The following is a 56,078-nucleotide window of genomic DNA, read 5'->3' as shown; positions in this document are numbered from 1 at the left end:
GGAACCCGACGGGGGCTGGTCGGACATGAACCCTCCTCAGCGATGGCTGGAACGGCTCACGATCTTCCCTGGTGCGCGCCCGTGGCGCAGCCCCCGGGCCCGGGTGGTCCGGCTGCCGGGCGGCGGGTCAGATGACGCGGACCCGCTCGGCCTGCGGGCCCTTCTGGCCCTGGGCGATCTCGAACTCCACCCGCTGGCCGTCGTCCAGCGCCTTGTAGCCGTCCATCTCGATCGCGGAGAAGTGGACGAAGACGTCCTGGCCGCCGTCGACGGCGATGAAGCCGTAGCCCTTTTCGGAGTTGAACCACTTCACGGTGCCCTGTGCCACGGTGCACTTCCTCACTCTGCGCGGCGTTCCACAACCCCGGAAACCGGCGGACCGGCACCGGCGGAGCACCGGCTCAGCGATCGGCGACGACCACTGAATCCGGTGACCGAAATCGCACGCTACACGAGGCGTGACGGCGGCGCACGACCACAAATCGGGCATATTTCGGCCGACTCGCGGCCCGGGTGGACGCGGCCCGTGGGCGCTCCGGTATGCATTGCGTCATGACCAGCGCGCGCGTCCCGACCACCACCGTCCGCCGGGTCCGGCCGGCGGACGCCGCCCGGATGCGGGCGCTCCGGCTGGAGATGCTCGCCGACTCCCCGCTGGCCTTCCTGGAGACCGTGGCGGAGGCCGCCGCCCGCCCGCACGCCGAGGTCACGGCCCGGGTCGCCGCGGTCTCCCGGGGCAGCCAGACGGCGCAGTTCGTGGCGGACCCGGGCGGCCGGCTGGTCGGCCACGCCGGCGGCACGGTGCTGCCCGCCGAGCCGGGGCTCACCGTGGTCTACGCCGTCTACGTCACCCCGGCCCGGCGAGGCAGCGGCCTGCTCGGGGCCCTGGTCGACGAGGTGGCCGCCTGGTCCCGGGCCTGCGGGCGGCCCGAACTGCTGCTGGAGGTGGTGGTCGGCAACGACCGGGCCTACCGCGCCTACCAGAAGCTGGGCTTCGTGGACACCGGGGTCCGGGTCCCGCACCCCCGGATCCCCACCCTCACCGAACTCCAGATGCGCCGACCCGCCTGACCCACCGGAGCAGCCGACGCGACCAGGCCGACCGGGCCCCAACAGCAAGATCAGACGTGCCGACGCGACTGCACGATGCGGAACCGGTTCGCGACGTAGGCGCCGTCGGTGAGGGCGGAGTTCGCCGCGGCGTTCGCCCCCGAGCCGTGGAAGTCGGAGAACGCCGCCGACTGGTTGACGAACACCCCGCCGGTGAGGTTGCAGGACAGGTGCACCCCGGCGTCGATCGCCGCCGCCTCGGCGGCGTCGAGCACCGCCTCGTCGGTCGAGTAGACGGCCGCGGTGAGCGCGCCCTTCTCCCCCACCGTGGCGCGGAGGATCTCCAGGCTCTGCGCGGTGGAGTCGGTGGCGATGGCGAACGAGATCGGCCCGAACCACTCCCGCGAGTAGGTCGCGGTGTCCGCGGCGTCCAGCTTCACCACGGTCGGGGTACGCACCACGGCGTCCGGGTACGACGGGTGCTCGACGGTCCGCGACTCCAGCACCGGCTCGCCGACCTTGGTGACCTCCGCCAGCCGCTCCAGCACGCCGTCGTTGACGATCGCGCCGGTCAGCTCGACGCCCCGGGCCGGGTCGGCGGTGAGCTTGGCGACCGCCCCGGCGATGCCGGCGGCCACCTCGTCGAAGCTCTTGTGCCCCTGATCCGTGGCGATGCCGTCCCGGGGGATGAGCAGGTTCTGCGAGGTAGTGCACATCTGGCCGCTGTACAGGGTGAGCGTGAAGCCCAGGTTGCGGCAGAGCCCGGCGAAGTCGTCGGTGGAGTCGATCACCACCGTGTTCAGCCCGGCCTTCTCGGTGTAGACGGCCGCCTGCCGGGCGTTCTCCTCCAGCCAGTCGCCGTACTCGGTCGAGCCGGTGAAGTCGACGATCCGCACGGCCGGGTGCAGGGCCAGCGTCGAGGCGAGCCGCTCACCCGCCGCCTCCGGCGCGAGCTGCACCAGGTTCGGGTCGAAGCCCGCCTCGGCGAGGACCTGGCGGGCGTAGCGCACGGTGACGGCCAGCGGCAGCACCGCGCGGGGGTGCGGCTTGACGACCACCGGGTTGCCGGTGACCAGCGAGGCGAAGAGCCCCGGGTACGAGTTCCAGGTCGGGAAGGTGTTGCAGCCGATCACCAGGGCCACGCCGCGCGGCACCACGTGGAACGTCTTGGTCATCCGCAGCGGGTCGCCCTTGCCGGCGGCCTTCTCCCAGCCGGCGGTGCCCGGGTGGCGGGTCATCTCCGCGTACGCGTAGGCGATCGCCTCCAGTGCCCGGTCCAGTGCGTGCGCGCCGCCGGCCTGGAAGGCCATCACGAACGCCTGGCCGCTGGTGAACTGCACCGCGTTGGCCAGCTCGAAGATGTTCTTGTGCAGCCGGTCCAGGATCTCCAGGCAGACGCCCACCCGGGCCTGCGGGCCGGCGTCCCGCCAGGCCGGCAGCGCGGCGGTCGCGGCGGACACCAGCTGGTCGGCGCCGGCGTGCGGGTAGCGCACGTTCAGCGCGACGCCGAACGGGCTGATCTCGGTGGCGACGGTCTCCCCGTCCGCCGGCTGGTCGAGCGGGAAGTCAGCGTTCAGGTACGCCTCGAAGGCGGTCCTGCCGTCGGCGGCGGCGGTCTCGCCGTACACCCGGGGACTGGGCGACTCCGGGTAGGCGGACCAGTACCCCCGCTCCGTGATGGCGGTCAGCGCGCGGTTGAGGGTGTCGGCGTGCCTGGCGTACAGGGGGTGCGGGGTCTCCGTCATGCCCGCCATCATGCAACAGCAAGCCACCAGATCAGTAGGGGCGTGTCACAAGTTGGCACCGCCGCCCACCGCTCGGGCGGGGATTGACCGGACCATCCGCGGGTAACCGCGCGGCCGGCGAACGAGGGGCGGCCGCGGGTGGGAATCACCGAGATCCGGGTGCACGGCGTCGCCGACCGCGGGCCGGAGGCGATGCTGGACCGCCCGATCGTGCACCGGGTGGCCGGCGACCGGGACGCCGGTTTCTACCGGGTCAGGCCGGACTTCGGAAGCCCGTGCAACACGGCCGGCGGGACCCTGGAGGCGTACCGCTGGAGCGGCCTCACCGGGGGCACCGCCGCCCGCACGTTCTCCCTGGTCCTGCTCCTGCCCTTCATGCTCGCCAACATCGCCGTCTGGATGCTGCCGCCGGGCCGCCGCACGGGGTTGCTCGGCAAGGCCCTCTGCCGGCTGCTCGCCGCGACCCTCACCGCGATGTTCGTGCTGTCGATCGTGGGGGTGGCCCTGGACCTGATCGCGTGGCAGTGCGCGGAGTACCCGCGGTGCCTGGCGGGCCGCCGGGAGATCTCCTGGCTGGGTGACCTGCTGCCGGGGCAGCGCCTGGCCCTGCTCGCGCTGCTGCCGCTGCTCGCGGTCGCCCTGCTCTGGTGGCTCGGCGGGCGCACCTGGCAACTCCCCGAGGACACCCGCCCGGTGCCGGGGCCGGGGGCGGACCGGCTCGACGCCCCGACCTTCTGGGACAACCGAGCCCTGCTGCTGCGCCTGCGATCCCTGCACGTGACGATCTCCCTGACCTCCCTCGACCTGGCCCTGCTCCTGGCCCTGGCGCCACACGACCGCGGTCTCCCCGGCAACGCGCTGCTCGCCGCGGTGGTCGGCCTGCACGCCGCCGCGCTCGTGCTGCTCTGCCTCCCCCAGCTCGAACGGCCCGCCGCCGCCCGCTGGCCGCGACGGGCGGTCAGGCTCCTCCGCTGGGCCACCCTCGCGCTGACCGCGCTGGCCCTGGCGTACGCGGCGGCCCCCCGCGCGCCGTGGACCGCCCGGGGCGGCCTGCCCGGGTACGACGTGCTGGTCGCGCTCCTGTTCGCCGCCCAGATGGTGCTGCTCCTGGCGCTGGCCGTCCTGGTGCTGGCCCGGCGACCGACCCCGGGCCGGTCGAACCTGCTGGTGACCGCCGCGCCGCTGGTGGTCTCGATCGCGATCGGTCTGGCCGTGTCGTACGACGCCGGGCTGACCTATGGCGTCGCCGAATACCTGGACCGCGGCTCCAGCCCCACGCCGGCCCGCCCGCTGCCGGCCGACGCCCCGCCGCTCTCCCCGCCGGTCGCCTTCCGCTGGGCGGCCATGGGCGTCTCGGCCGCGCTGCTGCTCGCCGCCGGCACCGCCACGCTGGCCGGCCGCTACCGGCGGGCCAGCCGGCGCCGGGCGGCCGAGGAACTGGTCCGGAGCGAGTTCCCGGAGGCGGAGCGGGCCGCGCCGGAGCGGGTGCGTGCGGTCCGGGACCGGATCGTCCGGGCGCGGCTGGCGGACCGGCTCGCCCCGCTGCTCCTGACGGCGTACGCGCTGCTGGCCGCGCTGAGTCTGGGCGCCGCCGGGCTGTCGCTGCTGCATCACGGGCCGGAGGACGTGGCGCACTGGCTGGGCGGGATGCCGCTGGCCCGTCCGGTGATCTTCGCGACCGACCTGGGGAGCCTGTTGATCGGGCTGTTCGCGGTGGTGCTGTTCGGCACCGGGCTGTTCGCGTACCGGTCGCGCGCGATGCGGGTCGTCGGCGTGCTCTGGGAGCTGGCCACCTTCTGGCCGCGCGCCGGGCACCCGCTGGCCGCCCCGTGCTACGCCGAGCGCGCGGTGCCGGACCTCACCCGGCGGATCGCGCACCTCACCGCCGGCGGGAACGCGGTCGTGCTCTCCGGGCAGAGCCACGGCAGCGTGCTGGCCGCGGCGGCGGTCCTCCAGTTGCCGGCGGCCTGCCGGGCCCGGGTGGCGCTGTTGACCTACGGCACCCCGCTCGGCCGGCTCTACAGCCGGGTCTTTCCGGCGTACCTCGGGCCCGCGGTGCTCCGTGAGCTCGGTGACCGGGTGGACTGGCGGTGGATCAACCTGTGGCGGCGTACCGATCCGGTCGGCGGCCCGGTCTTCCCGCCGGAGCTGCCCCGCGACGATCCGGCCGCCGGGGTGGACCGCCGGGTCCGCGACCCGAAGGCGCTGGTCATCCCGGCGGGCGACACGGTGCCGCCGGCGATCGGCCGGCACCGCTTCCAGCCGGACGAGGACCTGCACCGCGCGGTGTGCGACCTGGCCGGCCGGCTGCCGCCACCTGGGGCCGGGCCGACCGGCTGAGGGCCACGGACAGCGACAGGGCCGGCGGAGTTCCGCCGGCCCTGTCGCGAGGTTGGTCGGGAGGGACGTCCGCACAACGCCTCTGGCGTTGGGTCGCAAGAACTTGAAAAGTCTCCGGCGGATGCCCTCCCGCACCGAGCATCTTGCGCCGTCCGGTTCCTGCCGTCAAGTCCTTGAGGGTGGTTTTCTGGCACTCACCGGATACCGCCGGTTACCCACCGCTCTCTCCCGATCCTCCGCTCGGGCCGGTTGCCCTCGGCCGGACAGCCGAGCGAACGGTGCGGAGCCCGGCCCACAACAGGACGGCACCGCCGCCGATCAGCACCGGTTCGAGCGCGAAGCCGGTGGCCAGCCCGCGCCGGTCCGCCAGGGCGCCGAGCAGGCCGAGGGTGAGCGCGAGCGAGAGCGGGTAGAGGTTCGCGATGCCCAACCCGGCCAGGAACAGCGCCCCGACGGCGAGAGCCGCCGCGCCCGCCGGGCTGACCACCCTGGCGCAGTCGCTACGGGACCAGGGCGCCCGTTGCGCCCGGTGGCCCTCGGCCTGACCAGCCCGGCTCCGGATCACCGCTGGCACGTCGTGGTGCGCGACACCACCCGAACCACCGGTTGAGCGACCCCTAGGCGAGCAGGCCGGCGTCGCGGGCGGCCCGCAGCGAGGGCTTGATGCGGTGGGTGGGGCCGACCTGCGGGGCGACCGCGTCGATGGTCTTCAGACCCTCGCCGGTGTTGAAGACCACCGTCTCGGCGGCCGGGTCGAGCCGACCGGACTCCACCAGCTTGCGCAGCACCGCGACGGTGACCCCGCCGGCGGTCTCGGCGAACACCCCGGTGGTGCGGGCCAGCAGCCGGATGCCGGCGCGGATCTCGTCGTCGTCGGCGTACTCCATCCAGCCGCCGCTGCGACGGACCGCCTCCAGCGCGTAGAGGCCCGCCGCCGGGTCGCCGATGTTCAGCGACTTGGCGATGCCGGTGGGCTTGACCGGGGTGATCGTGTCGGTGCCGGCGTGCAGCGCGGTGGCGATCGGGTTGCAGCCGGCCGACTGCGCGCCGAACACCTTCCAGCCGCCGGCCGGCGCCTCGACCAGGCCGATCTCGACCAGCTCGGCGAACGCCTTGTCGATCTTCGTGAGCAGCTCGCCGCTGGCCATCGGGATGACCACCTGGGCCGGGATCCGCCAACCGAGCTGCTCGGCCACCTCGTAGCCGAGGGTCTTGGAGCCCTCGGCGTAGAACGGCCGGACGTTGACGTTGACGAACGCGGTGTCCTCGAACTCGTCGGTCTCCACCAGCTCGCCGCAGAGCCGGTTCACGTCGTCGTACGAGCCGTCGATGGCGACCAGGTCGCCGCCGTAGACGGCGGTGGTGACCACCTTGCCCGACTCCAGGTCGCTGGGGATGAAGACCACCGACGGCGCGCCGGCCCGGGCCGCGTGGGCGGCCACCGAGTTGGCCAGGTTGCCGGTCGAGGCGCAGGCGTACCGGGTGAAGCCGAGCGCCCGGGCGGCGGTCAGCGCCACCGAGACGACCCGGTCCTTGAACGAGTGGGTGGGGTTGGCGCTGTCGTCCTTGACCCAGAGCGGGGCGGTGATGCCCAGCTCGGCGGCGAGGTTCGGGGCGGACACCAGCGGGGTCAGTCCCGGGTCCAGGGTCACCCGGGTGGCCGGGTCCTGGCCGGCCGGGAGCAGGGCGGCGTACCGCCAGAGGTTCTTCGGGCCGGCCTCGATCTGCTCGCGGGTGACGGCGGCCAGCGCGGCGGCGTCGTAGTCGACCTCCAGCGGGCCGAAACACTCGTAGCAGGCGTGCTGCGCGGCCAGCGGGTAGCGCGCGGAACAGGCGCGACAGACCAGGGCGCGGGCCGGGCTGAGGGTGGTGTCGATGCCGGAGACGGCGGGAAGCGTCGACGTCATGTCGAGAAGGTCCTCTCATCTTTCCCCGCATCGCCGGATGCGGCGGGGACGGAATTGGCACCTGCCCGCGGTCGCTCGTCGTCGAGCGCGCGGGTGGTTGCCGGGGCGTCATCGGGCCGTATCCCTCAGCCCCTCTGGATGAGGTATGCAGTTGTGCCGTCGAGTCTATGCGCCGCCGGAGGCCGCGCCACCTGGGGATCCCACGGTGTGGGCCGGCTCAGCGCCCGAACACCGCGACCGGCTCCACCACGGCCGGCCGGTCGACCACGGCGTCCGGCGCCGGGGTCGCCGCGGCGCGGGTACGGGTGGCGAGGTTCGCGGCCACCAGGGCGGCGATGGTCAGCCCGGCGCCGACCAGCTCCACCGGGACCGGCCGGTAGCCACGCAGGATCTGCACCGCGAACGTGGCCACCGGCACCAGGTTCATGAAGAGCGCGGCGTTGGCCGGGCCGAGCCGTCGTACGCCGGTGTTCCAGGCCAGCACCGCGAGGACGGCGCCGACGAGCACCGCGTACCCGAGCTGGGGAGCGACCGCGACGAGGTCGGCGGCGGCCGGCGCGTGCTGGAGCCCGGCGAGGTCGGCGACGGTGCTGGCGGCGAGCATGGCGAGCATGCCGGCGACGGCGGTGAGCGTGGTGTACCGCAGCGCGGACCACTCGGGGAACCGGCTCGCGCCGTGGGTGTAGAACGCCCAGCCGAGCACCGCGCCGATCATGAGCAGCCCGCCCAGGCCGAACTGTCCCAGCCCGTCCAGCCGACCCCGGGTGATCACCAGGCCGACGCCGACCAGGGCGACCAGCGAGAGGCCGAGCAGCGCCGGCCGGGGCCGTACGCCGTCGCGCGCCCAGCGGACCAGCTGGGTGACCAGCGGCACGGTGGCCGCGAAGAGCGCGATCTGCTGCGGGGTGGCGTGGCCGAGGGCGAGGTTCATCAGCGTGTTGAAGCCGGCGAAGCCGAGCGCGCCGAGCAGCGCCACCTCGACTCCGCGTCGCTGGGTGGCCAGGGCGGCGACCCCCTCGCGCGCCAGCAGCAGGGCGAGCAGCACGGCGGTGGCCAGCACGTACCGGGCGGTGGTCAGGTTGAGCGCGTCCACCCGGGTGAGCGCGCTGGCCAGCACGGGGAACATGACTCCCCAGCTGATTACGGCGAAGATCGGCAGGGTGGCGTGACGGGAACGCATCGCAGCTCCTATGTTCGAGTACCGTCGAACCAACGGCCCGACTCTAGGAGCTTGTTTGACGATTGTCGAACATAGGTTACCCTGGTCACATGGAGCTGCACGAACCCGAGCTGCGGGACGTACCGGTGACCGCCGTGCTGGCGGCGCTGGCCGACGACGTCCGGCTGCAGATCGTCCGGGCCCTCGCCGAGGGCGGGGAACACGCCTGCGGCACCTTCGAGTTCGGCGTCTCCAAGGCGACCCGCAGCCATCACCTCAAGGTGCTGCGCGAGGCCGGCCTGACCCGGACCCGGCTCGCCGGCACCAGCCGGTTCGTGCGCCTGCGCCGCGAGGAACTGGACCGCCACTACCCGGGCCTGCTCGACGCGGTCCTCGCCGGGCCCGGCCGGGCGGCCTGATCACCCGATGCGGAGCACGGCGCGCCTGATCGGCGCCCTCACCGGCGTGACGCTGCTGGCCGCCTGCGCCCCGACGCAGGGGCCGGCCGGGAGGCCGCCCGACCGGCTGCCCACGGCGCCGGCGGGTGTCGACCCGCTGGCCACCACACCGCCGCGGCCGGGCGCCCCCACGGCCGACCCGACGCCCGCCGCCGCCTGCTCGCCGGAGGGCATCCTGATCACCGAACTCGGGGTGAGCGCCGCGATGGGGCTCCGGGCGATGGGCCTGGAGCTGGTCAACTGCGGCGACCGGCCGTACGAGCTGAGCGGCTATCCGGCGGTCCGGCTCCGGGATGCCGACGGCGATCCGATCACGGTGCGGATCATCCCGGGCGCGGCCCCGATCACCGCCGGCTTCGACCACCCGCCCACCCGGATCGTGCTGGCCCCCGGCGAGCGGGCCGGCGCCGCGCTGATCTGGCGCAACCTGGTCACCGACCCGACGGTGGTGGCGGCCAACGGCACCGCGCTCGACGTCGCCCCGGTGGCCGGGCGGCCCGCGTACCCGGTTGCCCTGGACGGACCGATCGACCTGGGCAACACCGGCCGGCTGGGGGTCAGCGCGTGGGAGCGCAGGAAGCCGGGCCCGGCCACCGACGCGCCCACGCCGCCCGCCCCGGCGTCGCCCACGACCCCGCCGGTCAACCCGCTGGCGCACCAGAGCCCGGTACGGGAGCGCCCGTACCGGACTCTGGTGCGCTAGCTAGTGGGCGTTCAGACCGGGACCGAGGCCGGCGGGGCCGTGGCGGGCTCGGCCGGGGTGGCCCGGCGGCGGGCCAGCGCCGCGTCCAGCGCCCAGCTTCCCGGGCCGAGCACCGCGACCAGCAGGAACGACCAGCAGAAGAGCGCGGCCAGCTCGCCGCCGTTCTGGATCGGCAGCAACTCGTGCGGCTGGTGCACCGTGAAGTACGCGTACGCCATCGACCCGGAGGCGAGCAGCGCGGCGGGCCGGGTGAACAGGCCGACCAGCACCAGCGCGCCGCAGACGAGCTGGATCAGCGCTGCCCACCAGCCGGGCCAGGTGGCGAACGGGATAGCCGCACCGGAGCCCCGGTTGCCACCGAGGACGCCGAAGATCGACGCGGCGCCGTGACACAGGAAGAGCGCGCCCACCACCACGCGGTACAGGGACAGGACGGGGCCGCTCAGCTGGGCCGGAATCATGTGGAACCTCCTGGGCCGGATATCGGACGGATCCAGGATGGCGATCACACATATCGATGTTAACCGATTTCTTTGCAGGCGGGACAATCTCGTGGGAACGCTCCCATGATATGGGCGAGCAGGCTCCCGCGGGTACCCCGCCGGTCAGCTCAGCTCGTGACGTCCTTGCGGGTGAAGCGCCAGAAGGCCAGGCTCCAGAACAGCGTCGCGTAGACGATCGCCGAGAACACGCCCTTGACCACGTCGTCGGTCTGCATCGGCGTGGACAGCAATCCCAGCCAGGCGCTGCTGTAGTGGGTGGGCAGCAGGTTCCGCAGCCCGCCCAGCGCGGTGATCTGGTCCAGGATGCTGGACAGGATCCAGAGCAGCACCGCGCCACCGACCGCGCCGAGCGCCGCATCGGTGGTCACCGACAGCAGGAATGCCAGCCCGGCCACCACCAGCAGGGCGACCGCGAGATAGCCGAGCACCCCGAGCAGCCGCAGCAACCCGTCGCCCGGGGCCAGCTCGGCCGAGACCTGGCTGCCCAGCGGCTGCCAGCCGTACCGGAGCGTGCCGGCCAGCAGCGCGGTGCCGGCCAGCAACAGCAGGGCCAGCCCGGAGTACGCGAGCGCCACCACCAGCTTCACCGCGAGCAGCCGGGCCCGGGGCACCGGCACGGCCAGCAGGTAGCGCAGGCTGCCCCAGCTCGCCTCACTCGCCACCGTGTCGCCGCAGAACAGCGCCACCACCACGACCAGCAGGAACGACGCGGACACCAGGATCGAGAACAGGGTGAAGTTGAGCCCGCCCGAGGTGGCCAGGTCGGCCAGGCTGGCGAACTCGCCCCGCCCGCCGCCGTCGTCGTCCCCGGCGTCGAACTGGAACGCCACCAGGATGATCAACGGCAGCAGCACCATGAACCCCAGCGCGAGCTGGGTACGCCGGCGCGACGCCTGCCGCCGGAACTCCGCCCCGAACGGCAGCGTGGCCGAGGGCCGGTAGCCGGCCGCCGCACCGCCCACGCCCGGCGCCGCCGTACCGGACGTGCCGCCCGACGACGATGCCACCGACGAACCCGCCATCACCGGTCCCCGCTTCCCCGAGAGTTCTCGCCCACCAGGGCGAGGAACGCGTCCTCCAGGCGGCGCCGGGGCACCACCCGGTCCACCCCGATACCGGCCCGGACCAGTTCGGCCACCACCTCGCTGCGGGCCGTGCCGTTGGTGTCGACCACCAGCCCGCCGTCGCCGTCGGGCAGCACCCGTACGCCGGCCAGCCGGTCGAGCACGCCCCGCGCCGCCTCCGGGTCGCTCACCTCGAACAGCACGCTCGGCGACTCGCCGACGATCTCCTCCACCGGGCCGGCGGCCACGATCCGCCCCTTGTTCACCACCACCGCGTGCGTGCAGGTCTGCTCCACCTCGGCCAGCAGGTGGCTGGAGACCAGCACCGCCCGGCCGTCGGTGGCGTAGCGCTGGAGCACCCGGCGCATCTCGGCGATCTGCGGCGGGTCCAGCCCGTCCGTCGGCTCGTCCAGCACCAGCAGCTCAGGCAGGCCGAGCATGGCCTGGGCGATGGCCAGCCGTTGCCGCATGCCGTGGCTGTACTTCTTCGTCCGCCGGTGCACCGAGTCGCCCAGGCCGGCGATCTCCAGCGCCTCGTCGAAGTGCGCGTCCGCCCACGGCCGCCCGGTCGCCCGCCAGTACGCCTTCAGGTTGTCCAGACCGGACAGGTGCGGCAGGAAGCCCGGCCCCTCGACGAGCGCGCCGATCCGGGACAGCACCGGCGAACCGGGCACCAACCGGTGCCCGAACACGTAGATCTCCCCGGCGGTGGGCTGGGTCAGCCCCATCAGCACCCGCAGCGTGGTGGTCTTGCCCGCGCCGTTCGGCCCGAGCAGGCCGACCACCTGCCCGGGGTGCACCTCGAAGTCCACCTCGGACACCGCGACGAAGCCGTCCGCGTACTCCTTGCGCAGGTTGCGCACGGCGAGCGGGACGCCCGCGTACTCCGGATGGATCGAGGTGTCCTGGCGGCGGTGCCGGCGGCGGGTGAGCAGCACGACCACGACGAGCCCGACCACGATCGCGGCGAGCAGGCCGGCCAGCGCCCAGCGCCAGATCGTGGCGGTGGTGGGGATCGGCGCGGCGTCGACGGTGGGCAGCGTCAGCGGCCCGTCCGCGAGCGCCACGGTGTGCACCGCCGGCTCGGCCGGCGAGGCGTACGCCTGGTCCGACGTCGCCACCACGAGCCGCAGCCGATGCCCGGCCTCGACCCGGCGGACGATCCCCGGCAGGGTGACGGTGACCGGCGTGGCCGCGTCGACGGTGCGCGGCAGGCCGGTCAGGCGCACCGGCGCGACCAGGCCGGACGGCAGCGTGGCCGCGCCCTGCGGGTCGACGTCGTAGAGCTTCACGAACAGCACCGCCTCGCCGGTCGGGGAGGCCGCCTTGATCCGCACGGTGGGCGCACCCACCACGTCGACCGGCTCGTCCAGCGGCGCCGACTCGAAGCGGGCGTGCTGGCCGGGGATGTCACCGGCCACGCCGTCCAGCAGCGAGCCGAGCGCGCCCGCGAACGGCACCGAGGAGATCGCCGCCGGGTTGCCGTTGGGCGGCACGGCGACCGGCTGCGGCGGGCCGGCGAGCGTCACCTCGCGGCGGCCCTGCCCGGTCAGCCCCGGATAGTCGGCGGTACGGAAGCCGGTGGCCACCAGGCCCCGGTCGAGCGCGTCGAACCCGGCGATCCGGGAGAACGTGAACGTGTCGCCGGGCGCCGGCCCGTCCCCCTTCACGTAGTGGTCGAGCCACTGCGCGGTCAGGAACTTCACCCGGTCGGAGTCCGAGGTGGGGCCGGCGCCGCCGTCGTGACCGCCGGTGAACCAGGCGACCCGCACCGGCGTGCCGGCGGCCGCGATGCCCCGGGCGTTGGCGTCCGCCTCGGCCAGCGGGAAGAGGGTGTCCGCCTCGCCCTGCACCAGCAGCGTCGGGGACGTGATCCGGTCGAGCACGCCGGACGGCGACGACCGGCGCAGCAGCTCGACCGCCGCCGCGTCGGCCCGGCCGGTGGTGGCGATGCGCAGGTACGCGGCGCAGACGTCGGCCGCGAAGCGACCGCAGGACGGGTCGGCGGGGCCGCCCGGGGCGCGGCCGGACCCGGTGCCCGGCCCGCCACCTGGTTGCGGGCTCGGCGGACCGGCGGACTCGGGGGCGCCCTCCGGCGCGGCGGCGGTGGTGCCGGAGAGCCCGGCCGGGCCGGAGCCGGCGTTCCCACCGCCGCCGAAGAAGATGCCGGCCCAGCCCTTCTTGAACACGCCGTCGGTGGGCTGCCGGCCGGTGCTCTCCGGCAGGAAGGCCCGGGACAGGTCGTTCCAGGTGATCATCGGGACGATGGCGTCGACCCGCTGGTCCTGCGCTGCCAGCAGCAGGGCCAGGCCGCCGCCGTACGAGCCGCCGACCACACCCACCCGGGGATCGCCGGGCGCGTCCAAGCGGACGTCCGGGCGGGCCGCGAGGCGGTCGAGCAGCCGCTGGACGTCGCGTACCTCGTAGTCGGGACTGTCCAGGTGGATCTCGCCGCCGCTGCGGCCGAACCCGCGGGCGGTCCAGGTGAGCACCGCGTACCCCCGGGCGGCCAGGTCCTCGGCGTCCGAGCGGACCGATTCCTTGGTGCCACCGAAGCCGTGCGCCAGCAGGACGGCCGGGACCCGGTGCCGGGCCGAGGCGTCCCGGGGCAGGTAGAGCGTGGTGTCCAGGTCGACGGGCTGGGTGCCGTCCGGTCCGGAGAGGACCGTCACGAGGGCCGGCTCGGTCCGGAAGTCGGGCCGCCGCGGCCAGACCGCCCAGCCCACCAGGGCGGCCAGCAGGACCACCGCCACCAGCGCGGCGACGGCCCGGCGGGGGCGAGCGGCCAGGGCACGCCGCGCGGCGGCGAGCGGTGATCTCATGCGGCAACGGTACGGGCCGGAACCTGAGCGTCGCCTGAGATCCGCCGTACGTCCGTCCGGTTGCGCCGATCGTCGCGTGGGGTCCGTCATCCGCCAAAGGTCCAGAGCGTCCCAGCGGGACGAATTCGGATCATGTGAATTCACATCTACGGGCGCAAATCATCGTCGATGTCACTTCTCGGCGTCGCGATCGCACGCTACGTACCATTCGCCATGACGCAGGGTCACGCAAAATGCACTGACGTGAAGCTGACTCATCAGCCGAGGTCGCACCCGCGTCCGGTTCGGCTACTTTTCCGGTCCGGTGCACGGGACTGCGTACGGCGACCTCCCGGGGCACCGACCGTCCCGCCGTCGCCGGAGGAGACACACCATGACAGTCCCCGCGTCGCGGGTCCGTCGGCGGCCCGCCGTACCGGGCCGCACGCTCGCCCTGGTACTGGTGCTGGTGCTGCTGGCCCCGCTCGGGTTCCTCTTCGTCCAAGCCGAGCGCGACTCCGCCGACGACCACGACCTGGCGAGCCGGGAACGGCTCGGCGTCCGCTACCTGCGCGCCCTCGGGCCGGTCACCGACGCGCTGGTGGAGGCCCAGGCGATCGCCGTCGCCGAAGGTACCGTCTCCCGGGCCTCGCTCGCCGCCACCATCGAGGGCGTCGCGGCGGTCGACAACGCCGTCGGCGACCAGTTGCGCACCCACGAACGCTGGGCCGGGCTGCGGGCCAAGCTGGAGTCGCTGCCGGACCGCGGGATCGGTGACCCCGAGGCCACGTACCGGGCCTACGGCGAGGCGTCCGACCTGCTGCTGGCCCTCTACCACAAGGTGCGGGAGAGCTCCGGCCTGATCCGCGACCCGCGCGCCGACTCGTTCTTCCTCCAGGACGGCATCGGCGGGGACCTGCCCACCGCGACGGTGCTGGCCGGGCGGCTCGTCGACCTGGCCCGGCTGGCCGCCAAGCGCCCCGCCGCCGACCGCGCCCGAGCGGGCGCGGAGCTGGTCGAGCTGCGCGTCTCCGCGCTCGGTCCCGCCACCGACCTGGTCGCGGACCTGCGCTCGGCGGTCGACAGCTCGGAGAGCACCGACCTGGGCGCCAACGTGCTCACGCCGCTGGACACCTACCAGCGTTCACTGGAGACGTTCGCGGTCTACTCCGCACCCGGCGCCGGCCGGGCCGCGCCGAGCCCCGACCAGCTCACCCGCGCCGGGATCAGCGCGCAGAACGCCGCCAAGCAGCTCCGTACGGTCATCCTCGACCAGCTCGACGCGCTGCTGCGGGACCGGCTCGACGCCCTGGAGCGGGACCGGTTGCTCGGCCGGATCGCCGCCGGGGCGGCGCTGGCGCTGATCGCCGGGATCGTCGCGCTGCACGTCGCCGCGCTGCGCCGGGACCGTTCCCGGGCCACCCCGGCACGCCGCGAACCGGCCGAGGCCGCGCCGACGGTCCACCCGGACCCACCGGTGGCCGCGCCCGGGGCCGACCGCCAGCCGGTCGCGGTGGGGCACGGTGGCGACGCCGACCGGTGGAGGCCGTTCGATGCTGCTCGGTAGGTTACGCATCCGGGGCAAGCTCGCCCTGCTGGTGATCATTCCGCTGCTCGGCGTGGTCGGACTGGCCGTACCGGTCGTCATCGACCGGGTGACCGCCGCCCAGCGGGCCGCCGACACCGCCGAGACCGTCCGCGTCGCCAGCCGGGTCGGCAGCCTGGTCCAGGACCTCCAGCAGGAACGCCTGCTCTCGGTCGGGCTGCTGCTCGGCCGGGTGAACCGCACCGAGCTGATCCAGAAGTCGGCCGCCGTCGACGACCGGGTCGCCGACCTGCGCGCCGAGCCGCTGCCGGCGGCCGTCCGCGACAGCCTCGGCGGGGTACGCCGGCTGGCGGACGTCCGGACCGCCACGCTCGCCGGTCGGTCCACGCCGCAGCAGATCCTGACCGTGTTCGGCCAGGTCGACACCGCCCTGATCGACGCGCTGCGGCTGCCCTTCCAGGTGGACACCGACACCGCGGCTGGACGCCAGGTGCTCGCCCTGGACTCGCTGCTGCGCGTCGACGAGGCACTGAGCTCGTGCACCACCCTGATCGTGCTGGTCAAGGCGACCGGCGATCCGCAGGTGGCCCGGTCGTTCGTGGCCTGCATGGCGGGTCTCAACGTCGACAACCGGCGGTTCCGCCAGCTGATCACGCCCGAGCAGCTGAAGGTGGCCGAGCTGGACGACGCGGCGGTGGCCGCCCGGACCAGCCCGACGTTCCTGGTGGACAGCCTCCGGGACCCGGACGAGGCGATCGCGCCGGTGCCGCTGGACGTGCTGTTCCCCTCGGCCCGGTCGATGATCACGCTGGGCCAGTTCGTGGAGAAGAAGGTCGTCGCGGACGTCATCGCGGAGACCCGCGCCCGGGAGCGGGCGGCGCTGACCGCCGCCTGGCTGGTCAGCCTCGCGGCGGCGGCGATCCTGCTGGTCGTGGTGCTGCTGAGCATGACCGTGGCGCGTACGGTGGCCCGGCCGCTGAGCCGGCTCACCCGCTCCGCCGAGCGGGTCGCCCGGGTCACCGAGGCCGAACTGACCCGGGTCGCCGACGACGAGTCCGAGACCGTCCCGCCGGTACGCCTCGACCCGGTGGAGGTGAGCGCCCGGGACGAGATCGGCGACCTGGCCCGCGCGTTCGACCGGGTGCAGCACACCGCAGCCCGGCTGGTCGAGCGGCAGGTCGCCGGGCGGCGCAACGTGGCCCAGATGTTCGGGCACGTCGGCCGACGTACGCAGAACCTGGTCGGCCGCCAGATCGCGCTCATCGACCGGCTGGAACGGCAGGAGACCGACCCGGGCCGCCTGGAGCACCTCTACCGGCTGGACCACATCTCCAGCCGGTTGCGCCGCAACGCGGGCAGCCTGGTGGTGCTCTCCGGTGCCACCGGCTCGGACGGCCACGTGGCGCCGGTCCCGCTGGCCGACGCGGTCCGGCTCGCGCTCGGCGAGATCGAGGACTACACCCGCGTCGACGTGAAGGTCCCGCCCGGCGTGGCGGCGGCCCCCGCCATCGTCGGCGACCTGGTGCTGACGCTCGCCGAGCTGATGGAGAACGCCACCGTGTTCTCGCCGCCGCACACCCGGGTAGTGGTGACCGGTGAGCTGACCGACGGTGGGGCGCGGCTGGTCGTGGTCGACCACGGCATCGGCCTGACCGGGGACCGGATGGCCGAGGAGAACACCCGGTTCACCCGGCGGGAACGCCTCGACCTTGCCCCGACCGAGGTGCTCGGCCTGTTCGTGGTCGGCCGGCTGGCCCGCCGGCACGGCTGGAGCGCCCGGCTGAGCCCCACCCCCGGTGGCGGCGTCACCGCAGCCCTGGAGATCCCGCGCGCCTCGCTCGTGATCCGCCGCCCCGAGCCGGTCGGCGTCAGCGCCGGCCGGGCTGCCGTGCCCGGCGCCCGCGAGTCGGACCCGCCGGCCGTGGAGGCGTCGGGCGGCTTCGACGCCGAGCTGCTGAGCCGGGCCACCCGCAGCATGTCCAGCGGCCACCCGTGGAACGCCTTCGGCCACCAGGCCGACACCGCGGAGCCGGCCGAGGACCCGGGTCCGGCCGCCAGCGGCCCGCCTTCGGCCTGGGCGGCCCCGGCCACCCGGCCGGCCGGACCGGCGGCGCGACCCGGTCCCGTCTCCCCGCCGACACCGGTCGTCGGCCCGGCCCCGGCCGCTCCCCCGGCCGCCGGGCTGGCGACCGGCCCGACCCTGACGCCACCGGCCACCCGCCCGACCCTGGCGCCGCCCACCCGGCCGGCACCCGCGCCGGCGATCGTGCCGCCGCCCGGGCCGGCACTCACGCCGCCGCCCGGTGGCGCCCACCCGCCGGCTCCCGCCGGGCCACCCTCGGCCATGCCCGCGCCGACCGGAGCGAACCCGGTCGGCCCGCCCGCCGGCCGGCCGGGTACCCGGGCGCCGATCCGGCAGCGGATACCGGGCGCGAACCTGCCGGCCGCCCCGCCGGCCGCTCCGGCCGGACCGCTGATCGGCGACCCGGCGGACCCGTCAAGCGCCCGGGCCCTGGTCGAGGCGTTCCAGGACGGGGTACGGCGGGCCGAGAGCGACGTCGACCAGGCGCCCCCGGGTACGGAACCGCCCCAGCTCAGCCGCCGGGTGCCCGGCGCGAACCTGTCCGTCTCCCCCGCGCAGTCCATGTCCCCCACCAGTGCCGACCTCGGCGACCCCGGCGAGGTCCGCGACCTCATCACCGAGTTCGAGGCGGGCGTCGCCCGGGCTCTGCGCGAAGTCAGTCCCGCCCGCCGTCACGAAGAGGATCCGACACGGTGACCAGCCCATTCCTGCACGAAAACGTCGACCAGAACGCCACCGGGGAACTCAGCCCGGAGGCCCGCACGTTCAACTGGCTGCTCGACTCGTTCACCTCCAGCACCGCCGGGGTCGTGGAGGCGATCGCCGTCTCCGCCGACGGGCTGCTGATGGCCATGTCGGCGATCAAGGACCGGTCCAACGCAGAACGGCTCGCCGCCGTGGTCTCCGGCATGACCAGCCTCGCCGGTGGCGCCGCGAGCTGGTACGCGTTGGGTGGCCTCAACCGGGTGATCGTGGACATGACCGAGGGCTACCTGCTGATCAGCGCGATCAGCAGCGGCTCGGTGCTCGGGGTGGTCGCCGACCGCTCGGCGAACCTGGGCACCGTGGCGTACGAGATGACGCTCTTCGCGGGGCGGGCCGGCGGCGCGCTGACCCCGCGCCTGATCGCCGAGCTGAAGAACGCCGTGCAGCAGTGAACCCGGAGCTGGCCGGCGCGGATCCGGACCCGGAACCCGGGGTCCGGATCCGACCGTACCTGCGGTCGCCCGCCCCCGGTGCGGAGGCGGACCAGGCCGGCGGGGAACCGCCCGGCCTGCGGCCCTTCGTGCTGACCGCCGGCCGGGTTGACGGTGACCCGGCGATCGGCCTGGAGACCCAGGTGACCGCCCGGCCGGGCAGCGCCTCCTGGGCGGTCATCGGCCGGCTGGCCCCCGAACTGGCCACGATCGTCGTGCTCAGCGCCGACCCGATCTCGGTCGCCGAGATCTCCGCCCGGACCCGGATGCACTTCGGCGTGACCCGGGTACTCGTCGGTGACCTGCACGACGCCGGCCACCTCGACGTGCACGTCGGCGACCACGACGACGCCCACGACCCCGACATCATCCTGCGAGTGATTGATGGACTTCGTGCGATCTCCTGACTGGCCGGCGGCCGCCCTGGGCGGGTCGGTCGCCAACAGCGCCACCGCCCGCTACGGCGGTCCGGCCGCCCCTGGTTCCGTCCCCGGCCACGCGGCCGCGCCACCCGCGCCGCCGCCCGTGCCGCCTCCGCCGCCGTACCGGCCGACGACGCCGGACAGCGCCGGGCCGGGCCGCTCGGCGACCAGCCGGGCGCCGATCCCCGTGAAGATCCTGATCGCCGGTGGCTTCGCCGTCGGCAAGACCACCACGGTGGCCGCCATCTCCGAGATCGCCCCGCTGACCACCGAGGCGCAGATGACCACCGCCGGCATCGGCGTGGACGACCCGGGCCTGGACTCCGAGAAGACCACCACCACGGTGGCGATGGACTTCGGCTGCGTGACCATCGATCGCAGCCTCAAGCTCTACCTCTTCGGCACCCCCGGGCAGTCCCGCTTCGGGTTCATGTGGGACGACCTGGCCCGCGGCGCGCTCGGCGCGCTCGTGGTGGTGGACAGCGCCCGGCTGGACCACTGCTACCCGGCGATCGACTACTTCGAGCGGGCCGGCCTGCCCTTCGCGGTCGGCGTGAACGCCTTCGACGGCCGGTTGGCGCTCGACCTGCCCTCGATCCGCTGGGCGCTGGCGATCGGCGACCACGTGCCGCTGGTGCAGTTCGACGCCCGGGACCGGCTCTCCGTACGGGACGCCCTGCTGGTCGTCCTCGACCGGGCACTGGACCGGGCCACCCGGGATCAGGGTGCCTGATCCGGTCCTTCAACCCGTTTCACGCGGAAGGGGTGACGTGATGAGAGGTGAACTGGACGAGACCCTGGCTCGACTGGCGCGCCGCGAAGAGCTGCGCCGCCGGACGCCGGGCCCCGGGGAGGACGGCGAGGAGGCCACCGCCGGCGGGGCGGCCCCGGTCACCCGGGACGGGCACGGCGCGTACCGGCTGCGGGGGGCGCCCGGGCCGGAGCAGCAGGACCCGGTCGAGGAGATCGCCGAGGCGGTCCGCCGGGTGGTGGCCGGGCATCCCGGCGTGGCCGTCACCCTCCGGGTGGAGCAGGACGGACGGGCGTACCCGCTGCGGATCTCCTGGTCCGGACCGGAGGTCACGGTCGAGCCGGCCGCCGCGCCGGCCCCGCCGCCGACCTGGCCGATGTCGGTGAAGACGGTGCCCGCCCCCGGCCAGGACGGGGTGGCCACCGACCCGGCGGCCCGGCTCGCCGAGATGATCCGGCGCGACCCGTCGTTGCTGGAGGACATCGGCCCGCGGTGAACCGCCCGCGCCGCACGGCGGGACGCCGGCGGCTACTGTCGGGCGGGTGGCGGAACCGGACCTGACCCTGACCGCGAGCCTGCGGCCGGCGGCGCTCGACGCCCGGCGCGGCGTCGTCCGCCTGCACCCCGAGGTGCTCACCGCGCTGGCGCTGCGCCCCGGCGACCCGGTGCGGCTGGCCGGGCGGCGGGTCACCGCCGGCATCGTGGCGCCGGCCGAGCCGACCGCGAGCAGCGTCCTGCTCTACGCCGACGACCTGCTGCTGGGCAACCTCGGGCTCCGGGACGGCGGACAGGTGACGGTGAGCCCGCTGCCGGTCACCCCGGCCCGGCGGGTCACCCTGACCGGACCGGTCGGGGTCGTCGCCGCGGTCTCCCCCGAGATGCTCCGGCTCGCCCTGCTCGGCAAGGTGGTCACCGCCGGCGACGACGTCTCGCTGCTGCCCCAGGACGTGCTGCCCGACGCCGCCGTCCGCGGCCTGGTCGAGGCCGCCCGGCGCAGCCTCGCCAACACCGTCGGGTACGCCTGGACCAGCACCCTGCTCACCGTGGTCGCCGCCGAGCCGGCGGCCGGTGCGCTGGTCACCATGGACACCGTGGTCGGTTGGGAGCACGGCCCGGCCACCCGGGGATCCGGCCCGGGTGGGCCGGACGCGACCGGGCCGCGCGCGGGCGACCGGCCGACCGGTGCGGGGCCGGGGTCCGGTCCGGGCCTCACCCGCCCGGCCGAGCCCGCCGCAGCCGGCGGCCGGACCGGGGCGGACGCCGATGCCGGCCGGGCCGGGCCGGCGCCAGGCACCGTCGGGTTGGTGGGGCCGGCGGACGCGCCCGACGTCGACGAGCTGCCCGGCCTGCGCCCGCAGGCCGAGGAGCTGACCGAACTGCTCGACCTGGGCTTCCACCACCGGGAGGTGCTGGACCGGCTCGGCACCACGGTTTCACTGGGTGTGCTGCTCAGCGGCCCGGCCGGCTCGGGCAAGTCGGCGCTGGTCCGGGCGGTCGCCGCCCGGGTCGGCGCCCGGGTCTGCCCGCTCTGGGCGCCGGAGCTGGCCGCGCTGAGCAACGACGCGGCGGCCCGCCGGCTGCGCGAGGCCGCCGCGGCGGTACGCGCCGGGGCGCCCGCCATCCTGCTGGTCACCGACGTGGAGGCGCTGGCCCCCGCCGCCGAGCCGGGCCCGGTGGCCACCGTGTTCCGGCAGGTCGTCGCCGAGACCGTCCGGGCCGGGGTGGCCGTGGTCGGCACCACCGGCCGGCCCGAGGCGGTGGATCCCGCGCTGCGCGGCCCGGACCTGCTCGCGCTGCGGATCACCGTCCCGCTGCCGGACGCGGCGCTGCGCCGGGAGCAGCTCACCGTGCTCACCCGCCAGGTCCCGCTCGACCCGGACGTGCGGTTGGACGAGGTGGCCGGGCGTACCCCCGGGTTCGTGGCCGCCGACCTGGCCGCGCTGGTCCGGGAGGCCGGGGTGCGCGCGGCGCTGCGGCAGAAGGCGGCCGAGACGCCCACGGTGGCGATGGCCGACTTCACCGCGGCGCTGGAGGTGGTCCGGCCCACCACGATGGCGGCCTCCACCCTGGAGTTGGCCTCGGTGACCCTGGACGACGTCGGCGGGCTGCACGAGGTCAAGGAGACGTTGACCGAGTCGGTGCTCTGGCCGCTGACCTATCCGGACACCTTCGCCCGGCTCGGCGTGACGCCGCCGCGCGGGGTGCTGCTCTACGGTCCGCCCGGCTGCGGCAAGACCTACCTGGTCACCGCGCTGGCCGGCTCGGGGCGGGCGAACGTGCTGTCGGTGAAGGGCGCCGAGCTGCTGTCCAAGTGGGTGGGCGAGAGCGAGCGGGCGGTCCGTGAGCTGTTCCGCCGGGCCCGCGAGGCCGCCCCCACGCTGGTCTTCCTGGACGAGGTGGACGCGCTCGCCCCGGTGCGCGGCCAGTCCAGCGACGGGGGCACCACCGACCGGGTGGTCGCCGCCCTGCTCACCGAGCTGGACGGGGTGGAGGCGCTGCGCAACGTGGTGGTGGTCGGCGCGACGAACCGGCCGGACCTGGTGGACCCGGCACTGCTCCGCCCGGGCCGGCTGGAACGCCTGGTGTACGTGCCGCCGCCGGACGGCCCGGCCCGCGCGGAGATCCTCCGGTCCGCCGCCCGGAACGTCCCGCTCGCCCCCGACGTGGACCTGGCCGCCCTCGGCGCCGAGTTGGACGGCTTCTCCGCCGCCGACTGCGCCGCGCTGATCCGGGAGGCGGCCCTCGCCGCGATGCGCGAGTCGTTGGCCGCCGCCACGGTCACCGCCGCGCACGTGCAGAGCGCCCGGACCCGGGTCCGCCCCTCCCTCGATCCCGACCAGCTCGCCCACCTGGCCGCGTACGCGCAGCAGCGGGCGGCCCGCTGAGCGGCCGGCACCGCACGCGGTCGCCCGGTTCAGTCGGTCGGCAGCAGCGGACCCAGCGGGCCGAGGTCCAGGTTGAGGTCCTCGGGGGCGAGACCGAAGTACTCCCGGAGCTGGGTCATCTGCTCCTCCAGCGCCATCAGCGTGGCCCCGATCCGCTCGACCTGCTCCTCGGTAAGGTCGCCGAGGTCGACCCGGCGCAGCGCCTGCCGTTCCATCAGCTGCCGCAGCAGCTCCACCACGGTGAGCACCAGGCTGGCCAAGCCGCGCTCGACGGAGTCCCGGTCGACCGCGAGCCGGCGCTCCAGCGGCCGTACCCGGGGGGCCTGCCACCGCGGCTCGCCCAGCGCGGCGGCCAGCTCGGCCGCCTCGTCCCGGCCGGTCACGGCTGAACCGCCAGCGGCGGTGGCGCCAGCGCGCCGACCGACGCGACCAGCGCGCGCAACGAGATCCGGACCAGGTCGACGTCGGCGATGGCCAAGGTGATGTCCCCGGTGATCACGACGCCGGTGGCGAGCACCCGGTCGAGCAGGTCGACCAGGGCCACCGGCCGGTAGGCCAGCGGGTCGTCGGCGCTGCTCGGCGCCAGTGAGGTCACGCCCATGCCGGCTCCGCCTCCGGTTCCGCCACGAAGGAGTACGGCGGCCACGGGCCGGTCGGCTCCAGCCGCAGCTCCGGGTGCCGCCCGGTCAGCTCCCGGACCAGCACGGCGAAGCCGTCCAGCCGGTCCCGGTCGACCAGGTACGCGCCGTTGAGCACCATGGCGGTCGGCGCGCCGGACAGCCGCCGGTCCTGCGGGGCGTGCCGGCGGGCGGCGGCCGCGTACCCGGCGAGGGCGGCGTGCACGGCGGCGGCCGCGTCGGCGGCGAGCCGCTGCCCCTCCTCCCGGGCGGTGAGCTGGGCCTTGCGCCGCCGCAGGTACGCCGCCCCGGACCCGCCCCCGCCGACCCGTTCCTCAGCGCGGGGCGTCGCGCCGGGCACCAGGTACCCCTTGACGCCCCACTCCTCGCGGCCGGTGAGCCGGGCCAGTGTGCCGGCCAGTTCGTCCCGCCGTTCCCGCAGCACCCGGGTCACCCGGTCGTCGTCGCGGTGCACGGTGGCGAGCCGGGCCGGCACCACCGTGCCGGACCGGGCCAGCGCGTCCACCACCGCGTGGTGTGCCCGGGCGGCCCGCTCCAGCCAGCCCAGGTCCTCCAGGTTGCGGCGCAGCGCCTCCTCGCCGTACTCGGCCAGCGGCGCGTCGCTGACCACGGCCACCAGGCCGGCGGCGGGCACCGCCCGGGCCGGCGTGCCGGCGATGCCGGTGAGGCCGGCCAGCGTGGCGGGGACGACCTCGGCGGTCACCCCGTGCAGCCAGACGCCGTTGCCGGTCGGGGCCGGCTCAGCCGTCGTGCTCATCCCACTCCTCCCTCGCGGCGCGGGCGGCGACCCGGGGCCGCCGGGACGCCTCGACCTCCTCCGGATCGCGCGGCCCGGGCTCGACCGGTGGGCGGGCCCGGGAGCTGAGCCACGGGTCGTGCTCCCACCAGTCGATGCCGATCTGCCGCGCGGTGTCCACGGAGGCGATGACCAGGCGCAGCTTCAGCGTCAGCAGCTCGATGTCGAGCAGGCTGACCCGGATGTCGCCGGCGATGACGATGCCCCGGTCGAGCACCCGTTCGAGGATGTCGCCCAGGTTCGCCGGCTCGTGCCCGGCCGGCAGCACCTGGCCGGAGTTCTGCACCACCGGAGGCGTCGGACCCAGCGTCATCTCAGTCCTCCTTGCCCCGCTGGTAGCGGCGGGTCCGCCGGTAACCGAGCAGGCTGCCGGTCATGTCCAGCTCCACCTCGTAGCGGCCGAGCAGGTCGGTCGACGAGGGGATCCGGTGGTGCTCGACCACGTCCACCCCGATCCGCCAGCCGTCGTCGGTGGGTTGGATCGAGGTGACCCCGAGCGGGTCCCTGCCGGTCAGTTCGACGATCTGGCGCAGCCCTTCCCGGGCCGCGTCGGCGGCGCTGACCGCCTCCTCGTCGCCCTCGTCGAGATACCGCTCCTCGGTCCGGCCGCCCCGGTCGCGCCCCCGCTCGCGGTCGCCGTCGCCCCGGATCCGTGCCGTCATGGTCCTCCCCCTCGTCCGCGACGCGCCCCGCCGTCCCGGCCGCCGGTCCCCCGCCGGGCGGGCGCCGGCCGGCGGGGGCCGGCAGCCCGCCGGGGCGGGGCGCCGCCGCCTCCGGCGGCCGGCCTGGTCAGGCGGTCCAGCACCTGCTGCTGCCGCCGGTCCCGTTCCTCGGGCGGGAGCTCGCCGGCGGCCGCCGCCCGATCCAGCTCCTCCAGCTCACGCCGGACGTTGACCGGGCTGTGCTGCTGCGACTCCGCCTCCCGGGCGATCACCTTGACCACGGCGGTCAGTCCGCGCACCGGGGCGTACGGCAGGGTCAGCAGCGCCCAGAGGAGGTCCACGGCTCACTCCGCCAGTTGGTGCGCGCTGACGAAGTCGTACGGGGCGAGCGGGCCGATCAGCCGCATCCGGATCAGGTCCCGCCGCTGCTCGGCGAAGTCCTCGACGGCCCGGACGAACTCGTCCTCGTCCTCCTCGGCCACCAGGAAGGCGACCCGTACCGCGTCCAGCTCGTGGCTGGGCGGCAGGGGTGCCTCGGCCACCGCCGCCCGGCCCACCGCGTCGGCCAGGTCGCGGTTCTCCGCCTCCCGGCGCAGCTCCACCGCCTGGCTGATCATCTCGCCGAGCCGGATGCGCTGCTCCCGGCTCTCCGCCTCCGGCCGGCCGCGCACCTCGTCGGCGAGGGCGGCGGCCGAGGCGTTCTCCGCCAGGAAGCCGCCGATGAACTCCTGCTCGTCGAAACGCCCGTGCACGGTGTACTGGAGCCGGTCGGCGAACTCGTCGAGGGCGGCGGCGAACCGGTCGTGGTGCGCGGCGAGCAGGTCCTCGACCGCGTCCTCGCCGGTCACCACCGTGCCGAACCGGACGGGTAGCACCGGCGCGACCGCCGCCGTCCCGTCCAGCAACCGCTCGTACGCGGTCAGGTCGGCCGGCCGGCCGAGCGGCTCCTCCAGCCCGACCGCGCTGGCCAGCGCGGCCAGCTCGCCGTGCCGGATCGCGATCACCTCGCCGGGCGGGGAGCCGACCCCTTCGGCGTCGGGGGTCGGCTCCACGTCGGACGGCACGATGCCGTAGATGAACAGGCCGTTCCGCGGCGCCATCTCAGCGCTCCCCGTCCCGCCGCCGGCGCGGCCGTTGCCGGTCCCGCTCGGCGCCGCGGTCGCGGATCGAGTCGGCCACCGCGCCGCTGATCTCCTGGGCCGCCTTGCCCAGCCCGGAGATCGCCTGGCCCTTGCCGACCGCGGCGGCCGTGTCGCCGACCAGGTCCGGCAGTCCCTTCTGGTCCTTCGGCGTGATGCTCAGCCGGTCGACGGTCTCGGCGAACCGCAGGTACGTCTCGAGGCTGGCGACCGCGATCCGGGCGTCGATCTCCAGGAGCTGGATGCCGACCACGCCCACCGACACCTGCGCGTCGATCACCACGCCCTTGTCCAGCACGGTCTCCACGACGTCGGCGAGGGCGCCCTCGCCACCGCCGCCGGTGCGTTCCAGCGCGCTGCCGGGCTGGCCCGTCGTCGTGGCCGCGGTCATTCCTCACCCTCCTCTCGCCGGCGGCGGACCACCGGCCGTCGCGGGGGTTCCGCGGTACGCCGCACCGGGCGCGGGCGCTCCTCGCGGGGTTCGCGCGGTTCGCGGGGCTCCCGGGCCGCGCGCTGCGGGCGGCGGGGCCGCTCGGGCTGCCGGCGGGGCGGCGGCTCCTCCTCCTCGGGCTGCTCGGCGTACTCGTCGTCGTCGAAGTCGTCGCCCTCGTCGTACGCCTCGTACTCCTCGTCCTGCGGGGGGCGGCGGCGCTGCGGCGGGCGCCGGCGGCCGCGCTCGGCGGGCCGGCGCTCCTCGGCCGGCTCCTCCTCCGGCTCCTCCTCGAACTCTTCCGGCTCTTCCTCGGGTCGGCGGCCCCGGGCGGGCCGTTCGCGCGCCGCCCGCTCCTCGCGCAGCGCGGTCTCGTGGTCCTTGACCACCTGGGAGTCCTCGATCTCGCCGCGCCAGCCCTCGACGGAGTCCGGGTCGAGCACGGTCTGGGTCATCACGTGCCGGACGAAGTGCTTCAACTCCAGCCGCACCCGGCGGCCCTGGGCCCGCCACAGGTTGCCGGTGTGCTCGAACAGGCCCTGCGGGTGGTACTCGAGCACCACCAGGATCTTGGTGAGGTCCGGGCCGACCTCGTGGAAGCTGACGGTGCCGTCCACCGAGCCCTTCTCGCCCTTGGACCGCCAGTGGATCAGCCGGTCCGGGATCTGCCGGACGATGGTCGACTCCCAGCTCCGGTGCGACCAGAAGACCTGCGCCTTCCAGGTCATCTTCTCGTCGGAGTCGCAGTCGGCCTGCTCCACCTTCTTCATGAAGCTGGGGAAGTCGCCGAAGGTCGTCCACTGGTTGTAGGCGACCCGTACCGGCACGCCGACCTCGATCGTCTCGACGATGTTGGTGACCTTGAGCTTCTTGCCGCCACCGCCCTTGCCACGCCCGCCGCCACCGCCGAACGCCGCCATCACCTTCTCCTTACCGCCGGCCACGCCGGCATGGAACATGGCCTTCATCGGGGAGTGGCCCTCGGCGAGCTTCTGTGCGCCGGTGGCGGCGGCGACCAGACCGGGTCCGCCACCCTGCTTCGCGTAGTCACTGAGCCGGCCGGTGGCGCCGGTGACCCGTTCGGTCACCACCTGCACCGCCCGCTCACCGATCGCGGCGGCGAGGTTGCGCAGCTCGCCACCGAGCTGGTCGCGGGCCCTTCCGGCGAGGTTGTCGGTGGCCATGGTCACCGCCCCCGCTGACCGCGGCGGGCGACCGGAGCCTCGCCCCGGCCGCCATCGCCCCGGCCGCCGTCGTCGCGGGCCGCGGGCTGGTCGTCGAGGTCCGGCTCCTCGTCCGGGGCCGACCGCTCGTCGGACGCCGGTTGCGTGCCGGTGCCGCCGGACGACCGGCGGCGCAGCGCGTCGGCGCCGTCCCGCAGCTTCCCGCTCAGCACGTCGATGCCGTTGCCGGCGGCGGCGCTCGCGGCGGCCCGGCCGGCGGTGGCGAGCGGTACGCCCAGCTTGCTCAGGTTTCCCAGTTGCGGGTTCGCCCCGACCAGGTCGGTGGCGACCTTCTTCAGCCCGCCCGGCTGCTGGCTGGCCCGTCCGGCCGCCACCGCGGCGGCCAGGGTCAGCGCCGTACGCATCTTCTTGCGGCGGCCCAGGAGGTAGCCGAAGCCCACCGCCAGCGCTACCCGTGCTCCGCTCTTCATTCAGCACTCCTTCGCTCCCCGGCGGAAGCGGACACCACTCGTGGTGCAGACCCGGGAAAACAGCTACCGGGGATCAGCGGAAATGGGTCTGCGACCGGCGTCCCCGTATCAGCGGACCCGGCGGGCAGTACCCGGGCTGGGCAGCACAAAACATTTCTTTGCGCCGGCCCCGGCGGGGTTTGCGGCGCTATTCGGAAGGCATGCCGAGCGGGGCACAAAGCACCACAAACCGGCCAGACACGTCGCCCCGAGCAGGGACGGTAGATAATTGCCCGAAGACAATCAGTCGGCTTCAGTGGGCCGGAAGCGTCGAATCCAGACACATTTGCGCGTGCAGCTTGCCGTCCTTTTCACGCAATTCCGCGCCGCATTTTTTCAGCACCGAAATGGCCCCGGTGTTGTCCGGCGTCGTCTCCGCCACGACGGTGTGCATTCCGGCCGCCGCCGCCACGTGCAGCAGCTCGCGCAGGGCGGCCGCGCCGAGGCCCTGACCCCGCGCCGAGCGCCCCAGCCACATGCCCGTCTCCACCGTGCCCGGCTCGTCCCGGCGGGTCATCCGCACCATGCCGACCACCTCGCCGCCGGCGACGATGGCGTACATCTGGGTGCGGGTGGGGCCGCCGAGGCCGCCGAAGCTGGCCCGGTGGAACTCGCGGAACGCGTCACGACGGGCCAACGACCACCCGGCCGGCGCCTGCACGGGGGGCATGACGTCCTCGGGGTCGGCCTCAGCAGCCGCTACGGAGAGCAACGGCTCCAGGTTCCGCTCGTCCACCGGCTCCAGCCGTACCGCACCCGTCACGAGCCGCAGTCTGCCGGTCGAACCGGCTCCAGTCCACCGCTTTGGGCGGGGACTGCCGGTCCGGCCGAGGGTGCCGTCCGGTCGTACCCCCGGGGTGTTCCGCCTCACGCTGCGTTGTCAGCCGACCGGTCGTACTTGCGTGAGGGTGCTCACGGAAATTCGCAGAGGACCACCGAGGCGTCGTCGGTCCGCTTGTGCCGGCGCAGCCGATCGGCGTGGTCCCGTTCGGCGGCCCGGACCCGGGCGATCAGCCCTTCCGGCCCCTCCCCGGCGGTCACCTCCAGCAGCCCCGCCCAGTCGAAGAGGCCGAACTGCTCGACCGCGCAGGACGCGCCGTCGCTGAGCAGCGCGGCCCGCCGCAGCGCGCCGGCCCCGCGCAGCGGCAGCGTCCCGGTCACCGCGTGGTACGCCGCGTCCGGGTCGCTGGCGGCGGCCCAGTAGCCGTGGGTCCGGTTCATCCGGGACCGCTGCCCGGTCACCGCCCGGCGGAACCGGGTCATCGGGTCGACGTCGTCGGGCAGCGCGTCGGCCGCGCGACGCAGCTCCGCCACGGCGGCGTCCAGCCGGTCGTCGGAGACCACGCTGACCTGGTCGCCGGTGTCCAGCACCAGCGGGCTGTCGCAGAGCACCAGGTAGTCGACCTGGTCACCGCCCTCCCGCAGCAGGCAGACCGTGGAGGACGGGGTGCCCGGATGGTCGAGGTCGCACGCGTCGCCGTGGTCCGCGCGGACCGCCAGGATCGCCGCCGCCAGGCTGCTCATCAGGGTCGCCGCCGGCCGGGCCGCGACGGCCAGGCCGATCCGGGCGGCCAGGTGCCGGACGTACCAGGACGGACCGTGCACGCAGCCGGTCTCGAAGCCCTCCGGCACGGTGGCGCCGTCGAGGACCCCGACCAGCGGCCCGAAGCGGAAGACCAGGTCCTCGTTCTCCAGCCGCCCGGGCGCCGGGTCGGACGCGGAACGCACCCGCATCATCGGCGCTGTCCCGACCGGCCGCGCCGGCACACTCCCGGTCGGGTACCGGCGATCTGGTGCCCCCATCGGTCTGCTCCCTCCGTCGCCGCCCGCCGCCTACCCGGCCCGGCGGGGCCCATGCCGCAGCGCACTCGCGCAGTGGATCCTTCCGGTGCCGGGACCGGGGCGGTCAGCGGCGCCGGCTGCGGGCCCGGGACGAGCGCAGCCGGCGCAGCCGGCCGATCAGCACCGGCTCGGCGGCCAGCGCGGCCGGGTGGTCGAGCAGCCCGTTGAGCAGCTGGTAGTACCGGGTCGCGGAGAGCCCGAAGGTGTCCCGGATCGCCTGTTCCTTGGCGCCGGCGTGCTTCCACCACTGCTGCTCGAAGGCGAGGATCCGCCGTTCCCGCTCGGTCAGTTCACCCGCGGCGGCCGGGGCCGCGTCGCGGTCCGGGCGACCGGCCTCCACCGAACCGACGGGTGCGGCGGCGGCCGGGTCGGTGGTCGCGGCGTCCGGGGCGGCCGCAGGGGCCGGTGCGGCATCCGCCTCGGCGTCGGGGGTGGCCTCGACGGCGGGTGCGGAGCGGGGTGGCGGAACCGTGGCGCCGGCGTCCCGGCGGGTGACGGCGGCGGAGCCGGACGGCTCGGGCCGGTCGGTGGCGGCCGGGGAGGCGTCGGCGGGCATGGCGCTCCTCGGAGGGTCGGCGACCGGCGCGGCGGCGACCGGCCGGGGGGATCCCAGCCTAACCAGGGTCCCCACCGGCCGCATCGGACGCGCGGTCCGCGCCGCCGACGGCGGCGCGGACCAGGGCGTCCCGGATCAGGTGATGTCCCGCCGGCGCATCGCCCAGAACGCGGCGACCAGCACGACCGCGGTCCCGAGGCCGAACACCAGGGCGGAGTCCTGCCAGGTGACCAGCAGCTCGCCCGGCTGGCACTCGCCCTTGGCGAACTGGCAGGCGTCGTAGTCGAAGAGCTTCACCTGTTTCATGAACCAGGACTGGGCGTACGTGGACAGCACGTACCGGTCGCCGAACGGCACCCCCAGCACGCCCATCGCGATGCGGATGCCGACCTCGCTGATCGCGAAGACGGCCACCGCGGCGCCCAAGGCCATCGCGGTGTGCCGACCCAGCGAGGCGAGCGCGAACGCCACCGCGGCGAACGCCAGGACGAGCCCGACCGCGCGCACGCCGTCCAGCCCGAACGACCGCCAGACGCCCGGAGTCATCTTCGCGGTGGTGCCGGAGACGGTGCCGATCAGCCAGAACGCCGCCGTCCAGAGCGCGCCGAGCAGCACGGTCACCCCGAGCACGGTGGTCAGCACGGCGGCCAGCTTGGTGCCCAGCACGGCGAGCCGTTTCGGACGCCAGAGCAGCAGGTTCATCATGCCGCCGGTGCTCCACTCGGCCCCCACGAAGGAGGCCCCGACGATGAACGCGAAGAGCGCCATCGCCCCGGCGAAGACGGCGATGAAGGTGGAGAACTCGGCCCGGAAGTCGAACTGGTACGGCAGGTTCCACTTCGGGTCGAACATCTCCGGCTGCGGCTGGAAGTCCCGGGCACAGTTCGGCCCGAAGCGGTCCTCGGTCTCCTCGCCGCGGGCCTGCGCGGCGTCGCAGTCGGCGACGGCCCGCTGCCAGGACTCCAGGGCCCGGTGGTACTGGGCGTCGGCCTCGACCTGGGCCGCCGCCACCACCTCGGGCGAGAGCTTGTGGCTGGAGAAGCTGAACGCGGTGGCCACCCCGGCCAGGCCGAGCACCAGCAGGACCAGCAGCAGCCGGGTGAGCCGGCGCTTGGCCAGCCGGCGCAACTCGGTGACGAACAGGCTCATGCGCCCCAACCTCCCGCGGTGCTGCCGGCGCCCGGCTCACCGACCCTCATGGACTGGTCGACCTGCCGGTGCTGGCCGGGGACCGGCGCGGTGGCGGTCAGCTCCAGGAAGACGCTCTCCAGATCGACCGCGACCGGGGCCAGCTCGCTGACGTACAGGCCCCGCTCGGCGAGCAGTCGGGTGACCGTGGCCGGCTTGTCGACGCCGGCCAGCATCAGGTGGTCCGGTTCGGTGGCGGTGACCCGCACCCCGGCCCCGGTCAGCGCGTCGGCGGCCTGCGGCAGGTCGGTGACCGCCTCCAGCCGGACCCGGACCGCGCCCTGCGAGTGGGCGGCGAGCACCTCGTCGACCGGCCCGTAGGCGACCCGCCGGCCCAGCGAGATGATGGTGACCGAGTCGCAGATGAGCTGGATCTCGCCGAGGATGTGGCTGGAGAGCACCACGGTCATCCCGCCGGCCGCCAGGTCGCGCATCAGCGTACGCATCTCCCGGATGCCACCCGGGTCGAGGCCGTTGGCCGGCTCGTCCAGGATCAGCAGCTTCGGGTTCTTCAGCAGCGCGGAGGCGACCGCCAGGCGCTGCTTCATGCCGAGCGAGTAGGTCTTCACCCGCTCGCCGGCCCGCTCGCGGAGCCCGACCAGTTCCAGCACCTCGTCGACCCGCTGCCGGGGCAGCTCGCCGGCGGAGGCGAGCAGGGCCAGCGTGTCCCGGGCGGAGAAGTGCGGGAAGAACTGCGGGCTCTCCACGATGGCGCCGATCTGGCCGGCGACCGCGGGCAGCGAGTGCGGCAGCTCGTGGCCCAGGATCGCCATCCGGCCACCGTTCGGCCGGATCAGGCCGAGCAGCGTCCGCAGCGTCGTGGTCTTGCCCGAGCCGTTCGGTCCGAGGAACCCGTGCACCTGGCCGGCCTCGACCCGCATGTCGAAGCCGTCGAGCGCGTGACGGGTCCCGCGTCTGCGGCTCCGGTACGTCTTACGGAGACCCTCGATCTCCAGGACAGCCGTCAAGCTGACCTCCCCCGATATGTAGGCGACAGCGGACACCATACGCGGTATGCAGCCGCTGACAATACCTGGCATGCATCGGGGCTTTCCCTGATTCGCCGCGGACGCGCCGCGGGTCGCCGCTCAGGCGCAGATCACGTGCACGCCGGCGTCCCGGAACGCCTGCACCACCACCGGGGACGCGCCCGAGTCGGTCACCAGCGTCTCGACCCGGTCCACCGGGCAGATCCGGGCGAACGCGTGACCGCCCAGCTTGGACGAGTCGGCGATGACCACCACCCGCTTCGCCCGCGCCACCATGAGGCTGTTCATCGCCGCCTCGCCCTCGTGATGGGCGGCGGCGCCGAGCTGCGGGTCGATCGCGTCCACGCCGAGCAGGGCGACGTCCAGGGTCACCTCGCGCAGCAGCGCCCCGCCGAGCGGGCCGACCAGCTCGAACGACTTGGGCCGCACCACGCCGCCGGCCACCACCACCTTCATCCGCGAGCGGACCAGCAGCTCGTTGGCGATGTTCAGCGCGTTGGTGACCACGGTGAGCTGGGCGCCCTCGGCGCTGGTGTTGAGGTCCGGCCGGACGGCCAGGGCCCGCGCCACCTCCGTGCTCGTGGTGCCGCCGTTGAGGCCGACCACGGTGCCCGGGGAGACCAGCGCGGCGGCGGCCGCCCCGATCCGCTGCTTCTCCGCCGAGTGCTTCGCGGTCTTGTAGCGCAGCGGCAGGTCGTACGAGACGCCGTTGGCCACCGCGCCGCCCCGGGTGCGTGTGATCATCTGCTGCTGCGCGAGCTGGTCGAAGTCACGCCGGATGGTCGCCTGGGAGACGTCCAGGCGCGCGGCCGCCTCTTCGACGCTGACCCGGCCACTGTCGGTCAGCATCTCGAGCAGCGCGTTCCATCGGGCGTACCGGTCCACCGCGGGGGCCTCCACTGACTCTGCACGAACGGTGATTGATTGCGTGCACAGTAGTGCGCGAAACTACCAGGGCGCAAAACCCTGACCTGCGCGATCTGGGAGCCGGTTGCCAGGGCCACCCCGCTTCGCGCAGAATGGCGCGCGAAAGGCGGCCGTATCGCGCCGTATTGCGCAAGGTCTCCCCTGGTCGAGGAGTTGTCATGGCGTACGTGCACGCGGAGATCGCGAGCCAGCCCGACTGCTGGCGGGAGGCGGCCCGGCTCGCCCCGACCGTCGCCGACCGGCTGCCCCGGCCCGGCGAGCGGGTCGCCGTCGTCGGGTGCGGCACGTCGTGGTTCATGGCGATGGCGTACGCCGGGCTGCGCGAGGCGGCCGGGCAGGGCGAGACCGACGCCTTCCAGGCCAGCGAGTACCCCACCGGCCGCCGCTACGACCGGCTCATCGCGATCACCCGCTCCGGCACCACCACCGAAGTGCTGGACCTGCTCGGCGCGCTGCGCGGCCGGGTGCCCACCACGGTCCTGGTCGGCGACGCCGGCTCCCCCGCGGTCGAGCTGGCCGACGCTGCGGTGACCATGCCCTTCGCCGACGAGCGGTCGGTCGTGCAGACCCGCTTCGCCACCACCGCGCTCGCGCTGCTCCGCGCCCACCTCGGCGAGGACCTGGGCCGGCTGGCCGCCGACGCCGAGGTCGCCGTCCGGGCCCCGCTGCCGGTCGACCCGGCCACCGTCGAGCAGGTCACCTTCCTCGGCCGCGGCTGGACCGTCGGGCTGGCCCAGGAGGCCGCGCTGAAGTGCCGGGAGGCGGCCACCTTCTGGGCCGAGGCGTACCCGGCCATGGACTACCGGCACGGCCCGATCTCGGTGGCCGCGCCCAACCGGCTGGTGTGGGCGTTCGGCGGGATCCCCGACGGCCTGCCCGAGGACGTGGCCGCCACCGGCGCCACCTTCGTGGACAGCCGCACCCACGGCTGCCACACGGTGCTGACCAGCTGGGCGGCCGGGCGTACGCCGGTCGACCCGATGGCCGACCTGATCCTCGCCCAGCGGTTCGCCGTCGCGCTGGCCACCAGCCGCGGCCTCGACCCGGACGCGCCCCGGCACCTGACCCGCTCCGTGGTGCTCGCGTGAGCGCGAGGAGTGAGCCGGGGTTGCGAGCCCCGCAGTCGCGAACACAGGAAGCACGGTGAGCTCAGGCGGCGAGGTCGTCGTCGCACTGGACGTGGGCGGCACCGGGATGAAGTGCGCCCTGGTCCGCCCCGACGGCGCGACGGTGCACACCGAGCGGCACGCCACCGGGGCGGGCCGCGGCCCGGCGGCCGTGGTCGACACCGTCCTCGACGTGGCCGAGGGACTGGCCGGCAAGGCGCGCGCCGACGGGCTGACGCCGGTCGCCTGCGGGATCGCCGTACCCGGAGTGGTCGACGAGGCGCGCGGGGTGGCGGTCTGGTCGGCGAACGTCGGCTTCCGGGACGTACCCCTGCGGGAGCTGGCCCGGACGCGGCTCGGCCTGCCCACGGCGCTCGGTCACGACGTGCGGGTGGGCGGCCTCGCCGAGGCCCGGCTCGGCGCCGGGCGGGACGCCGACCACGTGCTCTTCGTGGCGATCGGCACGGGCATCGCGGCCGCCCACGTGGTCGACGGGTCGGCCGCCACCGGCGCGCACGGCGCGGCCGGGGAGATCGGCCACATCCTGGTCCGCCCCGACGGCCCGCGCTGCGGCTGCGGGCGCCCCGGCTGCCTGGAGGCGCTCGCGTCGGCCGCCGCGATCGGCCGCCGGTACGCGGAGCTGGCCGGGACCCCGGCCACCGCGGCCGACGTGGCCGGCCGGGCCGCGGCGGGCGAGGCGCTGGCCGGCCGCATCTGGCGGGACGCGATCGAGGCGCTCGCCGACGGGCTCGCCACCGGGCAGGCGCTCTTCGACGTGCAGACCGTGGTGCTCGGCGGCGGGCTCGCCCAGGCCGGCGACCGGCTGCTCGACCCGCTCCGGGTGGCGCTGCGCCAACGACTGACCTTCCACCGGGAGCCGCGACTGGTCGCGGCGGCCCTCGGCGACGAGGCCGGCTGCCTCGGCGCCGCCCTACTCGCCCTGGACACCCTGGAGAAGGAGAGCCGATGACCCTGCGCGTGACCGGCAAGGTGGTGACCCCGTCCGGCGTGATCCGGCAGGGCTGCGTGGAGGTCGTCGGCGACCGGATCCGGGCCGTCGCGGAGTACCCGTCGGTGCGCGACGGGCACTGGATCCTGCCGGGCTTCGTGGACATGCACACCCACGGCGGCGGCGGGCACACCTTCACCACCGGAGACGCCGACTCGGCCCGGGCGGCGGCGGCCTTCCACCTGCGCCACGGCACCACCACGCTGCTGGCCAGCCTGGTCAGCTCGCCGTTCGCGCTGATGCGGGACGCCACCGTGGCGTTCCGGCCGCTGGTCGAGGCCGGGGTGCTGGCCGGCGTCCACTTCGAGGGCCCGTACCTGTCGGCGGACCGCTGCGGCGCGCAGAACCCGGAGTTCCTCCGCGACCCGTCCGGCGACGAACTGGCCGAGCTGATCGAGCTGGGCGGCGGGACGGTCCGGATGGTCACCCTGGCCCCGGAGCGGGACGGCGCGCTGGAGGCGATCAAGCTGCTCGTCGCGCGGGGCGTGGTCGCGGCGGTCGGGCACACCGACGCCACCTGGGAGCAGACCCGGGCCGCGGTGGCCGCCGGGGCGAGCGTGGGCACCCACCTGTTCAACGGGATGCGCCCGGTGCACCACCGCGAGCCGGGGCCGGTTGTCGCCCTGCTCGACGCCCCCAACGTGGTCTGCGAGCTGGTCGCCGACGGGGTGCACCTGCACGACGGGATGCTCGGCTTCGCCAGTTCGGTGGCCAGCCCGGAGCGCGCCGCCCTGATCACCGACGCGATGGCCGCCGCCGGCATGCCCGACGGCGAGTACGAGCTGGGCGGCCAGGCCGTCACGGTGGCCGACAGGGTGGCCCGGCTCGGCCGGGACGGCGCGATCGCCGGCAGCACGCTGACCATGGACGCCGCGCTGCGGCACGCCGTCGCCGCCGGCATCGCGCTGCCCGACGCCGCCCGGATGGTCGCCACCACCCCGGCCCGCGCGATCGGCCTGGGCGACCGGCTCGGGGCACTCCAGACCGGCCTACGGGCCGACCTCGTGGTGCTCGACGACGACCTCAACGTGGTCCGGGTGATGCGCGGGGGCAACTGGGTGGAGTGAGCTGCGGGCTGCGGGCTGCGGGCTGCGGGCTGCGGGCTGCGGGCTGCGGGCTGCGGGCTGCGGGCTGCGGGCTGCGGGCTGCGGGCTGCGGGCTGCGGGCAGTCATACCTCCTGGCCCCCTGTCGAGCTGACATCAGAAACGACTCAGGACGGGGTCGAGCCTGCGCCGGCCGGTCCGTTTTCCGCTGCTTCGACCCCGCTTGAAGCATCGCCGTGAGTCGTTCGTGATGTCAGCTCGAAAGGCAGCCAGCGACCATGCGGCCTTCCGTCGTCCGACGGCGCAAGCGCCGACACCAACGGTTCATCGACCGACGGCTCGCCAACACCGGCGGCTCGCCGACGCCAACGGTTCGCCGACGCCAACGGTTCGCCGACGCCGACGGTCGCTGACGCCGCAGGTCCGGGGCGCGGCGGGCGGCAGACCGGGAGATCCGTCGGCGGAAAGGCCGGTGCGGCGGCGGGTCAGCCGGCGGTGGGCACCTCGACGCCGAGGACGGCCTGCTCGTCGGGGCGGTGCACCAGCACGTCCGACAGGTACGAGTGCACCGCGTGGCGCATGCCGACGTCCCGGCCGGCCCGCTCGGAGAGCAGCCACTTGTGCTCGATGATCTGGGCGAACAACTCCTGCGGCTCCAGCTTGCGCCGCAGGTGCTCCGGCACCGCCCGGACCACCGGCTCGAACACCTCGGTCAGCCAGCGGTGCGCGGCCTGCTGCTCGTCGATCAGGTCGCTCTCCACCCGGTACGCGTCCAGGTCGTTGAGGAGCTTGCGGGCCTGGTTCTCCTCGGCGTCCAGGCCGGTGAGGCGGAGCAGCCGGCGGGTGTGGTAGCCGGCGTCGACCACCTTGGGCCGGACCAGGTACCGGCCGTTGTCGGCCGTCGACATGGCCACCTCGGCGACGTCGAAGCCCAGCTCGTTGAGGCGGCGGATCCGGCCCTCGATGTCGTGCCGGGCCGCCCGCTCGACCTGCTGCTCGTAGGTGATCTCGTGCCAGAGCCGCTCGTACCGCTGCACGACCTCCTCGCAGACCACCTCCGGGTCGATCGACTCGTGCAGCAGCCCGGCGGCCTGCAGGTCCAACGCCTCACCGAAGATGTTGACCCGGGCGATCTCCAGGTCCTCGCCGCGCTGGCCGTTGGAGAGCGCGTGGTGCAACGCCCCGGTCTCCGCGTCCACCAGGTAGGCGGCGAAGGCGCCCGCGTCGCGCCGGAACAGGGTGTTCGACAGCGAGCAGTCGCCCCAGAAGAACCCGGTCAGGTGCATCCGCACCAGCAGCACGGCGAGCGCGTCGAGCAGCCGGTTCATGGTCTCCGGCCGCAGCGTCCGGGAGAAGAGCGCCCGGTACGGCAGCGAGAACTGCAGGTGCCGGGTGATCAGCACCGGGTCCAGCGGCTCGCCGTCGTCGGTCTGCCGGTCGGCCACGATCGCCACCGCCTCGACGGACGGGAAGTCGATCCGCTCCAGCGCCCGGAGCAGGTCGTACTCCCGCTCGGCGACCCGCTCGCCGGTCTCCTTGACCGCGTACACGTAGTCGCCGAGGCGGACGAAACGCACGATGTGCCGCGAGATTCCCTGCGGCAACGCGACCAGATGCTGGGCAGGCCACTCCTCCAGCGGGGTCGACCAGGGAAGGTCGAGCAGCGCCGGGTCGACGAGGGCCGAGGTGATCCGCACGCCGACAAGTTTGACCGCTGACCCCGCCGCAGCGCCTCCCTTCGTGGGGCGGCACACAGCCGCCGCCGCCCGCGCCGGTCCGCCGCCGCCCGCGGCCGGTAGCGTGGTCGCGTGCGGGAGACCACGGGGGTACGCGAGAAGCTGCGGCTCCGGCCCGTCCGCCCGGCCGGCTGGTGGTACGACGGGCTGCTGCTCGCCGCCCTCGTCGCGCTCACCGTGGCGCTCGCCGGCGGGCACCTCTTCGGCCTGGACCGGGCGGTCGCCGACTGGGCCGCCGACCACCGGCCGACCGCCGCCCGGTGGATCGCGATGATCTTCAACTACCTGGGCCAGGGCACCCCGCTGGCCCTCATCGCCCTCGGGCTCGGGGTGCTGCTGGCGGTCCGGCTCCGCTCGGTCCGCCCGCTGCTGCCGCCGGTCCTCGCCGAGGTGCTGACGTACCTGACCATCGGGCCGCTCAAGGTGTGGACGGCCCGGCCGGCGCCGAGCGCCAGCGTCAAGGAGCCGTTCCTGCCGCCCGAGCAGACGCTGCCCCTGTTCCAGGACGGGCTGCCGGTGCGCTTCGCCCAGTCGTACCCGTCCGGGCACGTGGCCAACGCCATCGTCTGGTACGGCGTGCTCGCGCTGCTGCTCGCCCCGCTGCTGCGCACCTTCGGCCGGACCGTCCCGCCCCGGCTGGTCACCGTGGTCCGGGTGGTGCCGCCGCTGGTGGTCCTCTGCACCACCACCTACCTGGGCTGGCACTGGCTGACCGACTCGGTCGCCGGACTGCTGCTCGGGCTGCTGCTGGACCGGCTGCTGCACCGGGCGCCCTGGGACGACCTGCCGTTGCCGGGCCGGTTACGCCGCTGGGACCAGCCGTTCACCACGCACCCGTAGGGTGCTCTCGTGGAGCAACTGGCGCGCCGGCTGGGCGTACGCGACGCGGTCGTCATCGGGCTGGGGTCGATGCTCGGCGCGGGCGTCTTCGTGGTCTTCGCCCCCGCCGCGGCGGCCGCCGGCGGACCAGGGCTGCTCGTCGCGCTGGCCCTGGCCGGCTTCATCGCCTTCTGCAACGCGACCAGCTCGGCCCGGCTGGCGGCCCGCTACCCCGAGTCCGGCGGCACCTACGTCTACGGCCGGGAACGGCTGCACCCGTTCGCCGGCTTCGTCGCCGGCTGGGGGTTCGTGGTCGGCAAGACGGCGAGCTGCGCGGCCATGGCGCTGACCATCGGGGCGTACCTCTGGCCGGGGCGGGCGCGGCTCGTCGCGGTCCTCGCGGTGCTGGCGGTGACCGCGGTGAACCTGCGCGGGGTGGGCAAGACCGCCACCGCCACCCGGGTCCTGGTCGGCGTGGTGCTCACCGTGCTGGCCGTGGTCGCGGTGACCGGCGCGCCGCACGTCGGCCTCGACCGGCTCGACGGGGTCGCCGGCATCGGCGCCCGGGGCGTGCTGACCGCCGCCGGCCTGCTCTTCTTCGCCTTCGCCGGGTACGCCCGGATCGCCACCCTCGGCGAGGAGGTCCGCGACCCGGAGCGCACCATCCCGCGCGCCGTGCCGGTGGCGCTCGGCATCGTGCTGGCGATCTACCTGGTGCTGGCCGTGGTGGCGCTCGGCGTGCTCGGCGAGGAGCGGCTGGCCGACGCCGCGGCCCCGCTCGCCGAGGTGGTCGGCGCGGCCGGGCTGCCCGGTCTGGCCTGGCTGGTCCGGGCCGGGGCCACCGTGGCGGTGGCCGGCGTGCTGCTCTCCCTGCTCGCCGGGGTCGGCCGGACCACGCTGGCGATGGCCCGACGCCGGGACCTGCCCGCCGGGCTGGCCGCCGTGCACCCGCGCACCCGGGTGCCGCACCGCGCCGAGCTGGCCGTGGCCGCCGTGGTGATCGTCGTGGTCTCGCTGGTCGACGTGCGGGGCGCGATCGGCTTCTCCAGCTGCACGGTGCTGGTCTACTACGCGATCGCCAACGCCTCGGCGCTCACCCTGGGCCGCGACCCGGCCCGGAAGCTACCGGTGCAGCTGCTCGCCGCGCTGGGGCTGGTCGGCTGCCTGCTGCTCGCGGTCAACCTGCCGGTCGCCAGCACCCTCGCCGGCTTCGGCGTGCTCGCCCTCGGCGCCCTCTGGTACGCCGTGCGCCCCGCCCGCCGAGCCGGCTGAGCCGCTGGTACGCCGTGCCCCCAGCCCGCCGAGCCGGCTGGGCCGCGAGGCGGTCAACCGGTCTCGCCGCTGCTTCACTCCGCCGGCTGGCGGGGCACCGGCGGGCCGGCCGGCTCGGCCGGGCCCGCGCTGGTCTCCCGGAGCAGGGCGCTGAGCCCGGCCCGGCGGGCCACCACGGTCAGCCGGTCCCCGGCCTGGATCACCATCCGCGGGTCCACGGTCCAGTCGGTCCGCTGCCCGGCCCGGGTGTGCGCGAGCACCCGCACCTCACCGGGGCGGGCCACCGCGGCCACCGGCCGGCCGTCCAGCGGGGAGTCGGCGACCACCGGCACCTCGGTGACCAGCAGCGCGTGCCGGTCGACCGGGATGGTGGCGATCACCGCCCGGTCCAGCAGCGCCACCGCGAACGCGGGCGCGGCGAGGTACGACACGCTGTGCGACAGGCCGACGCCGAACGCCTCCTGGATCCGCCGGGCGAAGTCGCCGTCGAAGAGCCGCAGCACCACCCGCAGGTCGGGGTCGAGGCCGCGGGCGTTCAGGGCGGCGCGCAGGTTGGTGCCGTCGTCGGTGGAGACCACCACCAGCGCCTGGCAGGTGTCCACCGAGGCGGCCCGCAGGGTCTCCTCCAGCCCGGCGTCCCCGACGATCAGCGGTACGCCGAGCCGGTGCGCGAGCGCCGCACCGCGCGCGTCGGGATTCTTGTCGATGGCCACCACCTCGACCCCGAAGTCGTGCAGCTGGGCCATCACCCGGGTACCGATGTTGCCGAGCCCGACCACCACCACGTGCCCGGACCGGTCGGGCACCTGGCCGGCGTGCAGGGCGAGCCGGGCGTTCACGATGCCGTCGACCACCGCCGCGGTGATCAGCGGGATCAGGGCCAGCCCGGCGAGGTTGAGCACCACCTGCATGATCTGGGCGGCGACCGGCTTGCCGAGATCCGGATCCTGCCCGCTCAACGTGGTGACCAGGGTGAGGTAGAGCGCGTCGGACCAGCTCACGTGGGCCGCCCGGCCGTTCAGCCAGCCCAGCACGGCGATCACCGCGAGCAGCACCAGCACCGCCACGCCGATCTTGCGGGTGGCGAAGCTGCGGATCGCCCGCAGCAGCGCCACCACCGGCTCCCGGCGGCGGCGGGCCCGGACCAGCCGGCGGGCGGCCAACTCGGTGCCGGGCGGCTGACCGGTCGCCTCGGCCAGCACCACGTCGGCGGAGGTCTCGTCGGCGGGCAGCACCCGGATCAGCTCCGGGTCGCCGGTGACGGCCAGCCCGCAGAGCACGTCCTGCGGGCGTACGTCGGCCCGGCGGGCCACGTAGAGGGTGCGGCCGGCGTGCCGGAAGTGGGTGGGGGCCAGCTCGCCGAGCGCGGCGGCGACGAACGCCGGGGCCGCCATCGAGGCGTCGGAGAGGACCGCCGAGTCGGGGAAGATCTGCCGCAGGCCGTTGGCGAGGCTGGTGTTGAACATGCGGACCACCAGGCGCAGCCGGGGCTCGACCTCCTGGGCGCAGAGCGCGGCGTGCATGTTGCCCACGTCGTCCTGGTGCAGCAGGGCCAGCCCGTCCGCGTCGGCCAACCCGGCCCGGCGGAACGTGGCCTCGTCGAGCCGGTCGGCGCGCACCACCTGGATGCCCTCGATGTCCCGGCCGTCCGGCCCTTCCGAGCGGCGGCGCTCCGGCACCACCAGGGTGATCCGGATCCGCCCGGCGGACGACCCGGTGGCCAGCAGCGACCGGACCACCCAGTACGCGAGCGGGTCGGAGCCGCAGACCACGAAGTGCGGCCGGGAGTCGCCGTTCATCCGGAGCCGCCACCCGGTCGCGCGGCGTGCGCGGTCGCGCAGGGGCTCGGCCATGCCCGGATGGTAGTCAGCCGCTCGCGGTGCGCGCAGCCCCTCGATCATGAAGCATGGGGCCGGCGCGTTCGGGTAGTGCAGCGCCATGCAGACGTTCCTGCCGTATCCGGACTTCCTGGCCAGCGCCCGCGCGCTGGACCAGAAGCGGCTGGGCAAGCAGCGGGTGGAGACCATCCAGGTGCTGCGCGGACTGACCCGGCCCGGCTACGGCTGGCGCAACCACCCGGCGGTGAAGATGTGGGCCGGCTACGAGGAGGCGCTGACCCGGTACGGGCTGGACATGTGTGCGGTGTGGTGCGAGCCGGGCCGGGCGGACACCTGCGCGGCCACCATGACCACGGACCTCGCCACCGCCTGCGGCCTCGCGGTCGTCCGGACCCAGTCGGAGCTGGCCGGGGCCGGCGAGTTGCCGCCCTGGCTGGGCCGGGAGGACCTGCACCGCAGCCACCGCTCGTCGCTGCTGCGCAAGGACCCCGCGCACTACGGCCCCCGGTTCGGTGACGTCCCACCCGACCTGGAGTACGTCTGGCCCGCCTCGGACCAGGCGCGGCGCTGTCTGCTGCCGCCGGACGCCTGAGCGGGCAGACTGAGGGCTCATCGGCCGGGGAGGTGCGGATGGCGCTGTCGCAACTGATCGGCCGCCTCATCGGCGTACGCGAACACGTGGTGGACCCGGGCGGCGGTGGCGCCCCCCGGGTGCCCCGGCCGGTGCGGGCGGTGGTGGTGGGCGGCGGCATCGCCGGCATGTCGGCGGCCGTGGTGCTGGCCGAGCGCGGGGTCGACGTGACCGTGCTGGAGTCGGCGCCCACCCTGGGCGGCCGGCTCGACGCCTGGCCGGAGGAGCTGCCGGACGGCCCGCAGCACAACGAGCACGGCTTCCACGCCTTCTTCCGGCAGTACTACAACTGGCGGTCCATCCTCCGCCGGGCCGACCCGGAGCTGGGGTTCCTCAAGCCGGTCCCCGGCTATCCGATCCTGTCGGCGCGGTGGCCCACCGAGGAGTTCGGCCGGCTGCCGCCCGCGCCCCCGGCGAACCTGCTGGCGCTGCTGCTGCGCAGCCCGAGCCTGCGCCTGGCCGACCTGCGCGGCATGGACCGGGACGCCGCGCTGCCGCTGCTCACCTACCACCCGGAGCGCACCTACGCCGAGTTCGACGGGCGGACCGCCGACGAGCTGCTCACCTCGCTGCGGCTGCCGGACCGGGCCCGGGCCATGCTCTTCGAGGTCTTCTCCCACTCGTTCTTCAACCACGAGGCGGAGATGTCGGCCGCCGAGATGATCGCGCAGTTCCACTTCTATCTGCTGGGCAACCCGGAAGGGCTGGCCTTCGACTGCCCCGACGAGGACTATGCGACGGCGATCTGGCGGCCGTTGGCCCGCCACCTGGAGCGGCACGGCGGCCAGGTCCGCACCGGCACCGCCGCCACCCGGCTGGACCGGACGCCGGGCGGATGGCGGGTACGCACCGCCGACGGGGCGGCCCACGACGCCGGGCACCTGGTGCTGGCCGTCGACCCGCCGGCGCTCGCCGCGCTGGTCGCCGCCTCCCCGGGCCTGGTCGCGGCGGCACCCCGGCTGGTGGCCCGGATGCCCGCGTTCGGCACCCCCGGTCCGCCGTACGCGGTGGCCCGGTACTGGCTGGACGGTGACGTCCGGCCGGACCGGGCGGTGTTCAGCGGGGTGTCCCGGCAGGCCACGTTGGACTCGGTGACGCTCTACCACCGGCTGGAGGCGGAGCCGCGCCGCTGGGCGGCCCGCACCGGCGGCTCGGTGGTGGAGCTGCACGCGTACGCCTGCGAACCGGACGTGCCGGCCGAGGAACTGGCCGAGCGGATGCGGGTGGAGCTGACCGAGCTCTGGCCGGAGGCGGCCGGGCTGCGGGTCCGGGAGCTGCGCGCCCGGGTGGAGGCGCGGGCCCCGGCGTTCACCCCCGGCAGTCACGCCGAGCGGCCCGGGGTACGCACCGACGCCGACCGCCTCTACCTGGCCGGGGACGGGATCCGCACCGGGTTCCCGAGCGCGCTGATGGAACGGTCGGCGGCGACCGGGATCGTGGCGGCCAATCACATCCTGCGGGCCGAGGGGGCGGCGGCCGAGCCGGTCCGCTCGATCCGCCCCCGCGGCCTGCTCGCCCCTCGCTGAGCAAGGGCCCGCCGGGGGCCCTCGCTGCCCCGGCGACCGTGCGTAACGGCCCGGAGGCGGGGGTGCCGAAGGTCCCGTCCCGCCGTACCTCCCGGATGCCGGGAAGATGAACCACCACATCTAGCCCGAAAACCACCTCTATCCTCGATGGATGACCGGCACGGAACGCCGCGAGCCGGGCGCGGACTGGGACGACGCGTACGGGCTGCTCCGGGACGAGCGGGCGGGCATCGTCACCGCGCTGCGACTGGGCTGGTGGCTGGCGGACGCCTACCACCACGCCCGGACGGCCGACCTGACCGACGAGCCCGCCGGCCGTACGGCCGCTCCGGCGAAGCTGTCCAACCTCACCGCGATGCCCGCCCGGCACCGGCTACGGATGAACCTGGACGCGGTCGAGGTGGCGCTCACCCAGATCACGGCGCTGACCGGCCCGGTCCGGCCGGTACCGTCCACCGCCGCCGCGCGGGCCACCGTGGACCGCGAGCCGCTGCTGCTCGCCCTCGACGAGCTGAACCTGGACCTGCTGCGCTGGGCGACGGCCACCAACCAACGGATCGGGCTGGCGTACCGGCTCGGCCGCTCGCTCGCCGACACCGTCCGCCACGGCGAGGCCGAGCACCTGGTCCATCGCTTCGGCGGCCGGCACCTGGAGATCAGCCGGTGGCTGGACGAGCTGGCCACCGTGCTGCCCCCGTACTCGGCGGCGGTGGTGCGGCGCTCGCTGGCCGCCTGGGCGGCGGCGGTCACCCGGGCCACCGTCGGCGACCCGGGTGAGGCCGGGCTGCCCGAGCTGGCTCGCGAGTTGCGCAACCAGGGCGACCTGTGGCGCGGCGTGCTGACCGGTGGGCTGCACCCGCAGGACCTGCTCGACGAGGAGAACTGGGCGGTGGTCGCCCGGAATCTGATCATCCGGGACCGGAAGCTGGTGGTACAGGCCGCCCGGGGCGTCTTCTGGCCGGTGCTCGCGCCCCTGCTGGTGGTGCTGCTGGCGGTGGTCGGGGTGAGCGCCGCGGCGGCGGCCGGCTCGCCCGCCACCCGCGCCGCGGTGGCGCTGGTCGGCCTCGGGGCCGGGCTGACCGCGGTCTGGCGGTCGGTCTCCGCGCCGGCGCTGTCGGTGGCCGCCGGCATCAACCGGCCGCTGCTGGAGAGCGAACTGACCGTGCAGATGGCGGCCCGGATCGACCGCCCGCTGGCCGCCGCGCGGACGTCGGGACGGACCCGACGGCAGCGGCCGCCGTCCGACGGCGGATCGAAATACGTTGCCCGCCTCTCCAGCGCGGATCTACCGTGAGCGCGCAAGGTCAACCACCGCTCCGGGAGCCGTCGATGTCGCAGCCGCACGTCACCCTCGTGTCGTTCTGGCTGCTCAGCGCCGGTTACCGAGGCACACACCCGGGTGCCGGGTGGCCCGGCTGACGCGTACCCGCGTCTCCCGTCGCAGCCGCCCCGTCGCCATCGACCGGGCGGCTTTTCGCTGCCCACCCTCGACCACCGTTCGTGAAGGGAGAGCCCGGTGGACGCCGTCCTCGTCATCAACGCCGACCTCGGCCCGCTGCACCGGGTCACCGTCCAGCACGCGATCCGGATGCTCTGCCGGCGGGTCGCCGAGATCCACGAGGCCGAGCCGGACCAGGTGATCGGGGTCTTCCCGATCCCGCGGGTGGTCCGCCTCGTCCGGTACGTGGTCACCCGCTGGCGGTTCAGCGCCGGCCCGGCCTGGTCCCGGGCCGGGGTGCTGCGCCGCGACGGCCGGCGCTGCGCCTACTGCGACGCCCCGGCGAGCACCGTCGACCACATCCTGCCCCGCTCGCGCGGCGGCCGGAACACCTGGCGGAACACCACGGCCGCCTGCTACCCGTGCAACCAGCGCAAGGGCGACCGGACGCCGGCCGAGGCCGGCATGCCGCTGCGGCGGGAGCCGGTGACGCCGAGCTGGGCCTCGATGGCCGGGCGGTGACCAGCCGGCCGGCGGGCACAGGGGGCCGCGTCGGGGGTACGCCTCCGGCGCGGCGCCCGCCGGCCCCTCCCCACCCCGCGCGGCCCACCCCGCGCGGCCCACCCCGCCGCCCCGGCGGGGAGGCGAGGCGACGACCTGCGGCATATCGGGGTCTCCGGCCCGCGCGAAACCCACACCCGCCGCCCCCACGGGGACGCGAGGCGACGACCTGCGGCATGTCGGGGTCTGCGGCCCGCGCGAGACCCACACCCGCCGCCCCGCCGAGGCCGCAAGGCGACGACCTGCGGCATATCGGGCTCTCCGGGCTTACCGAGGCCACGCCTTGCCGCATCTGGTGGATCGCGCCAGCGCCAAGGCCACGCCAGCGGCAAGGTCACGCCAGCGGAAGGTCGCCCCAGCGCGCAAGATGACGCCCGCGGTGGGATCACTCCCGCGGTGAGGCCATGCCGGCGGTGAGGTCAGGCCAGCGGTGAGGTCATGCCTGCGGTCAGGTCAGCCGGCGGTGGGCGGTGCCCAGCCGAACCGCGGCGGGCGGCGCTCGTTGGCCGCGGCCACCCCCTCGCGGGCCTCGCCGCTGTCCCGGACCTGCCCGTGCCACCAGGCGATCCGGTCGTCGTCGGCCCGCCCGTCGACGATCTCCTTGGCCGCCGCGACGGTGAGCCGCGACCGCTCGGCGATCGCGGCGGTCAGCGCGCCGACCCGGGCGTCCAGTTCGTCGCCCGGCAGCACCTCGTCGACCAGCCCGATCCGCAGCGCCCGATCGGCGTCGACCAGTTCGGCGGTGAAGAGCAGGTGCTTGGCGGCGGACGGGCCGACCAGCCGGGCCAGCCGGCGGGTGGTGGGCGCCGGGTAGACCAGGCCGAGCCGCGCCGGGGGTACGCCGAACCGCGCGTCGTCGGCGGCCAGCCGCAGGTCACAGGCGACGGCGAGCTGGCATCCGCCCCCGACGCAGGCGCCCCGGACGGCGGCCACCGTCGGCTTGGCGAAGGCGGCCAGCCGCTCCTCGGCGGCCACCGCGATGCTGCCGTCGCCGGCTTCCAGCAACTCGTTCAGGTCACCGAGGTCGGCCCCGGCGCAGAAGGTCCCGTCGGCGCCGGTGAGCACCAGCACGCGCACCGCCGGGTCCGCCTCCAGGCCGTCGAGCAGCACCGGGAGCTGCCGCCACATGGCCGCCGTCAGGGCGTTGCGGCGGGCCGGGTTCCGGATCACCACCGTCGCCACCGGCCCGGTCACCGTCACGGTCAGCTCCGCGTCCGACATCTCTCCCCCTCGCGCCGCCGGTCCTCCGGCGACCGTAGCGGCGGGGCCCGGTGACCACCCGCGTGGGGTGGCCGCCGGGCCCCGGTTCGGGCGGGGTTACGTCAGGAGACGTTCACCGCGGTGTCGTCGATCACGAAGGAGGTCTGCAGGGTGACGTCCTCCGAGCCGGTGAACTTCAGGGTGACGGTCTGGCCGGCGTACGAGGCCAGGGAGAAGGACTTCTGGCTGTAGCCGGCGGCCTTGTTCAGGTTCGAGTAGGTCGCCAGGGTCGCCAGCACGCTGCCGGACGAGTTGAGCACCTGCACCGTCAGCTTGTCGTACTGCACGCTGGTGGTGCTCTCGGCCGAGTCGATGTGCAGCCAGAAGCTGAAGTTGTACGAGGTGCAGCCGCTCGGCAGGCTCACCGACTGGGCGAGCGTGTCGGTGTGGGTGCTGCCGTAGCCGGCCAGCCAGGCGTTCCAGGTGCCACCGTGGGTGGGCTGGCCCTGGGAGCCGTACTGACCGATCACGCCCGAGGTGGACGACCAGACCGTGTTGCCGGACTCGAAGCCGGGGTTGCCGAGCTTCTGGCCGGCGCCGGTGCAGCCGCCGCCGGTGCCGTTCACGGTCAGGCTGTAGGTCGCGGTGTGGTTCACCGAGGTGCCGGTGCCGGTGACGGTCACCGCGTACGTGCCGGACGGCGTGCTGGCCGTGGTGCTGATGGTGAGGGTGGACGAGCCGCCCGAGGTCACCGAGGCCGGGCTGAACGACGCGCTGGCGCCGGTCGGCAGACCGGACGCGGAGAACGTCACGGTCTGCGCGGTGCCACTGGTGGTGGCGGTGGCGACGGTGGTGGCGACCGAGCCGCCCGCGGTCACCGAGCCGGCGGTCGGCGAGAGCGAGACGGAGAAGTCGTTACCGGTCGACCCGCAGGGCGCGTCGTTGCCGGCCACGTTCACCGCGGTCCACGCCGCCTGGACGGCCTTGTACTCGGTCGAGCAGTTGCCGTACAGGTCGGTGGCGGCCTTCAGGCTGTACGCCCGGGCGGTGTTGGACGGGGTGGTGTTGTTGACGTACGCGGTGTTCGAGGTGAAGTACACGTCGAGCGCCCGGTACCAGATCTTCTCCGCCTTGGCGCGGCCGATGCCGGTCACCGCGGGGGCCGAGCCGCAGACCGGCGAGGTGCCGTACGCGGTGGAGCCGGTGCCCTCGGCGAGGTTGAAGAAGAAGTGGTTCGCCACGCCGGACGAGTAGTGCACGTCCTTGTTCTTGGTGCTGGTGGACCAGCAGGAGTCGGACGAGCCGTCCAGCGACGGGTTGTACATGTAGCGCAGCGGCGTACCGTTGCCGTTGATGTTGATCTTCTCACCGACCTGGTAGTCACCCGGGTCGCTCGGCGCGGCGGCGTAGAACTCCACCATGTTGCCGAAGATGTCGCTGGTGGCCTCGTTGAGGCCGCCGGCCTCACCGGAGTAGACCAGGCCGGAGAGCGCCTCGGTGACGCCGTGGCTCATCTCGTGGCCGGCCACGTCGAGGGAGACCAGCGGCCGGGAGTTGCTGGAGCCGTCGCCGTACGTCATCTGGGCGCCGTCCCAGAAGGCGTTGACGTAGTTGTTGCCGTAGTGCACCCGGCTCGGCACGCCGGTGCCGTTGCCGAAGATGCCGTTGCGGCCGTGCACGTTCTTGAAGTAGTCGAAGGTCTTCGCCGCGCCGAAGTGGGCGTCGACCGCGGCGGACTGCCGGTTCGAGTTGGCGCCGGTGCCCCAGGCGTTGTCGGCATCGGTGAACGTGGTGCAGGTCGAGGTGCCGTTGTTCATGTCGCAGGTGCGGCCGTTGCCGTGCGACGGGTCGATCATCTGGTAGGTGCTGCCGGAGAGCGTGGTGTCGATGCTGACCGTGCCGGTGTAGATGCCCTGGCCGCTGCCGACCACCGTCTCGATCTCGTCGTACGAGCCGATCACCTTGCCGGTGGTGGCGTCCGTGATGACGTGCAGCTTCGAGGGCGTCTGCTGGTCGGCCTGCCAGCCGGTGGCGACGGTCTCCCAGGCCAGGCGGCCCGTGCCGGAGCTGGCGTCGACGAAGAGCTGCGGGGTGCCGACCGCGGTGAGGGTGCCGGAGAACGCCCGGCGGGCGCTCGCCTGGGCCACGGCGGCCTTCACCTTGGCGGTGGTGCTCAGGGTGAGCGGGGCGGCCAGGCCGGAGGACGTCCCGGCCATGGCGCCGTTCGGGGCGGTGTGGATGACGAAGTCACCGCCATAGACGCGCAGGCCGTGATAGGTCCGGGTGTACCGGGTGTGGGCAGCCCCGGAGCTGTCCACCCGGGTGCGGACGGCCTGGTACGCCTCTCCGCTGGCGCCCTGGACGGCGCCGGGGTTGGCCCGCAGCAGGCTGTCCGCCCGGGCGGCGGCGGACGACTGAGGACTGGGGGCGCTGGGGGTTGCCGCGTACGCCGTGGTGGTGACGCAGGTCAGCACGCCACTGGTGAGCAGAGCTGCGCTGACGGCGGCGAGGGATCTTTTCACGTGCCCTCCTGACAGGGGGTGAAGTTGTGACGGGGGTAGTCACTCATGTAGATATAGAGACACATCGAAGAGTAGGGAAGGGTGCGAGCGCTTTCCTGCCGCTGATATTGGCCGTTCGGATGAGGGGAGCCCGGTGCTGGGAACCGGCTCGCTTCACCGTGCGTCCGATCGGCATGAGATCAGCCCCCGTCGCGGCGCTCCTGCTCGCCGCACTCCTCACCCCCCTGGCCGGGTGCGCGCGGACCGGCGACGAACCCGCCGGCCCCGGCCCGGCCGCCCTGCCGGCCGTCGAGGTGGTGCTGACGAAGTCGGGCGGGATCGCCGGGTTGAGCGACACCGTAACGGTCCGCCCCGACGGCCGGTGGACCAAGGTCGATCGGAGCGGCGTGTCGCGGAGCGGTCAGCTCACCGCCGCCGACCTGGACCGGCTGCGGCAGCTCGCCGCCGACCCCCGGCTGGCGGCCGAGGCCACCGCCACCGTCCCGCCGACGATGTGCGCGGACGCGTTCAGCTACCGGCTTCTGGTGGGCCAGACCACCACGAGCTACGTGGACTGCCCCCCGCAGGCCACCCCGCCGGCCGCCACCCACGCCGTGGTCGACCTGCTCACCCGGGCCACCGGCTGACGTCACCGGCCCGGCCGCGGTCAATCGGTGGCGTCCGCGCGCGACGGGCCGCCGGCTCGCCGACCCCGGGTCCGACCATCGTGGACGGCGCCGGTGACACCACCGGAAAGATCGGCTAGCCTCGTCCTCCGCGACCCACCACCGACAGGAAAAGCGTGAATATCGTACGGGGAACACGTGGCGCCGCCGTCGGAGTCCTGTCGCTGCTGACCGTCGTCGCCTGCACTCCGAGCGCCGCCAGCAGGCCGGATGCTCCGCCCCGGCCGGTCGGGGCGGCCGCCGGAGCCGGCGCCCCCAGCGAGCCGGACGGCGGCAGCCAGGTTGCCGGGCGGCCGAAGTCGGCGCCCCGGACGAGCACCGGCGGCCGGACCCCGGCAGCCGCACCGCGGAGCGCGGCGACGCTCGCCGCCGGCCGGGCCGGGGCCCGGTTCGACCTCGACGGGGACGGCAGGGACGAGTTGGTCGTCGGCGCTGCCGCGAGCCCGGGCGGGACCGCCCTGCACGTCCGGTACTCCCGCGTCGCCCGCCGGGACACGGTGACCGCCCCCGCCAGCGCGCCCGGATACCTGCTCGCGCCCCGGTACACCGCCGGGGACTTCAACGGCGACGGCTTCCAGGACCTCACGGTCGCCGCCTTCCGGACGCCCACCCAGGGTGCCGTCGAGCACGCGATCCTCGTCTACCCCGGCGGTCCCGACGGGCTCGACCGCGACCGGGTCACCCTGCTGCCCGGAATGAACGCGGGCGCGTTCGCCGCCGGCGACCTCGACCAGGACGGCGACGACGAACTCGCGGTCGGCGACGGCGGGGCGACCGAGCAGCGCGACGGACCCTTCCGGGGTTCGGTGACCGTGCTGTCGGGCAGCCCGAACGGCGTCACCCTCACCGGGTCGGTACGGCTCCAGCAGGTCGTCCCCCGTTGGTCCGGGCTGGCCGAGGAGAACTTCGGCACGCACCTGGCGATCGGCGACCTCACCGGCGACGGCTACGCCGACCTCGTCGTCAACGGCTCCCGGCGGGGCACGTCCGAGACCGACTGGCACGGCATGCTGACGCTCTTCCCCGGCTCCGCCACCGGACCGGACGCCCGCCGGGTCAGCAAGGTCGAAGGCCAGCTCGACACCGCCGGGGACAGCCTCCCGGTGGACGTCATTCTGCTGTCCGACCTCGACCAGGACGGCCGGGCGGACCTCGTCCTGGGGCTGCCGCGCAGCGCCGGCGGCCGGGTGATCTACCTGCGCGGCGCCGCCGCCGGCCTGTCCTGGGCCGGGCGCCGGGTGATCGACCAGGACACCCCCGGCGTCCCCGGCCGACCGGACCCGGACGCCACCGGCGGCCACTTCGGCGCGGCGCTGGCGACCGGCGACGTGACCGGTGACGGTCTCCCGGACCTGCTGGTCGGCGCAATGACGATGACCGTGGGCGCGGCGGCCGACGCCGGCTCGGTGACGCTGCTCCCGGGCACCCCGCAGGGGCCCACCGGGGCCGGCGCCCTCGCCTACACCCAGGCCGTCCAGACCGGCGACTGGCCGCGCCCGCCGGCCGAGTTCGGGCAGTCGGCCGCGATGCTGCGCGACCAGCCGGAACCCAACGACTACCTGGGGTCGGCGGTGGCGATCCTCGACCTCGACGGCACCGGCCCGCTGGAGATGTTCGCCGTGGCCAAGTACGAGGACCGGTGGCAGCAGCCGGCCGACGCGCCGTACGGGCTCCTCACCACCTTGGGCATCCAGACCCGGACGCCCCGGCGCGGCTCGACCGGGCCGGCCGCGTCCCGCCTCGTGCCGCTCCGGCAGCAACGTCCGGCCGACCTCTCCGGCGGCGGGACCCGCCTGCTCCACTTCGGATACGGCCTGCTCAGCAACTGACCTGCGCGCCAGGGCCGGCGGCCGGGAATTCCGTCGCCGCCGGCCCGCCACGCGCCGTACGCTGCCCGGCATGTTCTCGCCGCGCAAGGTCTAGCTCCCTCCCCCGACACCCGGGTGGAGTCTGCCCTGCCGGCACCCTGACGCCGCTTGCCGCCGTCCGCGGTGATGCCGTCGCGTCGCCTGCCGCCCGCGTGTCCGTCGAGCCCGTGACGGCGCGCCGAATTCGGCGCCTCAGCGACAGGACCGCATCATGGCCACCCGCACCCCGACGCCGCCTGGGAACCTGTGGCGGCAGCGCGACTTCCCCCTGCTGCTCGGCGGACGACTGGTCTCCCAACTCGGTGACCAGCTCCAGTTCCTGGCCCTGCCGCTGCTCGTCGTGGCGCTGACCGGCTCGCCCACCCAGGCCGGCGTCGTGCTCGGTCTCCAGACGATCGTCTACCTCGTCTTCGGGCTGCTGGCCGGCGCGCTGGCCGACCGCTGGGACCGCAAGACCACGATGATCTGGTGCGAGATCGGACGCGGCGCGCTGACCGCCACCATTCCGCTCGCCGCCTGGTGCGGGGTGCTGGGCATGCCGCACCTGTTAGCCGTCGCGGTGCTGAACGGCGTGCTCGCCACCCTGTTCTCCGCGGCGAACAGCTCGGCCCTGCCGAACGTCGTCAGCCGGGGCGACCTTCCCGACGCGCTCGGTGCGGTCGGGGCGATGTCCAACACGCTGCGGATCGTCGGCGCCTCGGTGGCGGGCCTCGCCTTCACGGCGGGACGGATGGTCCCGTTCGGCGTCAACGCCGTCTCGTTCCTCGTCTCGGCCGCCACCCTGCGCGGCATCCGGGCCGACTTCCAGCAGGACCGGGCGACGACCCGCACCTCGCCCCGGGCGCTCGTCGCCGACATCGGTCACGGCCTGTCCTGGCTCTGGGGCAAGCCGGTGATCCGGACGCTGGCCCTGCTCGACGCCGGCGACAGCCTGCGGTTCGGCGCCGGCTACCTCCTGATCATCATGCTGGCCCAGCAACTGCACGCGAGCCCTGCCCAGACCGGAATGGTCTTCACCGGTGCGGCGGTCGGCGCCCTCCTCGGCAGCCTGCTCGCCCCCGCGCTCACCCGCCGGTATGCCCTCGGCAAACTCTCCATCGCCATGCTCTGGGTCGAGGCCCTGGCCTTCCCCGGGTACGCGCTGGCGCCGACCTGGTGGCTGCTGCTGGTGGTGGCGTTCGCCGAGTCGGTGGTGTCGCCGATCTACAACGTCGCCCTGGACGCCTACCGGCTCAGCGTCACGCCCGACGCGCTCCGGGGCCGGGTGACCAGCGCGGTCGACACCCTCACCAGCGGCGCCGCCGCCCTCGGCACGATGGCCAGCGGGGTCCTGATCGCCCTGCTCGGCGCGCCCACCCTGACCTTCCTGCTGGCCGGCTGGCTCGCCCTCCTGGCGCTCACCGCGACCCTGAGCCGCACGGTCCACCTAGCCTGATCGCATGCCCGACCAACCACGATACCGACGCCGGGCCGCCCGGGTCCTGCTGATCGACCACAGGAGCAGGATCCTGCTGCTGCGGTTCTTCCGAGACCCGGCGAACCCGGCGCTCGGTCATGGCTGGGTCACCCCGGGCGGTGGCGTCGACGACGGCGAATCACTGCCGCAGGCCGGCGCCCGAGAACTGTGGGAGGAGATCGGGCTGCGGGTCGACCCGCACGAACTCGGTCAACCCGTCGCCTACTCCGCAGGACAGGTCGACCGTGGCTGGGCCACCGGTCTGTTCCGGGACGACTTCTTCTACCACCGGCTCGACACTCACCACGTCGACACCAGCCTGATGGAGGCGGTCGAACTCTCGGCCCACGCCGGTCACCGGTGGTGGGCGGTCGACGAACTGGCCTCGACCGCCGACACCGTCTACCCGTACGGGCTGGTCGCGCTGTTGACCGACCTGCTGGCCGGCCGCCGGCCGCAGCGGCCCGTTCAACTGCCCTGGCAGCCGTGACGCCCGCCTGGAACGGGCGCCGGGCCCTACCGTGCGCGAGCGTCCGCGCGCTTTCCGAGCTAGCGGGGGCCGCGGCCGGTGGCGCCGTCGAGAAGTTCCCGCGCGGCATCAAGGTGGCCGGCGTGCCGGGCGGTTTCCTCGATCATGTGCAGGCACACCCAGCGCAGGTCGGTGATCGGCTCGTCCGGCCAGTCGAGCCCGTGCTCGCCGACCAGCGCCGCGTCCAGCTCGACCGTCCGCAGGACCTCGTTCGAGATCGCGCACTGCCGCCGGTAGTGGTCGATCACCACGGCACTGGAGTGTTCGGTCGTGAACGGCGCCGCCGGGTCGTACGGCGGGTCGTCGATTCCGTCGTCCCAGGTCACCTCCGGTTCCGTGCCGAGGGCGACCCGTTGGAACCACTGCGCTTCCGCGCCGGCCAGGTGCAGGACCAGCCCGATGGGCGTCCAGCCGGACGGAAAAACCGGCCTGCGCAGTTGGGACTCGTCCAGGCCCTCGATGATCGCCAGTACGGCGGCACGCTGCTCGTCGAGGAAATACCGCAGCCGGTCGCGTTCGCTGATCGTCGATTGAGCCACGGGCCGACTCTAGACCGCACTCCGTGCGCGCGGGTGCCGCTCAACCCGGCGGCGAAGGACGAGGACGGACACGGCAGGTGTCCACCCGGATCCGGCCAGCGTTGCTGTCATCCGGCGCCTCTCGGCAGCGACCGCCGCGAAACCCGGGGAGGGAATTGGAGCCCCCGGCCGGGATCGAACCGGCGATCGAAAAGGGGCGGCGGCAATCGCCGCCGCCCCCGATGAACGGGCGGACTAGTTGAGGGTGAACCTCTGGTTGGCCTGTCCGTTGCAGTCGTAGATCTGGACCTGCTGACCATTGCCGGTGCCCCAGACGTCCAGGCATCGTCCGGACTGGACACCCGTGATGGTGCCGTTGGAGTTCACGTTCCACTGCTGGTTGGTCTGCCCGTTGCAGCTGTAGATCTGCACGGCCGAGCCGTTGCCGGAGCCGGCGGCGTCGAGGCACATGTTGCCGTAGACCGTCAGCTGCTTACTCGACGTGAGGGTCCACTGCTGGTTGGTCTGCCCGTGGCAGTCGTAGAGCTGGACCCGGGTGCCGTTGTTCCGCGATGCGTTGGGCACGTCGATACACCTGCCGGACTGGGCGCCGTAGATTTGCTTGGCGCCGCCCTGGTTCGGGGGCGGGCTGCTGGTGTTCGGCGGCGGGGTGGTCGGGTTGGTGGGGCCGGATCCCTCGCTCACCGTGATGTTGGAGCTGCCGCTGCTCTGGTAGCCCTCGGTGGCCATGATCTGGTAGTCGTGGGTGCCGAGGTTCAGGCCGTGGCTGGCCCAGGCGTTGAAGTGGTTGGCGGTGGTGATGGTGCCGCTGTTGCGGTGCGACTGCCGGACGCTCCAGTACTGGTA

Annotated in this window: 54 protein-coding genes, 1 pseudogene and 1 riboswitch (1 of these 56 running past the window's edge); of the genes and pseudogenes, 24 read left to right on the top strand and 31 right to left on the bottom strand. The window is 74.6% G+C overall.

The features are described from left to right. Positions 1 to 27: the 5' portion of a hypothetical protein gene (locus AB0I11_RS25480; RefSeq protein WP_357325438.1), read on the bottom strand. The gene continues 1,215 nt to the left of window position 1, outside the view; 27 of the gene's 1,242 nt are visible here — the first part of the coding sequence; the start codon lies at positions 25 to 27; its stop codon lies off the left edge, out of view. Between the two features lie 100 nt (positions 28 to 127). Beyond that, entirely contained in the window at positions 128 to 328 is a 201-nt protein-coding gene (locus tag AB0I11_RS25475) for a cold-shock protein (protein WP_046562643.1), read from the bottom strand. 224 nt (positions 329 to 552) lie between these two features. On the opposite strand from AB0I11_RS25475, the gene AB0I11_RS25470 reads away from it, so the two are divergent. After that, positions 553 to 1,071: a GNAT family N-acetyltransferase gene (locus tag AB0I11_RS25470; RefSeq protein WP_357325435.1), complete on the top strand. Its 519-nt coding sequence runs from the start codon at positions 553 to 555 to the stop codon at positions 1,069 to 1,071. Positions 1,072 to 1,121: 50 nt separating this feature from the next. Here AB0I11_RS25470 and paaN read toward each other — a convergent pair whose 3' ends face one another. Next, positions 1,122 to 2,795 (bottom strand): phenylacetic acid degradation protein PaaN, encoded by a 1,674-nt coding sequence (gene paaN, locus AB0I11_RS25465; RefSeq protein ID WP_357325432.1) that lies wholly within the window; start codon positions 2,793 to 2,795, stop codon positions 1,122 to 1,124. A 138-nt stretch (positions 2,796 to 2,933) separates the two neighbouring features. Between paaN and AB0I11_RS25460 the strand changes: the two genes are divergently transcribed. Beyond that, positions 2,934 to 5,135 carry a hypothetical protein gene (locus AB0I11_RS25460; RefSeq protein ID WP_357325430.1) on the top strand — a complete coding sequence of 734 codons (2,202 nt, stop codon included), beginning with the start codon at positions 2,934 to 2,936 and terminating at the stop codon, positions 5,133 to 5,135. A gap of 211 nt (positions 5,136 to 5,346) precedes the next feature. Here the strand turns inward: AB0I11_RS25460 and AB0I11_RS25455 are convergent, their stop codons facing one another. The 3 genes from AB0I11_RS25455 to AB0I11_RS25445 all read right to left on the bottom strand — a co-directional run bounded on the left by AB0I11_RS25455 (position 5,347) and on the right by AB0I11_RS25445 (position 8,222). Continuing rightward, positions 5,347 to 5,700, bottom strand: a complete 354-nt coding sequence (locus AB0I11_RS25455) for a hypothetical protein (RefSeq protein WP_357325427.1) — start codon at positions 5,698 to 5,700, stop codon at positions 5,347 to 5,349. 52 nt (positions 5,701 to 5,752) lie between these two features. Then, positions 5,753 to 7,042 carry a threonine synthase gene (thrC, locus tag AB0I11_RS25450; protein WP_357325424.1) on the bottom strand — a complete coding sequence of 430 codons (1,290 nt, stop codon included), beginning with the start codon at positions 7,040 to 7,042 and terminating at the stop codon, positions 5,753 to 5,755. A 12-nt stretch (positions 7,043 to 7,054) separates the two neighbouring features. After that, positions 7,055 to 7,187, bottom strand: a riboswitch (SAM riboswitch). Positions 7,188 to 7,259: 72 nt separating this feature from the next. Then, entirely contained in the window at positions 7,260 to 8,222 is a 963-nt protein-coding gene (locus AB0I11_RS25445; RefSeq protein ID WP_357325421.1) for a DMT family transporter, read from the bottom strand. Positions 8,223 to 8,311: 89 nt separating this feature from the next. On the opposite strand from AB0I11_RS25445, the gene AB0I11_RS25440 reads away from it, so the two are divergent. Beyond that, complete coding sequence (locus AB0I11_RS25440) at positions 8,312 to 8,620, top strand: metalloregulator ArsR/SmtB family transcription factor (RefSeq protein WP_357325418.1); 309 nt, start codon at positions 8,312 to 8,314, stop codon at positions 8,618 to 8,620. 7 nt (positions 8,621 to 8,627) lie between these two features. Beyond that, positions 8,628 to 9,362: a DUF4232 domain-containing protein gene (locus tag AB0I11_RS25435; protein WP_357325414.1), complete on the top strand. Its 735-nt coding sequence runs from the start codon at positions 8,628 to 8,630 to the stop codon at positions 9,360 to 9,362. Between the two features lie 11 nt (positions 9,363 to 9,373). Here AB0I11_RS25435 and AB0I11_RS25430 read toward each other — a convergent pair whose 3' ends face one another. From AB0I11_RS25430 to AB0I11_RS25420, 3 genes are all read right to left on the bottom strand, one after another. After that, positions 9,374 to 9,823 (bottom strand): DoxX family protein, encoded by a 450-nt coding sequence (locus AB0I11_RS25430; RefSeq protein WP_357325411.1) that lies wholly within the window; start codon positions 9,821 to 9,823, stop codon positions 9,374 to 9,376. 149 nt (positions 9,824 to 9,972) lie between these two features. After that, entirely contained in the window at positions 9,973 to 10,887 is a 915-nt protein-coding gene (locus AB0I11_RS25425; RefSeq protein WP_357325408.1) for an ABC transporter permease subunit, read from the bottom strand. Then, positions 10,887 to 13,751 carry an alpha/beta fold hydrolase gene (locus AB0I11_RS25420; RefSeq protein ID WP_357325406.1) on the bottom strand — a complete coding sequence of 955 codons (2,865 nt, stop codon included), beginning with the start codon at positions 13,749 to 13,751 and terminating at the stop codon, positions 10,887 to 10,889. The genes AB0I11_RS25425 and AB0I11_RS25420 overlap by 1 nt, the downstream gene beginning before the upstream one ends. Before the next feature lie 373 nt (positions 13,752 to 14,124). On the opposite strand from AB0I11_RS25420, the gene AB0I11_RS25415 reads away from it, so the two are divergent. The 7 genes from AB0I11_RS25415 to AB0I11_RS25385 are packed head-to-tail and all read left to right on the top strand — an operon-like array spanning position 14,125 to position 22,613. Then, on the top strand, positions 14,125 to 15,297 hold the full coding sequence (locus AB0I11_RS25415; RefSeq protein WP_357325402.1) for a hypothetical protein: 1,173 nt from the start codon (positions 14,125 to 14,127) through the stop codon (positions 15,295 to 15,297). After that, on the top strand, positions 15,284 to 18,055 hold the full coding sequence (locus AB0I11_RS25410; RefSeq protein ID WP_357325399.1) for a nitrate- and nitrite sensing domain-containing protein: 2,772 nt from the start codon (positions 15,284 to 15,286) through the stop codon (positions 18,053 to 18,055). The genes AB0I11_RS25415 and AB0I11_RS25410 overlap by 14 nt, the downstream gene beginning before the upstream one ends. After that, the gene (locus tag AB0I11_RS25405) at positions 18,052 to 18,516 is read left to right on the top strand and encodes a roadblock/LC7 domain-containing protein (protein ID WP_046564265.1); all 465 of its coding nucleotides are present in this window, start codon (positions 18,052 to 18,054) and stop codon (positions 18,514 to 18,516) included. Before AB0I11_RS25410 ends, AB0I11_RS25405 begins: the two co-directional genes overlap by 4 nt. Then, on the top strand, positions 18,513 to 18,962 hold the full coding sequence (locus AB0I11_RS25400; RefSeq protein ID WP_357325395.1) for a DUF742 domain-containing protein: 450 nt from the start codon (positions 18,513 to 18,515) through the stop codon (positions 18,960 to 18,962). Before AB0I11_RS25405 ends, AB0I11_RS25400 begins: the two co-directional genes overlap by 4 nt. Continuing rightward, positions 18,940 to 19,710 (top strand): ATP/GTP-binding protein, encoded by a 771-nt coding sequence (locus AB0I11_RS25395; protein ID WP_357325392.1) that lies wholly within the window; start codon positions 18,940 to 18,942, stop codon positions 19,708 to 19,710. Before AB0I11_RS25400 ends, AB0I11_RS25395 begins: the two co-directional genes overlap by 23 nt. Positions 19,711 to 19,750: 40 nt before the next feature. Continuing rightward, the gene (locus tag AB0I11_RS25390; protein WP_357325389.1) at positions 19,751 to 20,224 is read left to right on the top strand and encodes a hypothetical protein; all 474 of its coding nucleotides are present in this window, start codon (positions 19,751 to 19,753) and stop codon (positions 20,222 to 20,224) included. Between the two features lie 46 nt (positions 20,225 to 20,270). Next, entirely contained in the window at positions 20,271 to 22,613 is a 2,343-nt protein-coding gene (locus AB0I11_RS25385; RefSeq protein WP_357325386.1) for an AAA family ATPase, read from the top strand. A 29-nt stretch (positions 22,614 to 22,642) separates the two neighbouring features. On the opposite strand, the gene AB0I11_RS25380 is transcribed toward AB0I11_RS25385, so the two are convergent. The 16 genes and pseudogenes from AB0I11_RS25380 to AB0I11_RS25305 form a co-directional block, all read right to left on the bottom strand. After that, a complete protein-coding gene (locus AB0I11_RS25380; protein ID WP_357325383.1) occupies positions 22,643 to 22,996 on the bottom strand; it encodes a gas vesicle protein K in 354 nt (117 codons plus the stop codon). Further along, complete coding sequence (locus tag AB0I11_RS25375) at positions 22,993 to 23,214, bottom strand: gas vesicle protein (RefSeq protein WP_357325380.1); 222 nt, start codon at positions 23,212 to 23,214, stop codon at positions 22,993 to 22,995. The genes AB0I11_RS25380 and AB0I11_RS25375 overlap by 4 nt, the downstream gene beginning before the upstream one ends. After that, a complete protein-coding gene (locus tag AB0I11_RS25370; protein WP_357325377.1) occupies positions 23,205 to 24,008 on the bottom strand; it encodes a GvpL/GvpF family gas vesicle protein in 804 nt (267 codons plus the stop codon). The genes AB0I11_RS25375 and AB0I11_RS25370 overlap by 10 nt, the downstream gene beginning before the upstream one ends. Continuing rightward, the gene (gene gvpJ / locus AB0I11_RS25365) at positions 23,992 to 24,360 is read right to left on the bottom strand and encodes a gas vesicle protein GvpJ (RefSeq protein ID WP_357325374.1); all 369 of its coding nucleotides are present in this window, start codon (positions 24,358 to 24,360) and stop codon (positions 23,992 to 23,994) included. The genes AB0I11_RS25370 and gvpJ (AB0I11_RS25365) overlap by 17 nt, the downstream gene beginning before the upstream one ends. A 1-nt stretch (position 24,361) precedes the next feature. Beyond that, a complete protein-coding gene (locus tag AB0I11_RS25360) occupies positions 24,362 to 24,709 on the bottom strand; it encodes a gas vesicle protein (RefSeq protein ID WP_357325371.1) in 348 nt (115 codons plus the stop codon). Then, on the bottom strand, positions 24,706 to 25,050 hold the full coding sequence (locus AB0I11_RS25355; RefSeq protein ID WP_357325368.1) for a gas vesicle protein GvpG: 345 nt from the start codon (positions 25,048 to 25,050) through the stop codon (positions 24,706 to 24,708). The genes AB0I11_RS25360 and AB0I11_RS25355 overlap by 4 nt, the downstream gene beginning before the upstream one ends. A gap of 3 nt (positions 25,051 to 25,053) precedes the next feature. Then, complete coding sequence (locus AB0I11_RS25350) at positions 25,054 to 25,809, bottom strand: GvpL/GvpF family gas vesicle protein (protein ID WP_357325365.1); 756 nt, start codon at positions 25,807 to 25,809, stop codon at positions 25,054 to 25,056. A 208-nt stretch (positions 25,810 to 26,017) separates the two neighbouring features. Then, positions 26,018 to 26,200, bottom strand: a pseudogene (gvpJ, locus tag AB0I11_RS25345) (gas vesicle protein GvpJ); the annotation flags it as partial. Positions 26,201 to 26,235: 35 nt separating this feature from the next. Next, a complete protein-coding gene (locus tag AB0I11_RS25340; protein WP_357325362.1) occupies positions 26,236 to 27,462 on the bottom strand; it encodes an SRPBCC family protein in 1,227 nt (408 codons plus the stop codon). A gap of 2 nt (positions 27,463 to 27,464) precedes the next feature. Then, complete coding sequence (locus AB0I11_RS25335) at positions 27,465 to 27,932, bottom strand: hypothetical protein (RefSeq protein ID WP_357325359.1); 468 nt, start codon at positions 27,930 to 27,932, stop codon at positions 27,465 to 27,467. A 292-nt stretch (positions 27,933 to 28,224) separates the two neighbouring features. Next, entirely contained in the window at positions 28,225 to 28,734 is a 510-nt protein-coding gene (locus tag AB0I11_RS25330) for a GNAT family N-acetyltransferase (RefSeq protein WP_357325356.1), read from the bottom strand. 149 nt (positions 28,735 to 28,883) lie between these two features. Further along, complete coding sequence (locus tag AB0I11_RS25325) at positions 28,884 to 29,705, bottom strand: hypothetical protein (RefSeq protein ID WP_357325483.1); 822 nt, start codon at positions 29,703 to 29,705, stop codon at positions 28,884 to 28,886. A 172-nt stretch (positions 29,706 to 29,877) separates the two neighbouring features. Then, positions 29,878 to 30,369: a DUF3263 domain-containing protein gene (locus AB0I11_RS25320; RefSeq protein WP_357325353.1), complete on the bottom strand. Its 492-nt coding sequence runs from the start codon at positions 30,367 to 30,369 to the stop codon at positions 29,878 to 29,880. Positions 30,370 to 30,504: 135 nt separating this feature from the next. After that, a complete protein-coding gene (locus AB0I11_RS25315; RefSeq protein ID WP_357325350.1) occupies positions 30,505 to 31,518 on the bottom strand; it encodes an ABC transporter permease subunit in 1,014 nt (337 codons plus the stop codon). Continuing rightward, entirely contained in the window at positions 31,515 to 32,525 is a 1,011-nt protein-coding gene (locus AB0I11_RS25310; protein ID WP_357325347.1) for an ATP-binding cassette domain-containing protein, read from the bottom strand. Before AB0I11_RS25310 ends, AB0I11_RS25315 begins: the two co-directional genes overlap by 4 nt. 120 nt (positions 32,526 to 32,645) lie before the next feature. Further along, the gene (locus AB0I11_RS25305) at positions 32,646 to 33,431 is read right to left on the bottom strand and encodes a DeoR/GlpR family DNA-binding transcription regulator (RefSeq protein ID WP_357325480.1); all 786 of its coding nucleotides are present in this window, start codon (positions 33,429 to 33,431) and stop codon (positions 32,646 to 32,648) included. Between the two features lie 200 nt (positions 33,432 to 33,631). Here AB0I11_RS25305 and AB0I11_RS25300 point away from each other — a divergent pair, with 200 nt between their 5' ends. From AB0I11_RS25300 to nagA, 3 genes are read left to right on the top strand one after another with little or no spacing between them, the layout of a single operon-like run. Further along, complete coding sequence (locus AB0I11_RS25300) at positions 33,632 to 34,561, top strand: sugar isomerase (protein ID WP_357325344.1); 930 nt, start codon at positions 33,632 to 33,634, stop codon at positions 34,559 to 34,561. 55 nt (positions 34,562 to 34,616) lie between these two features. Next, on the top strand, positions 34,617 to 35,549 hold the full coding sequence (locus AB0I11_RS25295; protein WP_357325341.1) for an ROK family protein: 933 nt from the start codon (positions 34,617 to 34,619) through the stop codon (positions 35,547 to 35,549). Next, complete coding sequence (gene nagA / locus AB0I11_RS25290; protein ID WP_357325339.1) at positions 35,546 to 36,655, top strand: N-acetylglucosamine-6-phosphate deacetylase; 1,110 nt, start codon at positions 35,546 to 35,548, stop codon at positions 36,653 to 36,655. Before AB0I11_RS25295 ends, nagA begins: the two co-directional genes overlap by 4 nt. A 462-nt stretch (positions 36,656 to 37,117) precedes the next feature. Here nagA and AB0I11_RS25285 read toward each other — a convergent pair whose 3' ends face one another. Then, positions 37,118 to 38,329, bottom strand: a complete 1,212-nt coding sequence (locus tag AB0I11_RS25285) for a DUF4032 domain-containing protein (RefSeq protein ID WP_357325336.1) — start codon at positions 38,327 to 38,329, stop codon at positions 37,118 to 37,120. Between the two features lie 141 nt (positions 38,330 to 38,470). Here AB0I11_RS25285 and AB0I11_RS25280 point away from each other — a divergent pair, with 141 nt between their 5' ends. Beyond that, positions 38,471 to 39,208 carry a phosphatase PAP2 family protein gene (locus tag AB0I11_RS25280; protein ID WP_357325477.1) on the top strand — a complete coding sequence of 246 codons (738 nt, stop codon included), beginning with the start codon at positions 38,471 to 38,473 and terminating at the stop codon, positions 39,206 to 39,208. 9 nt (positions 39,209 to 39,217) lie between these two features. Further along, positions 39,218 to 40,459, top strand: a complete 1,242-nt coding sequence (locus tag AB0I11_RS25275; protein WP_357325333.1) for an APC family permease — start codon at positions 39,218 to 39,220, stop codon at positions 40,457 to 40,459. 74 nt (positions 40,460 to 40,533) lie between these two features. On the opposite strand, the gene AB0I11_RS25270 is transcribed toward AB0I11_RS25275, so the two are convergent. Continuing rightward, complete coding sequence (locus AB0I11_RS25270; protein WP_357325474.1) at positions 40,534 to 42,258, bottom strand: NAD-binding protein; 1,725 nt, start codon at positions 42,256 to 42,258, stop codon at positions 40,534 to 40,536. Between the two features lie 139 nt (positions 42,259 to 42,397). Here AB0I11_RS25270 and AB0I11_RS25265 point away from each other — a divergent pair, with 139 nt between their 5' ends. The 4 genes from AB0I11_RS25265 (at position 42,398) to AB0I11_RS25250 (ending at position 46,414) form a co-directional block, all read left to right on the top strand. Further along, a complete protein-coding gene (locus tag AB0I11_RS25265) occupies positions 42,398 to 42,889 on the top strand; it encodes an MSMEG_6728 family protein (RefSeq protein WP_357325330.1) in 492 nt (163 codons plus the stop codon). Between the two features lie 38 nt (positions 42,890 to 42,927). Beyond that, positions 42,928 to 44,454: an FAD-dependent oxidoreductase gene (locus tag AB0I11_RS25260; protein ID WP_357325327.1), complete on the top strand. Its 1,527-nt coding sequence runs from the start codon at positions 42,928 to 42,930 to the stop codon at positions 44,452 to 44,454. A 151-nt stretch (positions 44,455 to 44,605) separates the two neighbouring features. Next, complete coding sequence (locus tag AB0I11_RS25255) at positions 44,606 to 45,748, top strand: hypothetical protein (protein ID WP_357325324.1); 1,143 nt, start codon at positions 44,606 to 44,608, stop codon at positions 45,746 to 45,748. A 222-nt stretch (positions 45,749 to 45,970) separates the two neighbouring features. Continuing rightward, positions 45,971 to 46,414 carry an HNH endonuclease gene (locus tag AB0I11_RS25250; protein WP_357325321.1) on the top strand — a complete coding sequence of 148 codons (444 nt, stop codon included), beginning with the start codon at positions 45,971 to 45,973 and terminating at the stop codon, positions 46,412 to 46,414. 492 nt (positions 46,415 to 46,906) lie between these two features. On the opposite strand, the gene AB0I11_RS25245 is transcribed toward AB0I11_RS25250, so the two are convergent. Next, positions 46,907 to 47,674: an enoyl-CoA hydratase/isomerase family protein gene (locus AB0I11_RS25245; protein WP_357325318.1), complete on the bottom strand. Its 768-nt coding sequence runs from the start codon at positions 47,672 to 47,674 to the stop codon at positions 46,907 to 46,909. Between the two features lie 101 nt (positions 47,675 to 47,775). Further along, complete coding sequence (locus AB0I11_RS25240; protein WP_357325315.1) at positions 47,776 to 50,175, bottom strand: M4 family metallopeptidase; 2,400 nt, start codon at positions 50,173 to 50,175, stop codon at positions 47,776 to 47,778. Positions 50,176 to 50,348: 173 nt separating this feature from the next. Between AB0I11_RS25240 and AB0I11_RS25235 the strand changes: the two genes are divergently transcribed. The 4 genes from AB0I11_RS25235 to AB0I11_RS25220 all read left to right on the top strand — a co-directional run bounded on the left by AB0I11_RS25235 (position 50,349) and on the right by AB0I11_RS25220 (position 54,654). Then, on the top strand, positions 50,349 to 50,801 hold the full coding sequence (locus AB0I11_RS25235) for a hypothetical protein (protein WP_357325311.1): 453 nt from the start codon (positions 50,349 to 50,351) through the stop codon (positions 50,799 to 50,801). Positions 50,802 to 50,956: 155 nt separating this feature from the next. Next, positions 50,957 to 52,669 (top strand): FG-GAP-like repeat-containing protein, encoded by a 1,713-nt coding sequence (locus tag AB0I11_RS25230; RefSeq protein WP_357325308.1) that lies wholly within the window; start codon positions 50,957 to 50,959, stop codon positions 52,667 to 52,669. A 250-nt stretch (positions 52,670 to 52,919) separates the two neighbouring features. Continuing rightward, entirely contained in the window at positions 52,920 to 54,143 is a 1,224-nt protein-coding gene (locus AB0I11_RS25225) for an MFS transporter (RefSeq protein WP_357325305.1), read from the top strand. 4 nt (positions 54,144 to 54,147) lie between these two features. Continuing rightward, positions 54,148 to 54,654, top strand: coding sequence for an NUDIX domain-containing protein (locus AB0I11_RS25220; protein ID WP_357325302.1), 507 nt, complete (start codon positions 54,148 to 54,150; stop codon positions 54,652 to 54,654). Positions 54,655 to 54,713: 59 nt separating this feature from the next. Here the strand turns inward: AB0I11_RS25220 and AB0I11_RS25215 are convergent, their stop codons facing one another. Both AB0I11_RS25215 and AB0I11_RS25210 read right to left on the bottom strand, forming a co-directional pair. Then, positions 54,714 to 55,232 (bottom strand): DinB family protein, encoded by a 519-nt coding sequence (locus tag AB0I11_RS25215; protein WP_357325299.1) that lies wholly within the window; start codon positions 55,230 to 55,232, stop codon positions 54,714 to 54,716. A gap of 234 nt (positions 55,233 to 55,466) precedes the next feature. Further along, on the bottom strand, positions 55,467 to 56,078 hold a 612-nt coding region (locus AB0I11_RS25210), incomplete at its 5' end, for a ricin-type beta-trefoil lectin domain protein (RefSeq protein WP_357325296.1).

Origin of the sequence: Micromonospora sp. NPDC050495, from assembly GCF_040655175.1 — a bacterium.
Taxonomy (GTDB): Bacteria; Actinomycetota; Actinomycetes; order Mycobacteriales; family Micromonosporaceae; genus Micromonospora.
This window is presented reverse-complemented; position numbering and strand designations above follow the sequence as displayed.

Coding starts and splice junctions, on each gene's coding strand:
- AB0I11_RS25425 (WP_357325408.1), bottom strand. CDS start 10,887: ATGGCGGGTTCGTCGGTGGCATCGTCGTCGGGCGGCACGTCCGGTACG.
- AB0I11_RS25235 (WP_357325311.1), top strand. CDS start 50,349: ATGAGATCAGCCCCCGTCGCGGCGCTCCTGCTCGCCGCACTCCTCACC.
- AB0I11_RS25430 (WP_357325411.1), bottom strand. CDS start 9,823: ATGATTCCGGCCCAGCTGAGCGGCCCCGTCCTGTCCCTGTACCGCGTG.
- AB0I11_RS25445 (WP_357325421.1), bottom strand. CDS start 8,222: ATGCGTTCCCGTCACGCCACCCTGCCGATCTTCGCCGTAATCAGCTGG.
- AB0I11_RS25225 (WP_357325305.1), top strand. CDS start 52,920: ATGGCCACCCGCACCCCGACGCCGCCTGGGAACCTGTGGCGGCAGCGC.
- AB0I11_RS25360 (WP_357325371.1), bottom strand. CDS start 24,709: ATGACGGCACGGATCCGGGGCGACGGCGACCGCGAGCGGGGGCGCGAC.
- AB0I11_RS25375 (WP_357325380.1), bottom strand. CDS start 23,214: ATGGGCGTGACCTCACTGGCGCCGAGCAGCGCCGACGACCCGCTGGCC.
- nagA (WP_357325339.1), top strand. CDS start 35,546: ATGACCCTGCGCGTGACCGGCAAGGTGGTGACCCCGTCCGGCGTGATC.
- AB0I11_RS25420 (WP_357325406.1), bottom strand. CDS start 13,751: ATGAGATCACCGCTCGCCGCCGCGCGGCGTGCCCTGGCCGCTCGCCCC.
- AB0I11_RS25270 (WP_357325474.1), bottom strand. CDS start 42,258: ATGAACGGCGACTCCCGGCCGCACTTCGTGGTCTGCGGCTCCGACCCG.
- AB0I11_RS25410 (WP_357325399.1), top strand. CDS start 15,284: ATGCTGCTCGGTAGGTTACGCATCCGGGGCAAGCTCGCCCTGCTGGTG.
- AB0I11_RS25370 (WP_357325377.1), bottom strand. CDS start 24,008: ATGAGCACGACGGCTGAGCCGGCCCCGACCGGCAACGGCGTCTGGCTG.
- AB0I11_RS25260 (WP_357325327.1), top strand. CDS start 42,928: ATGGCGCTGTCGCAACTGATCGGCCGCCTCATCGGCGTACGCGAACAC.
- thrC (WP_357325424.1), bottom strand. CDS start 7,042: ATGACGTCGACGCTTCCCGCCGTCTCCGGCATCGACACCACCCTCAGC.
- paaN (WP_357325432.1), bottom strand. CDS start 2,795: ATGACGGAGACCCCGCACCCCCTGTACGCCAGGCACGCCGACACCCTC.
- AB0I11_RS25340 (WP_357325362.1), bottom strand. CDS start 27,462: ATGGCCACCGACAACCTCGCCGGAAGGGCCCGCGACCAGCTCGGTGGC.
- AB0I11_RS25470 (WP_357325435.1), top strand. CDS start 553: ATGACCAGCGCGCGCGTCCCGACCACCACCGTCCGCCGGGTCCGGCCG.
- AB0I11_RS25300 (WP_357325344.1), top strand. CDS start 33,632: ATGGCGTACGTGCACGCGGAGATCGCGAGCCAGCCCGACTGCTGGCGG.
- AB0I11_RS25335 (WP_357325359.1), bottom strand. CDS start 27,932: ATGAAGAGCGGAGCACGGGTAGCGCTGGCGGTGGGCTTCGGCTACCTC.
- AB0I11_RS25255 (WP_357325324.1), top strand. CDS start 44,606: ATGACCGGCACGGAACGCCGCGAGCCGGGCGCGGACTGGGACGACGCG.
- AB0I11_RS25435 (WP_357325414.1), top strand. CDS start 8,628: ATGCGGAGCACGGCGCGCCTGATCGGCGCCCTCACCGGCGTGACGCTG.
- AB0I11_RS25325 (WP_357325483.1), bottom strand. CDS start 29,705: ATGCGGGTGCGTTCCGCGTCCGACCCGGCGCCCGGGCGGCTGGAGAAC.
- AB0I11_RS25415 (WP_357325402.1), top strand. CDS start 14,125: ATGACAGTCCCCGCGTCGCGGGTCCGTCGGCGGCCCGCCGTACCGGGC.
- AB0I11_RS25395 (WP_357325392.1), top strand. CDS start 18,940: ATGGACTTCGTGCGATCTCCTGACTGGCCGGCGGCCGCCCTGGGCGGG.
- AB0I11_RS25350 (WP_357325365.1), bottom strand. CDS start 25,809: ATGGCGCCGCGGAACGGCCTGTTCATCTACGGCATCGTGCCGTCCGAC.
- AB0I11_RS25265 (WP_357325330.1), top strand. CDS start 42,398: ATGCAGACGTTCCTGCCGTATCCGGACTTCCTGGCCAGCGCCCGCGCG.
- AB0I11_RS25440 (WP_357325418.1), top strand. CDS start 8,312: ATGGAGCTGCACGAACCCGAGCTGCGGGACGTACCGGTGACCGCCGTG.
- AB0I11_RS25320 (WP_357325353.1), bottom strand. CDS start 30,369: ATGCCCGCCGACGCCTCCCCGGCCGCCACCGACCGGCCCGAGCCGTCC.
- AB0I11_RS25390 (WP_357325389.1), top strand. CDS start 19,751: ATGAGAGGTGAACTGGACGAGACCCTGGCTCGACTGGCGCGCCGCGAA.
- AB0I11_RS25315 (WP_357325350.1), bottom strand. CDS start 31,518: ATGAGCCTGTTCGTCACCGAGTTGCGCCGGCTGGCCAAGCGCCGGCTC.
- AB0I11_RS25220 (WP_357325302.1), top strand. CDS start 54,148: ATGCCCGACCAACCACGATACCGACGCCGGGCCGCCCGGGTCCTGCTG.
- gvpJ (WP_357325374.1), bottom strand. CDS start 24,360: ATGACGCTGGGTCCGACGCCTCCGGTGGTGCAGAACTCCGGCCAGGTG.
- AB0I11_RS25245 (WP_357325318.1), bottom strand. CDS start 47,674: ATGTCGGACGCGGAGCTGACCGTGACGGTGACCGGGCCGGTGGCGACG.